Below are 57,671 nucleotides of genomic sequence, written 5' to 3' on the forward strand. Positions count from 1 at the left end.
AAGATGAAACGATATCAAGCTGGCTTAGACAATAATTTTTTGCTGAAGATCCTTGCTGATTCGGGCATATTTTGACCTCTTTTTTTGATGCGATTACCCTGCATAAAAACAAGCGATCGTTAAATTCCTATAGTTGGCAGCAAATTGTAGAAAAAATTCTTGGGAAATTAAAAGATTGGGGGTATGGTAAAGAGCTATTGATTTGGTTACTCTTAAATAAACAAGATTATATCGCTCTAAAGATTGGTCGCTTTCGCCAAAGTGGCGAGGTGCATCAATGGATGTATGATCGTTACTCGCTTGAACGTTTACTTGAAGAATGTGGTTTTGTCGAAGTAAAACAATGCGCGGCACATGAAAGTCGAATTTCTAACTGGACAAGTTTTAATCTAGATACGGAACCTGATGGTGCGATTTATAAGCCTGATTCTTTATACATGGAAGCAACAAAACCTAACTAGTTAGTAATGAAAGTTCTTCAGATTAATTCTTGTGATGTATCGGGTGGAGCTTCCATTGCTGGCTATCGTCTCCATCAAGGCTTACATAAAAAAGGTGTTGATTCAAAGATTTTAGTAGGCCAGAAGCAAGGTGACGATCGCCATGTAAATCAAATCAATAAACGTCGCTATATTAATAAAGCCTTGTCCCGTATTAGTGCGAGTTTTGGTTTGCATTACCTCAGTATTCCTGATACTTGGCAGATCAAAAAACATGCTTTTTACCAAACTGCTGATATTCTAAATCTCCATAATTTGCACGGTGAATATTTTAATTATCTTGCCCTGTCTGCATTAACCGCAGATATCCCTGCTGTATATACCCTCCATGATATGTGGAGCTTTACAGGCCACTGTGCCTATAGTTTCAACTGCGAAAGATGGCAATCCGGCTGTGGTAATTGTCCTAATCTAAACACTTATCCTGCTGTAAAAATTGACAATACTTACTTTGAATGGCGACTAAAAAAATGGATTTACGAAAAATCCAATTTAACCATTGTTACCCCAAGTCAATGGCTTAAAAAACAAACAGAGAAAAGTATTCTTCACAAGAAAAAAATTTACTATATTCCTAATGGCATTCCGACTAATGTTTTTCAGCCTCTTGATGCTCAAGTATGCCGTAATGTTTTAGATTTGCCCCAAGATAAATATATTCTTGCTGTTGCCGCTCAAAATTTAAAAGATTACCGTAAGGGCTCGGACTTACTACAAGATGCTTTGAAGCAATTACCGAAATCCTTAAAAAAAGAAATTTGCTTATTGATACTTGGAAGTCAATCAGAAAGCTTTGGGGAGGATCTTGATATTCAGAAAATATCACTCGGTTATGTGAGTGGCGATCGCCTGAAAGCTATTTTTTACTCTGCAGCTGACCTATTTATCTGTCCAACTCGTGCTGATAATCTGCCCCTTGTTCTACAAGAAGCAATGGCTTGTGGTGTGCCTCTCGTATCTTTTAATGTTGGTGGTGTACCTGAATTAGTTCGTCCAGAGATCACAGGTTATTTGGCAAATCCGGAAAATTCTGAAGATCTCTGTAAAGGGATCGTGCAGTTATTAAAGGATAAAACTTTAAGAAAACAGATAAGTCAACATTGTCGTCATATTGCTGAAACAGAGTATTCTATCGAGTTGCAGGCTCAGCGCTATATTGAACTGTATCAACAGATTCTCCAGAAGAGGATTACTACTTAATTCATATTTCAGTATTTTGTTGAAAATCTTTTCTTGTGAAAACAACTTAAAATATATTGATTGATGAGAAGATCTTGGATATTCAATTATTAACTAATCATAAAAAAAATCTACGTAATACCTACATTATTATTCCCGTTCACAATCGACGAGAGATTACCCTGACTTGTATTGAGCAGCTTCAGAAAAATGGAGACTTAGACCAATATTCTATTGTTGTTGTTGATGATGGCTCTACTGATGGCACTGCTGAAGCAATTCAATCTTTATTTCCTACAGTCCAGATCCTGTATGGCGATGGTAATCTTTGGTGGACGGGCGCAATCCGAAAAGGAATGGAATATGCCTATCAACAAGGTGCAGAATACTTTATTTGGCTAAATGATGACTGTTTACCCGGACAACATACATTAAATCTTTTAGTTGAGTTTTCTGCTAACCACCCTAATACAATTACAGCTTCAGCATGTTATCTAGCAGGGGCAAACATCCCATTTGACACGGGCTGTATAGGGCGCAAAGCATGTACTGCTTTACCTGAAAGCATAAAATCTGTGGATAGTCTTTCTGGTTATTGTGTTTGTCTGCCTCGAATTGTATGTGATGTTGTGGAATATCCAAATGCCGAATCTTTACCTCACTACGGAGGTGATGACGCGTATATCTTACAAGCGACGAGAGCTGGTTTAAAAGCTGTTATTTTAGGTGATGCAAAAGTAACATTAAGAGATATCGCGACTCCGGCCAAAAACTTCACGCAATATATTAAAAGAATTCAGGGTAAAAGCCTCACACTCCAATTAGTTTTCTTCACAAAAAAATCTAAGTATTACCTTTCGGGAAGGTTTTTTCATCTCAAATTAAAATATGGAATAGTGAAAGGTTGTTTGATTTTTACAGCAAAACTTTTGGCTTGGATATTTCAGTATTACTTGTTTTTAATAAAGCGCTTTATGAATAGCTATTTTAAAACCAATTTGACATCTTTTTGACGCATAATAATTTTTTTGATCGAGATAATAGTATGGAAATTGATGATGCCTATAGGTTTCTTCATGTCTTGATGATTCATAATCGCTATCAGTATGCGGGAGGAGAAGACAGTTCAACTTTGACTGAAATTGATTTGTTATTACAGTTTGGTCATCATGTAAAGTTGATTGAAAGGCATAATGACGAAATTAAAACCTATTCTCTTCGAAAAAAAATAAACTTATTTTTTAGGACAGCTTGGAATTCTCAGACGGATAAAAATCTGTGGGCTTCGCTGAAAAAAGGTCATCCTGATTTACTTCATGTGCAGAATTTTTTCCCTCTTTTTTCTCCTTCGGTACATGCGGTAGCTCAATCTTTAAATATTCCAACGATTCAGCATTTACATAATTTTCGGCTGGGTTGTTTGAATGCTTCTCTGTTTCGAGAAAATCAGATTTGTGAGGTTTGTGTTGGGAAAAATCCGTGGCGAGGTATTCTCTATCGTTGCTATCGTAATTCTTTGCCGGCTTCTCTGGGTGTTTGGAATATGCTGGCTTACAATCGTTACCGCAAAACTTGGCACAAAGATGTCAGTGCATTTATTACGCCTAGTCAGTTTGCTGCAAATAAGTTGATCGAGATAGGTATTCCCGGCGATCGCCTGCACGTCAAACCGAATATTACGGTGGATCCTCTCATTGGGGGAGTTATTCCGCCCTTACCAGAAAGACCCACTTTTTTGTTTATTGGTCGTCTTTCATCAGAAAAAGGCCTAGACATGTTACTTCAAGCTTGGGAAAAACTGAATGAACCTGAATGGAAGTTGAATATTGTGGGAGAAGGGCCACAACGGCAGGAACTTCAAGAATTTGTTAATGAGCGTAATTTAAAAAATGTCAGCTTTTTTGGTCAACAATCAAAAGATCAAGTCGTAGAGCATATTAAAAATGCCACAGCTATTGTGGTTCCTTCGCAGTGGTACGAGACCTTTGGGCGCGTCGTCATTGAGGCTTTTGCTTGTGGTCGTCCTGTTATTGCCGCGGACTTAGGTGCTCTCTCTGAGTTGGTTGAAAATAATACAACTGGTTTTCTAGTAGCTTATAACAGCATTCATGTTTGGGCTGAAAACATGGCATGGGCGGGTAATAATTATTTTGAAATGACTGCAATAGGACAGAAAGCTCGACAGGAATATTTACGACTTTATACACCTGAAGTTAATTACCAGAAAACTATTGATATTTATCAATCAGTTTTGAAATAAGATAGTCGAAATTTTATGTGGGTTTACATCTTACTAAAAATCAATGTATTTTAATATCTTGGTGCTGATATTATTTTTGATTGGGTGAGTTAACTATTAAGCTTTTAATCAAGTATAATTAGGCGGGGAATTTCTTGGCATTGTAATTGTTGATTTTATGAATCAAACTGATATTGAAGAGCTGCTTTATACTTTTAAACACTTTGGAATTAATTTGGGTTTAGGTCGTATTCAAACATTACTGAATCAACTAAATAACCCAGAGAAAAATGCGCCAATTATTCATGTAGCAGGAACGAACGGGAAAGGTTCTGTTTGTGCTTATTTGTCATCAATTTTATCGGTGTCAGGCTATCGGGTTGGTCGGTTTACATCGCCTCATTTGGTGAGTTGGACAGAAAGAATTTGTATTAATAATCAACCCATTACTTCAGAACGGTTATTAGCAGTTTTAAAAGAGGTAACGGCGGCGATCGCCCCAGATAGTGAAACACCAACGCAGTTTGAAATTATTACGGCAGCGGCATTTTTGTACTTTGCGCAGGAAAAAGTTGATGTGGCAGTAATCGAGGTTGGTTTAGGTGGGAGATTGGATTCGACGAATGTGTGCGATCGCCCCCTTGTTTCGGTGATTACCTCTATTGGGATGGATCACTGGCAAAGACTAGGCAAAACCCTCGATAAGATTGCTGGGGAAAAAGCAGGAATTTTAAAACCGGATTGTCCGGCTGTGATTGGAGAAGTACCAGAGATTGCGGCGAAAGTGATTCGTGAAAAAGCTGAATCGGTTAATGCTCCCACTACATGGATTCAAGCGGCAAAAAAAACTGAGTCTGGCTCAGCGAATTACCAAGGATTTGAATATGAATTGCATTTATTAGGGGATATTCAGCTTCATAATTCGGCGATCGCCATTGAGACGATTTATGAATTAAGAAAACAAGGCTGGCACATTTCCGATGCACAATTGCGCAGAGGCATTAAAAATACCCGTTGGGCTGGACGAATTGAATGGCGACAGTGGAAAGATCACGAGATTTTAATAGATGGTGCACACAATGGCGTTGCTGCTGAAGAGTTGCGCAAATATGTGGAGACCTTAGAACAGCCCGTAACTTGGGTGATGGGAATGCTTTCGACAAAGGATCATCAAAATATTTTTAAAGCATTATTACGACCGGGCGATCGCCTCCATTTAGTTCCCGTTGGCGGTCATAGCAGCGCAAAGCCTAGCGAATTAGGTATGTTGGCGCAATTAATTTGCCCTGAACTTGACCAATGCCAAACCCATACCACTTTACCCGCAGCCCTTGATTCGGCGATCGCCACCGGAGAAACTGTAGTGTTATGCGGTTCACTGTATTTATTAGGGGAATTCTTGGGCTATGAAGCCAAAATTTAAAACCAATTCAGCTTGGGAACAGGCACAACTTTTAATGCAACCAGCCTTTATTCGAGTGGTAGATAATTTTCGCGATCAGCTGGAAGATTCCGAGTGGGAGGGAGAATATCGAGAAATTACAGAACCCTACCCCGGTTATATCCTCGATCTAAAATGCGGCGATTGTGAGCAACAAATTAACCTCTGGGAATTGTGCTACCAAATCTGTTTTGTCAGTTATCCGACGGAACCCGATGATGGCGGTAGTTGCGCCGTTGATATTGATACAAACCTTTTTGAAGCGACAGGGGCAGTAGACTGGCAAAAGCTTGAGAATAAAACGCAAATGTTAATCAAGCAGATTTTTGCAACTCTACCCAAGTCGGACTAAATGGTAACGGCAACTCAGATTCAAGGCGGCTTAATGGGACTTTGCGTTGGGGATGCTTTGGGCGTTCCGGTGGAATTTTCCACGCGAGCAGAACGGCGTAATGATCCGGTGATCTCCATGCGGGGCTATGGCACTTATCATCAACCGCCCGGTACTTGGTCTGACGATAGTTCTTTGACGTTTTGTCTAGCCGAGGCGATCGCCGAAGTAGGTTTAGGGGACGAATTGCCAGAGCATCTCGGCCGCAAAATGGGATTATGGCTACAACAGGCCTATTGGACTCCCCATGGTGAAACATTTGATGTGGGCAATACAACAGCAGCAGCCATCCGAAAAATGCTGGACGGCGTAAGTCCTTTGGAAGCAGGCGGCAGCGATGAACGCAGTAATGGAAATGGCTCTTTAATGCGAATTTTGCCCCTCGCCTTTTTTGCAGAAACCTTATCCTACGAAGAATTACTCGATCTAGCGCACAATGTTTCATCGCTAACCCATCGACACCCTCGCTCATTGGTCGCTTGCGGAATTTATCTCAGTATTGCCATTGAATTAGTCGATAATCGTGGTGTGGAGACAGCCTATCGTCGTGGCACTAAACGGGCGCAGGACTTTTATGAAAACTCTATTTATCGCAACGAATTAGAGCATTACGAAGAAGTTTTGTTGGGTTCCCTCGAAAAACTTTCTACTGATGAAATTGAGTCCGATGGTTATGTTGTTAATGCTTTAGAGGCGGCTCTTTGGTGTTTACTGCGTCATGATAATTATGCCGATACAGTTTTAGCTGCGGTAAATCTTGGGGAAGATACCGACACCACTGCGGCGATCGCCGGCGGATTAGCAGGTATTTATTACGGCTTAGAAGATATCCCTAAAAAGTGGCTGGATACCATTCATAAAAAAGACGAAATTTTAAAGTTGGGCGATCGCTTAGCCGCAACGTAAATGTCTCTTTAATTCATCTCTTAAAATAGTTAATAACTTTTCCATAGAAGAATTATGACTGCTGTCCTCACGCCGAACAAAGTTGACCATCTCAAACAACTTTTCGAGCTAGCACAGGCTCGCCATTCCGGTTCAGAAGAAATTTTTGTACTAAGCGATATTACTTGGGAAGAATTTAGTGAGTTGCTGGATACACTTCCGGATAACCGCGGCACTTTATTTCGATATTTACAGGGTGAACTTGAAATTATGGCTCCCGGTCGTAACCATGAACAGGTCAAAAAGCTATTGGGAATCTTATTAGAGTGCTACTTCTTTGAGAAAGATATTGAAGTTATCCCATTAGGGTCAACGACATTTAAGCATGAGCTTTCCAAAAAAGGAATTGAGCCAGATGAATCTTACTCGTTTGACGCAAACCGAGAATATCCAGATCTCGCCATTGAAGTGATTTTCACTAGTGGTGGATTGGATTTATTAGAAATCTATCGTGTGATGGAAGTTCAAGAAGTTTGGTTCTGGGAAAAAGAAAAACTAAGTTTTTTCTGCTTGCAAGAAGATTCCTATCAAGAGGTCAATGAGAGTATTTTTCTTCCCGATGTCGAGAAAGGCTTCTTAGAAAAACTCTTACTCTCCACTGACTCCCTCAATAAAATCCGTAAATCTTTCCTGCAAAAAATACAGGCTAGTTAACGTGAGTTTTGCTTAAGCATGCTCGGAAGTACGACGCGGTGAATGGGAGAGCGAGAGATCGGGAGATGTTTCTATGCCAACAATCCTACTAGCTTTCAAAAAATGCAAATTTTCGTGGCTTCCCCGTGTCTCTCCTTCTCCGTGTCTCCTTTTCTCTAAAGAATTTTGGCTACATTCTTATCCATAACTGACGTTAGTTAGAAATTTCAGTGCGATCGCCCAATAATTTTTTCCTCATCTTTTTGATTTGGTCGCGAATTAAAGCCGCTTGCTCGAACTCTAAGTTTTTGGCTGCATCCTTCATTTGTTCTTCCAGTTGATTAATCACCTCTGGCATCTTTTCGAGGGGAACATCATTGATATGCTCTACAACTTGCTGAACTTCCTGCGCATTGAGGCGACGGGAGATATCAAGGAATGACAGAATTGGGTTTTGCTCTCGCTTGATGATGGGTTGCGGCGTGATGTTGTGTTTTTTGTTGTAGGCCGTTTGAATCTTTCGACGACGCTCTGTTTCGGCGATCGCCCGCTCCATACTATCAGTGAGATTATCAGCATAAAGAATAGCCTGACCCATAATATTACGCGCCGCCCGACCAATAGTTTGGATGAGAGACCGTTCCGATCTAAGAAAACCTTCTTTGTCCGCATCCATAATCGCCACGAGGGAAACCTCCGGCAAATCAAGGCCTTCCCGCAATAGGTTGACACCGACTAGGACATCAAACTCACCATTCCGTAACGCCTGAATAATTTCGATGCGCTCAATCGATTTAATCTCCGAGTGGAGATACTGCACCGCCACCCCCTGCTCACTAAAATAATCCGTTAAATCTTCCGCCATTCGCTTCGTGAGCGTTGTGATTAGCACCCGTTCATTTTTCTTCGTGCGTTTATGGATTTCGCCGAGGAGATCATCCACCTGACCATCCGTTGGCCGCACAAAAATCTCTGGGTCAAGCACTCCCGTAGGACGAATCACCTGCTGTACAACCCGCTCTTCCGATTGCTCAATTTCCCAAGCACTAGGCGTTGCCGACACAAACACACATTGATTGACTTTTTCCCAAAATTCCTCAGATTTGAGAGGACGATTATCCGCAGCACTAGGCAATCGGAAACCATGGTTAATCAAAACCTTTTTGCGGGCTTGGTCACCGTTATACATGCCTCGAATTTGCGGCACAGTCACATGGGATTCATCGACGACCAGTAGCCAATCATCAGGAAAATAATCCACCAAACATTCCGGTGGAGAACCCGCTTCCCGACCGGCCAAATGCCGCGAGTAATTTTCCACACCATTGCAATAACCCACTTCCTGCAAAAGCTCTAAATCGTAGCTTGTACGTTGTTTTAAGCGTTGGGCTTCAAGGAGTTTGTTTTCCTTTTCCAGAAAAGTTAATTGGGACTCTAATTCACTTTTTATCTGTTCACAGGCAATTTCGAGCTGTTCTTGGGGGGTGACAAAGTGACGGGCGGGGTAAATATTCACCTGGGTCAAACTTTGGAGAATTTCACCAGTCACGGGATCAAGAAATCGAATGGACTCAATCTCATCACCAAAAAATTCGATACGAATTACCCGGTCTTCGTAGGCCGGCACAATTTCTAAAATATCGCCCTTCACTCGAAAATTACCGCGCATTAATTCCGTATCGTTACGGCTATATTGCACCGTCACCAACTTCCGTAAAACTTCACGCTGGTCAACTTCTTCACCCACTTCGATTTTGATGGCTGCTTTTAAATATTCTGCGGGCATCCCCAGACCGTAAATGCAGCTAATGGATGCGACGACAATTACATCTTTTCGTTCAAATAGCGATCGCGTGGCCGAGTGGCGCAACATATCAATTTCATCGTTAATGGAAGCTGTTTTCTCGATATAGGTATCTGTAACGGGAATATAAGCTTCGGGCTGGTAATAGTCGTAATAACTGATGAAATATTCAACGGCATTGTAAGGAAAAAATTGCCGCAGTTCGTTGCAAAGCTGTGCCGCAAGGGTCTTATTGTGAGCCAGCACCAAAGTCGGTTTCTCGATCTGGGCAATTACCGACGCCATCGTGAAGGTTTTACCCGTGCCTGTCGCACCGAGGAGGGTTTGAAATTTTGACTCGGATTGTAAAGATTCAACAAGTTCGGCGATCGCCTGAGGTTGGTCGCCAGTGGGTTCAAACGGTGCATGCAGACGAAACAAAGTTAACTCCCTCGATAGACATAACTTAAACTAATGAGATACTTTAGAAACAAAGTTGTGAATTAATAACAACTTCTGCATAAGATCAGCAAAGAATCTTTGTCCCATAATTTGGGATAATTAAAGTATCGCAAAAAAACTTTAATACAGATATCCTACTCAAAACCTTGTTAGTAGGTGTTGGCTCAGCTAGATTAGGAGAGACCCAATGACCACCGAAAATACATCTTCCAGCACGTCTAAGACGACGAAAACGACAACCACTCGCAGCCGTAGCACCGCTAAAAAAGAGGAGAAAGAAGTAACAGCTCTTTCCATAAAAGAACCTGCTAAGCTCGGTTTGCCGAACAATCGTCCCATCGAACCCAGTCACTTAAATATCACAAGTACCTACAGATCCATAGGTGCAGATCGTCCTGTCACATCCGGCACGATGGAGATTTCCAGCACAATGACAATCTCCGGTAATCGTCCCATTATGGCAAGCCACCTCCATGTAAGCGAGACTTTTATTATGGGTAAGCGTCCCATCGCTCCCAATGAAACACCTGATATGGCAGATTTGATTGGCTATCTCGATTAGTCACTCTTTTGTCGAGGGTATTGCTGGGTTTTTTGTTTTTTAGATCCGAGCATGAAGTTCAACGCATATTTTTAAATAAATCCTTCGTTTACAGCGGGGGGTTTATTTTTTTTACGGTTCTCGAACATAAGACTTTGTTTGGCGACAACGGTCTGCTTTTGGTAATGCGAAAAATCGACCAAGTCGCGAATTTTTGCAGCTTCATAGTTCAAGGGACTTTGGCCTTTTAGATTTAGTCTAGATTTGTTTTGCTAGGTAACGCCAGTTTTGGAGAAGAATGTAGCCAAACTTCTTTAGAGAAAAGGAGACACGGGGAAGCAACGAAAATTAAATTTGCATTTTTTGAAAGCTAGGATGGTTTGAATAGAAACATCTCCCGCTCTCTCGCTCTCTCATTCTCCGCGTCATACTTCCGAGTATTCTTAATGCAAAACTCATGTTAGGCACAGTCAAAATCAATAAGTTTAGGACGATAAAGTCGGGGATTTGTGAAATTTTAGCGAAGTAAATGCAACCTTTTAAACCCCAAGGTTTTTGTACTAGTCTTGCGAGTCTTTGCTATACGTTATTGTCACTCTCCTCTGGGGCGATCGCCCTGTTGGATAAACATGAATGCCGTTTTTTCCCTCAATTTTCCCTCAATAGAAAAACAGGCATCTCGATAGACACCTGCTTACACTTTTTGTAAATATGAAATTGCTTCGGCAAATTAAACTAAAGTTCGTAGTTTAAAAATCTAGTTGACCAGCAGCCTGTACGCGCTCAACTTGCTTCTTCTTAAGAACTAAGAAGATTTGAGTCAACATAATACCAGCAACAAATGCCATGTAGCCATAAATACGTGCAGGGTTCTGGAGAACAACTTCAGTATCCTTCTGGCCAAAACCACCAACGTTAGGATTGTTGGTCAAAGGCTCACCAGCGGCGATCGCCTGACCTTCAGAAACGATAACTTCAGGGCCTGCAAGGACATTATCAACCACATCACCATCAGCCGTAGAAATAGTGACATTGTAACCACCAGCTTCATCTGCCACAATCTCGGAAATCGTACCAGTAGCGGAAGCCTTAAATTGGTTGTTGTTAGTAAGATTACCAGCAGGATAAAGCTGACCGCGACCACGGTTCGCACCGAGGTGTACAGCGTATTTACCGTAGTTGATATCCTTATCAGTCTTCGGATCAGGAGATAATACCGGGAAAACAATCTCTTGATACTGATCACCGGGAAGCGGGCCAATAATGACTACATTCTCTTGGTCAGCTGTATAGGGCTGGAAATACAAACCAGCAGTTTTTTCTTTTAATTCTTCAGTTAAACGATCTTCAGGAGCAATCTTAAAACCATCGGGCAGCATCAAAACCGCACCAACATTTAAACCGCCTTTAGAACCATCGCCAAGAACCTGTTGGCTATCAAGATCGTAAGGGACTTTAACAACAGCTTCGAAAACCTGATCCGGTAATACGGATTGGGGAATTTCAACTTCTGCTTCTTTCTGAGCAAGGTGACAGTTCGCGCAAACGATGCGACCAGTTGCTTCACGGGGAGTTTCAGGTGCAGTTTGCTGTGCCCAGAAAGGGTAAGCGGCTGCTGATTGGGGTAGTACTAAATCGCTGGCGATCAATAGACCGAAAGCAGCTACAACTACTAGAAGTGCAGTTTTGATCCGCTGCCCGATCGCCGTCATTTCGGAAATTTTCATCGTGAGTTTTTGCAAGGGATTTATCTTATGGATGAACCGAGATGGGGTCAAAAAATTATGCCCACCAAGGATCTTCTTCGGTACGGAAATCAGTCTCTGTCCAGTCAGTAAAGGAGACTTTATCGTCTTCCGTTACATCAGCATGAACAAGGGCAAGGGATAACGGTGCAGGACCACGGACAACTTTACCCGCTTCGTCATACTGGGAGCCGTGGCAAGGACACATAAATTTGTTTTCAGCCGCGTTCCAAGGAACAACGCAGCCTAAGTGGGTACAAATTGCATTCACACCGTAACTTGCAATCGCGCCGTCGCCTTCGATCACAATATAAGTGGGGTCGCCTTTCAGTCCCTGGGCAAGGGAGCGATCGCCTGCAGTATGGGTTGTGAGATACTCACTAACAACAATGTCATTACCTAGAGCATCCTTGGCAATGACACCGCCGCCATCACCACCACTGGAGGCAGGAATAAAATATTTAATAACAGGATAAAGTCCGCCAAGGGCAGTTCCCGCCGCAGTACCTACCCAAAGGAGGTTTAAAAAATTGCGGCGACCTAAATCTGGCACATCGGAGGAACCGGATAGCTGAGTCATAATTCGGAGCCTATTTGTATAGTTTTGTAAACGTTTCTACAATACTTCTTATGAAGAATATCATCTATGAAGACAAGCACAGCAGCAGTATTCAAATGGTCTAGCCGATTTGATGTTGCCGTGAACCTTAAGGAAGGTTAACAAATTTCTTTACTTAAATTATGACAGATCTAGGCTACTGGTGAGCGTACTAACAGTGTGCCTAAGACGGAACTTGGAGACAGTATGACGGGTAGTGAGCTACGGGAGATTGTTTGGCGTAAATGGGGACGTTCTTTTGATGTCCAGCTACGGCAGATTAAGGGGGATTGGTATCTACAGGTAATGTGGAAATATTTAGAGCAGGTTTCTTTTCCCCTATCGGAGCAAGAGTATGAGGCTCATCTCCAGGCGATCGCCAACTATTTAGGGGAATGGGGCGTTGCAGAACAGGTTGCCACTTTCCTCGAGCAAACCAAAGAGCAACCGCGCATCGGTAAGGCCGTCAGTGTGCGCTTAGAACTAGGAGCGAGGGCTTCGGAATGGACGCTCGACTAATAAAAGCTTTTTTGCCCATGGTTGCGATCAGTCTCATCTGGCAAACAGGGGCGATCGCCGAAACCCTGTTCCCAGTGATTCAAGGATGGACATTTAGCCAACAGGAACAAAGCTTAGCTTTTCAGACCCATGCCGGAGCGCAACCAAGCTTTTTTGTATTACGAGAACCGAGCCGCATTGTTGTTGATGTGCAAGGTGCAAGCTGGGAAAAAGGCACTGTCACTCAGCCATTCCGCGGCAAAATTAGCCAAATCCGAGTAGCCGAATTTACAGAGGGCGTGACACGTTTTGTTTTAGAAACATCAAACCCCAACACAGTTATTAATACCACGACCCTTAAGTTGCGCTCCTTTCCGACCGATGACGGAGATACCCTCTGGCAACTAAGCCTCGGCAACACCAGCAATGCGAACGCTCTAAATAGTACGACGAACCATCATCAAAACTTCCCACCAGCGTTATTGCCCCCTGTGATTCGCGGTTCTGTGACGGTTCCCTCACCACCAATTCCTGACAATTTACGGAAATGACCTCAGTGGGGTGAAGACAGTAGCAAGATTTTCTGTGGCGATCGCCCCCTAACTAAACAAGCGCATTAGAAAAATAAACTTTTCTAACAACTTAGTTAAGATATAGAAGGACAAATGAATTAGCGTTTTTTACGCAATATTGCTTGTCTTGGGTGTTATCGCTACGGGAAAACTGACGCTATATTTGGCATCTTTTCTAGTCAAATTCATTATTTCATCACTCGAAATAGTGGATTTTTGTCACGAGGCATCCATGACCGAGCTGCAACTCCGCGTACAAACCGAAGGCAATCCAGAAGAAATACTCGACCTTGACCAACATGAGATCGTGATTGGCCGTTTGCCAGAATGTACTCTTACCCTGGCTCTCACCCAAGTCTCCCGCTACCATACCCGCCTACAACGAAGAAATGACCAATGGTATGTCGAGGATCTGAAAAGCACCAATGGCACCTTTCTCAATGAACAACGCCTGCGGGATGTGCAACTCCTCAAACATGGCGATATTTTACGCATCGGCAAAACATCAATACTTGTAGTCTTAACAACACCAGAAACAGAAACCAATACACAGCTAAATTACCGCCTCACGAATCCCATACTCCCCGACGACGTAGAAAACACAGATGTTCGCACGATTCTTCGCAATGCAGAAGAACTCAAAGAACAGTGGATTCAAGGGGAAGAAAATAGTACCGACGAAGCTCAGTCGAAAACGGTGATCGCCCGCCTTAAGGATCTCGTTGAAATTGCCCAAAAACTGAGTTCTGCCGAATCAATAGAAGGGATTTTTAGCCTGATTCGCGATGTGGTTTTTCGAGAATTGCCGACTTTAGAACGGATGGCGCTACTGACCGATACCCATGGCACAGGCAAATTAGAACTGCTCAATGCCTCCGCCCGCAACTTTCCCGACGATCACCCCATTGTGCGCAATAGCTCTTGGATTAGTAAATCCATTTGCCAAAAGGTCTTCCAAGAAAAAGTCGCTTTAAAGTCCGTTGATGCCCAAAGCGATTCTCGTTTTCAAGGGGAAGACAGTATCCTCGCCAAGGGGATTCGGGGCGTTTTAGCGGTTCCTCTCTGGGATAAAAGCGAAGTGGTGGGGGTTCTCTACGGTGATGCTCACCTGCGTCTAGAGGACTCAGAACCGATCGCCGACGATGATTTAAGTTTCTTTTCGACTATCGGTAATTTGGTGGCAGCCAGTGTCCAACGGTGGCTGCTTAGTCGCCAATTGCAAGAGCAAGCTCATATTCGTCAAAAGCTGGAGCGTTACCACTCACCGGGTGTGGTGCAGCAGCTCATTTCCGTTGGGGCGCTCGATAATGGGCGACTCCCTCCAAAGGAAGCTGAAATTAGTATTTTATTTGCAGATATTGTGGGTTTCACCTCGATGTCAGAAGCCCTAACGCCCAGTGAAATTGCAGAGCTACTCAATATCTTTTTTGAAGAAATGCTGCAATCGGTCTTTGAGCAAGGGGGAACCCTCGACAAGTTTATTGGGGACTGCATTATGGCGTTTTTTGGTGCGCCGGAACCCCAAGAGGATCACGGAGAACGGGCGATCGCCGCGGCTTTAGGCATGTTAAATCGTCTCGATAAGCTCAATGCCCAGGGCAAATGGAGTAAGCCCATCCAGCTACGCATCGCCGTCAATAGCGGTAAAGCCTTCGTCGGTGATGTGGGGAGTTCCCAACGCTTGGACTACACCGTTCTTGGAGCCACCGTTAACCTTGCCTCCCGCATCGAATCCATTTGTCCGCCGGGCGAATGCGTCATCAGCGACCCAACCCATGACCTAATTACGCCCAATTACCAAAAACTTTTTTCTCCCATGGGAGAAGGGCGCTTTAAAGGTATTGATCGTCCCATTAAGGTTTATCGCACCTATCGCCACCAAGCCCGCCAGCATTTGATGAATAAAAAAACAGAGGCGGTGAAATCTAAACAGTCAACTTAAAATTTAATTAACCGAATCGCCGCTGGAGAATAAATTCGGCGATCGCCAAATCCACAGGCGTTGTAATTTTGAGGTTGGTTTCTTCCCCTTCCACAATTTTGACAGGTAAACCACATCGTTCAAACAATGCCGCATCGTCCGTCACTTCCCAGCCTAGAGCTTTACCCTTGTCATGACTGTCCTTAAGGCGTTTTACCGCAAAACCTTGGGGCGTTTGAGCCGCCCATAGCTTAGAACGATCCGGCGTTTCTTTGATAATCCCCGCATCACCAACGACCTTAATCGTGTCTTTGACTGGCACTGCCGCAATTAAACCCTCGCAAGTTGCCAGCGCAGCAGCACAACGATCAAACAGCTCAGATGTGGCCAAGCACCTTGCTCCATCATGGATTAAGACCGCCTCTGCCTCGGTTGGTAAAGCTTGAAGACCGTTGTAAACCGATGCTTGGCGCGTTGCTCCCCCTTGAATCAACATCACAGGCTTGGTGAGATTAAGTTGAGCCAGCATCTCTTTAAAGTCAGGAAAATCAATAGGTTGTCCGATAATGCCAATCCAAGCAATCGATTTTGCTGCCTCTGCCGCCTTTAATGTCCAAGCAAAAAGCGGTTCACCTCGGAGCGTTAGGAGTAATTTGTTGCGATCGCCTCCCATCCGTTTTCCGACACCCGCCGCCGGAAGTAATAAATACATAATCGATACTTTTCCTAAGTTACTAAACGTTTCAGCCTATTCTCTTCTAAAATGAGGCTGGATAAGTAAATTCAAGCAAATTGCTCTCAACGATGCGAATATTAGCCCTTGTTCCCGGAGGAGTCGGCGACCAAATCCTCTTTTTCCCTACCCTCGCAGATCTCAAAGATCAGTATCCCGAAGCGATGGTGGATGTTTTGGTTGAACCTCGTGCCAAAGCGGCTTACCGTGTTTGTCCCACTGTCCATGAAGTTTTGACCTTTGACTTCAAGGATCGCAATGGTCCCGCCGACTACCTCAACATACTCGGTACGATCCGCGATCGCGAATATGAGATTGCAATCACGTTTGGTCAAAGCTGGATCGTGAGCTTACTGTTATGGCTCAATGGCATTCCAACGCGCATTGGCTATAAAACTGAGACATCTTGGTTTATTTCCAATAATGCTCCCCTGAACGAGGATCAGTACAAAGCAAATACCTATCATGATCTCCTCAAGGGTCTAGACATTGACAAGCCCTGTGGCGCACCAAAAATTAATGTTCCCAATTCTGATATCCAATGGGCAGAAGCAGAGCAAAAACGCCTCAGCATTAATGATGGCTATGTGCTTATTCATGCCGGCGCAAGTAGAGTGTCCCAAAGTCAAGGGATCCGTAAGCTCTATCCCATTGAAAAATGGCAAGAGATCATCGCTGATATTCAAGGAAAACAACCCAATTTACCCATCGTCCTTCTCCATGGGCCAGAAGATTATGATTGGGTTACTCAACTCGTCGAACTCTTTCCTGATCTGAGGGTGACATTACCTGAAGATGTGGGCAAGTCAGCGGCAATGATCGCTGGTGCAAATTTGGTGGTTTGTACGGATAGTGCGCCAATGCACCTAGCTGTCGCTGTTGGCACTTACACGGTAGCGTTATTTGGCCCCACAAAAATGGAGCGGCTTTTGCCTCCGCAAACGGACAAGTTTATTGGTATTCAATCTCCTACTGGACGTATTGAAGATATTAAACCGACTGAGGTTCTCGCTAAGATTTGGCGGTAACTTTTCGCGCTTTTTCCGTTGGGGCGATCGCTTCTTGGCAATATTTGCTGGGTTTGGATAGCGTTGTTTGGTTTCTACAAAAAACCGAGGCGATCGCCCCCTATTCTGGCATGAGCCAAGGCGCGCCATGACTCATCAAAGGCGATGGGACTTAAGCCGTAGTTGACAGCATTTATTTGCCGATACAAAAACGACTAAAAATTCTATCTAGCACCGACTCGGTGACACCTTCCCCGGTAATTTCGCCGAGGGCTTGGATGGCTGTCCGCAAATCGATTGTCCAGAAATCTAGGGGCAACTGCTCGGAAATCGTATCGGCCACCTGCTCAAGGGATTGTTTTGCCCGGGTGAGTGCTGCTGCTTGTCGTTGGTTGATCGCAAACTCTAAGTCTGCGGCTCCAACGCTTCCTTCGGCAACGGTCATGGCGATCGCCGTTTCCAGTTCTTCAATGCCCTGGTTCTGTGCTGCTGTGGTGTAAACCACTTGGGTAATATTTTCAGGAATAGCGATGGTTTTGGGGTCAGCTAGATCTGTTTTGTTGATCACAAGAATTAAGGGGCGATCGCCAACTTTCTCGAAAATGACTTGATCCGCTGCCGTCCAACCTTCCCCTGCATCAATCGTAAACAAAACAAGATCAGCCCTTTGGGAAGCTTGCAAGGATCGCTCCACACCGATTTGTTCGACCGTATCTTCTGTTTGCCGAATACCCGCCGTATCTAAAACCTGTACCGGAATTCCTTGGACAACGAGTTGCGATTCCACCACATCCCTTGTTGTCCCCGGCAAGTCCGTCACAATGGCGCGATCACTGCGACTCCAAGCGTTAAGCAAGCTCGATTTCCCCACATTAGGGCGACCGACAATGGCCACCTTAAGACCACTCCGCAATAACTCACCCCGATCAGACGTTTGCAAAATGTGAGTCACCGTCGCTAAAACTTTTGTCAGGTCTTCTTGGATACCGACTTCATCGAGGGGCGGTAAATCATCCTCAAAATCGATTCGCGCTTCTACTTCCGACAAAATATCAAGACATTGGGAGCGTAACTCTCGAATTGGTTGCGCTAATCTACCCTGAATTCCGGCAAGGGCAACTTGGGCTGATTGGGGAGATTTTGCTCCAACAAGTTCAGCCACACTTTCTGCTTGGGTGAGATCGATCCGTCCATTGAGAAACGCTCGCAGGCTAAATTCCCCGGGTTCCGCTAATCTTGCGCCTGCATCAAGACAAAGTTGTAATACCTGCTGCACGGGCATAATACCGCCATGGCAATGAAATTCCACCACGTCTTCTGCGGTAAAGGAACGCGGTGCAAGCATTAACATTAACAGTGCTTCATCGATGAGTTGTTTGGTGGCGGGGTGGCGGACATAGCCATATAAAATCCGATGGCTCTCCCATTTTTGTTGCCCCGGACTATGGAAAAGTTGCTGGGCGATCGCCGGAGCATCAGCTCCCGATAACCGAACAATGCCGATGCTGCCTTGGTTTGGCACGACCGCACTGGCGATCGCCACGATGGTATCACCAAGATTCACAGCTTAAAAGGGGATGTCATCAAGGTTGGGTTCAGGGTCTGCCGGAGGTGTGTAAGTGGGAGTCGGCGTTACCGCAGGGGCAGGAGGCTGCTGGTAGGTCGAATTTAGCGGTACAACATTGCTGGGGGTGGGAGCCGGTGTCATTGGTGCTGGGCTGGGCATGGCCATACCAGAACCAACAGACTGGATCTGCGAAATTACAAATTCTGCCTTCTTTTCCTTAAACCCCTCAGGGCGGTCAATCGTATTCATGGTCAAACGACCAACTAAGATGACTTGATCTCCCTCATGGTGAGATTCCTGCACTTGAGTCCCCATATTCCCCCAGGCGATCGCCTTAATTTGACAGGCGGGGTCACCATCCCGCAATGCGGGAAACTGAATTAACATTTGGGCAAGGGGAGTATTGTCGGGGGTATAGCGTAGTTCTGGTTCGCTCATGATCTGAGCCATTAATACGCAACTATTCATTCGTCTGCTATCTCGCTGCTATTCACCATATTTGGTTCGATTGTACTCTTTTTATCCGGCCTTGGGCATGGTCTGCGGGAATTTTAAGCCTTAAAATCGCAAGCCGAGACCACCTTGAATAGCAAGGGCTGTACCGCCACCTTCTTCGTAAGCGTCAAAAGCAACAACGGCATTACCGTAAACAACTGTGTTGCCGTTGGGAATAGCGTAGTCAATACCGGGCTGGAGCACGAAACTTGTTTGGTCGCCGACGGGGGAAGGAGTCTCACCATTTGCAAAGGACACACCCGCACCAACGTAAGCATCAGTCTGCCAAGAAAGGGGAATATCGTAGGAAATCGTTGGCACAACGGCAGTACTATCACCGATAAAAGCTTGGGTGCGAATGGAGATAGGCGCTTCTAAAAACTTGTAGCGAGCCGAAATGACAGCGCCAATTTGTTGGCCGTCACCGTTGTCGTCGGAGGTAATACCAATGGAACCACCCACACCGATATAGCTACCGTAGGCCGCTTGGGCTTGGGCTGCCGTTTGGCTGCTTAGGACAGCTGCAGTGGTCATAACAGTGGCGGCGATCGCCACCCTTGTAATTTTGTTTGCTCCAGCAGAAAAAGAGATCATAAACATTACTCCCCAGCCCATTTGTGGTGTTACATCGACGTTGATTTTGGAATTGCTGCCATTTTAGGCTAATTCACGGGTTAATACCACTGTTTGTCAATTGAGTTGACACCCTATGGACGGCCGTTCCGGTTGATTCTCAATATTGCCCGGCAGTGCCACAGTTTAAACCAAGGTAATTGTCGGGATTCAACCGTCAATATGATCCCTAAATGCGATGTAAAACCACAATGCCCTGTTGCACTAATTCCCAAGTATCCGAGTCTTCGGTGGGTGATACCCTAGCGGGCTTTAGGAGCTTGGCTTTTTGGACAGTATCGGCTTGGTAGCCATAGCAAATAAAGAGGTTTTTGAAATGGGTGTAATTGTCTGTTGTGATGGACAAATTCGCTTTAGGGATTAAATAATCAATGTTTTTAAAATGGGTTGTCCAATAATCGCCATCTGCTGTTTGGGTGAGGAGCAACATGGGTGTAAATTCGGATTCGTCGTCGAGATAACTTTCTTGGTGGGAGATACTGAGGGCGATCGCCTCATCTGCTAGCTCCGAGGCATTGTTGTTGTAGCGATCTACGAGTTCGTCGTAAACATTGGGGAGGTGTACGGGAAAATCCTCATCGTCGTCATCCAGTGACTCATCTGGCAGTGTCTCTAGTACGACGGTGTCAGACTCTGTCGTTTCTGTTGCGTTGGCCGCACTACTCGATGTTTCTGTATCTAAGGCTGGTGCTGCGGCCAGGCTAATGAGTTTGTTGGTGAAGGGATCATCACGTCGCTCAAGTAATTTTGGTTTTAGCTCATATTTTTGTACCAAGCTGGCAATCAGCTCTTCTTCTAAACCGTAGATATCGTTGAGGGAAAATTGATAGTTTCCGGGCTGATCAACTTTGTCTTGGAAGATTTTGCCGAAATAATAAAACAGAATAAAAACGAGTACCGTTGTCGGCAGCATCACAATCAGCGGCAAAAACAGAATGATGCGGTGGGTTGTTTGCACCCGCTGTTTGAGGATTTCGTTTTCTTCGGCGAGGCGGGCAATGGTTTGCTGAAGACCGCTATCGGGGGCATTGAGGGTGCTATGGAGGCTGAGGGTGGTGTAGAGATATTGAATCGAGGTGTCGAGGTTTGGGGCGATCGCCCCTTTGGTGGCCGTTTGATTAAGTTCTTTGAGATTTGCCGCAAACTCGTTTAACTGCTGATCGAGATAGGTCGTAATTTCAGTTTCCGTGACGCTGCCGTAAAAACCATAGCTACTATCGGGCAAATTTTCCCGTTCGAAAAAATCTAAAAATTCCTGTACTTGCCGAATCGCGGCAGGCTCAAAACCACCAACAAATGGCTCTAATAATGCGAGTAAATTTTGTAAAATAACGCCCTGTTGCTCTAGTTCTGTTTTGAGGGCAAGTTGTTGCTGTTGGTCTTCAAAGCGTCCCAGCTGAGTTTCTAGGACACCAATTTTTTGCTGCAAATCTTGCACCTTACCGACATAGGTTTCGAAGAAAGTGGCATTAAAGGGTTTGGTTTGTCGATCAATCGCCCCTAATTCGCTAGGTAACTGCCGTAGAGCGTTGCGTTCTGCCAAAAATCCTTGATTTAGCTGCAGTAATCCCTGTAAAAAGTCTTTGTTTATCGCTGTTTCTGTTGGCTGGGCGAGGACAGGTTGAGCGAGATTTGCGGGGACAAAAGGCAGGCGATCGCCCCCAGTTGCACCGGCAATAATCGAGAGAGTTAAGAAGAAATTGCGCCAGTTGTGACCAAGCATAAAATCGGTGGTTTGGTGTCCATAAAATTGTGCCCGGCATGAGTTGCTGAAGGACACCTGCGGTTAAAAGTCGGGATTTGATGAAAGTAGAAGCAATGATCAAAGAAATAATGAGCCGACCCATTGCACCGTACCCGTAACGGCGATCGCCAAGCAAGAAATTCAGTAAGACGATCGGTGATCGAATTTACTAGACAGACATGATACCCTACGAGTTGGCTTCAGTTCATCCCCCTCACTCTGTCCATGAATATCCGCATTGGTAATGGCTACGATGTTCACCGTCTTGTTGCAGGTAGACCTCTCATTTTGGGCGGTATCAAAATCGAACATCATTTAGGTTTGGATGGGCACAGCGATGCCGATGTCTTGATCCACGCCATTATGGATGCGATGCTCGGAGCACTCAGTCTCCGTGATATTGGCTATTATTTTCCCCCCAGCGATCCTCAGTGGAAAGGGGCGGACAGTGTCAAACTCCTTAAGCAAATTGACCAGCTGATTAAAGAAAAAGGCTGGCAGATCGGTAATATCGACTCGGTCATTGTCGCCGAACGCCCCAAATTAAAACCCCACATTCCGGCAATGACGAAACGTTTAGCAGAAGCATTAGAGATTGATTTAGACCAAGTGGGCATTAAAGCCACAACAAATGAAACATTAGATGCGATGGGTGAAGAAAAAGGAATTTGTGTCCATGCTGTCGTTTTACTTACAAAAGACTAACTGGTTAACGTTTGTTGTACTTGGCAAAAAACTGAATGGGATGACATCAGCGATTACAACAGAACTATTCAGCTTTCGCGTGTAAAAAATTTCTGGAATAACAGGATTTCATGTTGAGTGATTACAGTATGAATATCCAAGGCGATCGCCAAAAAATCTGGTGCTAGCATTGGCGCAGAGGGGCAAAAATCACGAGATCTAAGCTGCTCTGACATTCTCTTCGATCAACATTTATTGCAAGACTTAGAAAAAAGACCATGGCAAAATCGATTGTGACCTTAGTTGACCAACTGCCTGAGGACAATATCACCACAAAAGTTTTAAATGCCCTAGATTTTGTCTTCCCCGGCGAGTGGGTCAATGTGAATAGCTTTGACGATGCGATTCGTTCCATCACCAAAGAAAGCGATCCGGCAATGGTACAACGCATCCGCGACAAGGCGATCGCCCTCTATGACGACAAAAAAAATGGCTATCGAGGCGCAGTCTCTCTCTACCAAACCGTTGATAAAGCAGACGCAGCTCTAGGCACTGCCGCCCTAGCAAATAAAATTGGCGAAAAAATTGGTCTATTGGGCTTTCTGAATAAAATCACTCCGAAAGCGGATACGAGCCAAACCATTGACCTGATTCTAAAAATTTCCGTTGAAATCCTCGCCTATTGCAAACTTAACGGCATTCCCAACGCCAACCCCAAACTATTTGTTCAGGCTTTGCGGGAAAATTACCAAGGCGCGGCCTTAGTGCGGATGGCGACCCTCGTTTGTGTAGATGGCTTATTACCCCTCGGCCCTGATTTCCTCGAAAAAGTTCACGAATTTGTCGGTAGCTCTAATCAGTCTGAAATCCAGCAAAATACTGGCTACACAGTCCTCGGTTCGGCGCTACCCGGTGAAGACAACAAATCTAAAATCAGCTTTCTGAGCGAAAATTTTGAGGCTGTGCGCGGCTGGATGCAGGAACTGATTAATAAAACAGGTGTTACCCAAAGCGACGTTTTTGGTCATGTCGGTAGCTTTATTCAGTTTGCTGACGATAATCTCGATTTTGTGGCGGCCTTTCTCGACCAAACCACGAATTATTTTGAGCATACCGGGATTCAAACGGTCGCAACTCACCTCATCCGCGATGCATACATTGCGGTAAAAGAAGATTTGGGGATGCCCGCGTTGGCGGCGGCAACAATTCCCTTGGCGGGCGAAACACGAATGCAAGAGGTTCCCGCTGGGGCAACCACGATGCAATCGATCCGCCCCCAGCTACGCCATGTGCAAACAGACACCATTTTACCCATTCCAGATACATCGATTGTTCACATCGGCAAGCCCAACGACCGGGTCACAACGGAAATTGACTTATCCCGCTATCCCGACGGTGATGTGGTTTCGCGGATGCACGCCAATCTCTGGACAGAAAATGGTCAAGACTATTTTCTTCTTGATGTGGGTAGTTCCAATGGCACGTTTGTAAACGGAAAAATGCTTACGCCGAAACAAAAAATCACTCTAAAAAATGGCGATCGCCTTGATTTTGGTCGCGATCAGAAGGTCAGTCTGATTTTTGAGATGCCTTAGTTTTAATGGTTTTAAACTGGGGGCGATCGCCGAATCACTTTAATCAGTTCCTATTAGATTAAATGTCACAAAAAAACGGCCGTTTTCAGCTCAAATTGTATTGGCAATGGGTCGGGCTGAATGCCCTCGGTTTCGGTATTGCGACAACGATCTGCTTCTCAACAAAAATCTCTGAATTTAACATTGAGATGTTGTGGCTATCAGGGTTAGTTGTCGGTAGTATTACGGGAATTTGTCAGGCGATCGCCCTGAAGCAAAAAATCCCCAAACTACGCTATTGGCAATGGATATTGGCAAATATTGTTGGCGGTTATGCCGGAACATTGGGGGCTCTGCTCCTCATTTCGGCAACATTAGACTCTAATCTACAAGCCTCTCCCTACGTTATCTTTTTAGCTTTTGGGGCGCTGATTGGCATTGCCATTAGTTTCACCCAAACATTTATGTTGATGCGTCGTGCCCGTGGTGTTTGGACTTGGGGTCTCATAACCATCATCGCGCGGGCGATCGCCTGGAGTTCTGTCAGCTTATTTATTCCCCTGCTTTTTCCTGAGGGCATAGAGTTAACAGAGAGTATTTTGCCTGTCCAGGTATCACTTGTGGGCGGAACGTTTGGCGGCATGATTTATGGAGTAATTACAGGTTTTGGCCTGAATTGGCTTCGACTAAAAACCATTGTTCAAAAAGCATAAAATTTACTGCATTCTGTCAATCGTGCGGTACTGGATTGCCTCAGCAATATGAGCAGTTTGAATATTTTGTTCACCAGCGAGATCCGCAATTGTTCGCGAGACTTTGAGAATTCGATCCATCGCCCGTGCTGACAAACCTAGTTTCCGAATCGCTGCTTCTAATAACTTCCGGCTCGCTTCATCCAGCACACAGTGCTCTCGCAGATCGGCCGACTTCATCTCAGAGTTGCAATGAACTTTCGGATTTGCTTTAAAACGCTCCGTCGCAATTTCCCGTGCTTGATTGACTCGCTCTCGAATAGGTTCTGAACCTTCGCCTGTATCCTGTCGCATCATTTCTTCGGGTTTGAGGCGATTTACCGCGACTTGCAAGTCAATGCGATCCATCAAAGGCCCCGACAATTTTGCCCAATACTGTTCCCGCGATCGCGGGCTACAACTACATGCTTGAATCGGATCACCAAAATAGCCACAGGGACAGGGATTTGTGCTGGCGACAAGGGTAAATTGCGCTGGAAATTCCACTGATTGGCGGGTGCGGGAAATCGTCACAAAACCATCTTCTAAAGGCTGCCGCAGAAATTCGAGGACATTACGTTTAAACTCAGTGAGTTCGTCGAGAAAAAGCACACCGCGATGAGCCAGCGAAATTTCTCCCGGACGGGGAAAGCTGCCTCCACCTACCAATGATGGCCCCGATGCCGAGTGGTGTGGGCTGCGGAAGGGTCGAGAGGTGACTAATTCTCCCCGCTCTTTTAATAAGCCGGCAACGGAGTGAATTTGTGAGACTTCTAGGGCTTCATCGAAACTAAGCTGGGGCAAAATCCCCGGTAAGCGTCGCGCCAACATTGTTTTGCCGCTACCTGGTGGCCCGACAAAAATCAAATTATGTCCTCCCGCTGCGGCAATTTCTAAGGCTCGTCTGGCATGGGTTTGACCTTTTACATCTTTTAAATCCGGCACAAAATGTCGCGATCGCCGAATGGCTTGGCGCATATCTGACTGGATAGATTTGTGATCTTTAGGATTGGCTAATAACTCGACAACATCTTGGAGATCTTTGCAGCCATAGACCGTTAACCCCTCCACAACTGAGGCTTCTTCGGCATTCGCCTTGGGGACAATCATGCCTTGAATACCGAGCCGTTTTGCCGCCGCTGCAATGGGAAGTACTCCGGCCACCGGACGAAGGGTTCCGTCGAGGGATAGCTCTCCGAGAAATAAAAAATTATCTAGCAGAGCCATTTCAACCTGTTCCGTCGCCGCTAAAATGCCGATCGCCATGGGTAAATCAAAACTAGGTCCTTCTTTCCGTAAATCCGCTGGCGCTAGGTTCACCAAAATTTTACGGACAGGAAAACCAAAATCGGAATTTTTGACGGCTGCTTTGACCCGTTCTCGCGACTCCTGCACTGCTGCATCCGGCAATCCGACAATGATCATCTTCGGCAACCCGCCAGAAATATCCACTTCCACCGCCACTTTCAGCGCATCTACTCCAACAATGGTCGCACTCCAAACCCTTGCTAACATTATGGTTCCCTGTCGTTTTGCTGACTGGCATTATAAAAGATTGGCGATCGCCGCCACACGAAGAGTTCGTGTAGATTTATAGATAGTGAGACCGAGCGCAATATTGAAATTTATCGCAGCAACCTGAGTGGCGATCGCCCCAAGTCGTAAACTGAAAATATGGTCTTTTCTCGTCTCCGAAAATTAATTTTGCTTGTCGGCACAACTTTGGCCTTATCCAGTTGCGCAGGCACTGCACGTATCGTTAATTTTCCCCTCGACCCCGGTGGACGGAGTTTAAATAGCCGCTCCCTTGATCTTGATCCCGAAATTTCTGGCAACTATATTGTCTTCGCTTCAGATCGCAATGGTTCCCAAGATATCTATTTATTTGATGTTAATACTCGCCAAACAACGCCTGTTTTGGGCTTAAATTCCCTTGATGAAATTGCGTCACAACCCTCTATTTCTGAAGATGGTCGGTACATTGTTTTTGCAGCTAGTCGGCGGGGAGAATCAGATATTTATCTGTTTGACCGGGAGTTTCAACAAAAACGCAATTTAACTAATAATACTTACCAAGAAGTACGCAATCCCAATATCAGTGCCGACGGTGCCACAATTGTTTATGAAATTGCTGAAAATGGTCAGTGGGATTTAGTTCTAATTGATCGATCCGGCGATCGCCTTGATATTGACTAAATTTAAACTCCTTAAGAAATCTTGAGTTGAACCTCGGATTTTTTGAAGGGAATATCCTCATTAATCGCATCAATTTCTGACTGTTCCATCTCATTAATCTCGTCAATATAAGCCTTTAAAATTTGCTGCATCTTCGGCTGATAAAACTGGTGGAGACTGTAATTCGGTCTTGCTGGAAAGCCCCGACGGCGTTTATGTTTGCCGCCAGCACCGGGGTCGTACATCTTTACACCATTGGCGATCGCCCACTGAATCGGTTTGTAATAGCAAGCTTCAAAATGGAGACAATCATACTCATCAAAAGCTCCCCAATAGCGACCATACATATTTTCATTTTTGCGGATACAAAAAGATAATCCAACGGGATGCTGATCGTCTTTTTCTGTGTAAGCCGTCGCTAAAACAACGCGGTGGCGATAGGTCGTTGCCAGATTCGCAAAAAAGCGTTTGGTGAGATATTTACTCCCCCAAAAAAACTTATCGCAGGTACTACTATAAAACCGATAAATAAGGGGAAAATAATGGTCAGGAATTTCATCACCCGTCAAAATTTTCATCTGCAAACCCGCTTTATCTACCGCCTTCCGTTCGCGCTTAATATTTTTACGTTGATTTGAAGTGAAAATACCTAAATAATCATCGAAGGTTTCAAAGTTTTCATTCCCCCAAATATAACCATGGTGCAGCCACGCACTAAAGCCCAACTGCTCCATAATATTTTTCCATTTAGGATCCACAAAAAGAAAATTACAACCGGAAATGTTGTGGCGATCGCAAAACTGATTAATCGCAGCAACCATTAGACGGCAAATTTCCAGCTCATCCTCACTAGCATCAATCAAAAATCGATACCCAACCGCGGGTGTAAAGGGAGTCATCCCCACCATTTTCGGATAATATTCATGGCCTAAACGGTGGGACAAATCCGCCCATTGGTGATCAAAGACAAATTCACCGTAGCTATGGCCTTTGATGTAGAGGGGAGCCATGGCCACAAATTCACCATCCCGCTTTACCGAAAGATGACAAGCCTGCCAACCGGAACGATGACCGACACTGCCGGAAACTTCAATATTATTGAGCCATTCCCACTCAAGAAAAGGTGTTTTCAGGGGTTGTGCTAACGCGTCCCAAATGTCCTTCGGGATTTCTGCGATTTGACTGTGCCATGTAACCGTGTATTGAGACGTTGCGACCATAGTTTAGGCAGGCATTTCAAGTTTTTACTACCTTAATTGATCTATTTAGATTTTGCATTGTAATCACGGATTAAGGGCAGATCTTGGTGTTGCTCCTACAGAAATTTTGGGATTGACTGCTATCGTAAAAAGCAAATGGCAAGTGATTAGGTAATGTCAGATTTTACTTTGGCAAAGATTCGAGGTTTTCCGTGGCTCTCTCTCTGTTTATTTTGTTTAACCTACGGCATTTTTGGCTGGCTAGTGGGGAGTTTTTTAAACGACTGGCAAGCTTGGATATTAACTCACCAAAATTGGTTTTTCTGGGACATTAATGAGGCGATCGCCCGCCAGATGAGTATTGGCTTTGGGGCAAGCTTAGTTTTTATCCTAATGGTCATTCTGACTGCTCCACTACACCTCGTGAGGATTTGCTTTAGCAGTTGGCTTCGTTCCGACACCCGCGCTTTTATCTCCGTCTTAGGCTGGGCCTTAGCAGCGGTGCTCATTATCACCTGGTTCCACTATTTTGCCCGGTTGTTTGTACTTATTTCCGCTGGAATGCTGTGTCACCTCGATTTACAACTATGTGGTTGTCGAGCTTGGCAAGTATTTGTTGTGCTCACGATCCTCAGCTTAGGCAGCTATACTCTCGGTCTCCATGGCTTCATGCAGTGGGGAACACCGCTCACAAGTGTGCTACAAAGCGTTCGTTTTTTGGTGTAATGCTAGTGATTAGTGCAACGTTTTAACGGCCTTGGATCGGGGGATAGATTGTTTTGTTAGAAGGTTGGGAAAGTGGGGTGATGGGTTGCTCCGGTGCATATCGAATCTCTGCGGCCAAAATTGGTGGCTCAAAGGATTCAATGGATTTCTTTGGGGCGATCGCCCCCTTATCTTCCGAAAATTGCGCCAAAATCGGCGGCTCACATTGTTTGCCAGTGGGTGTCGACAAAAGCAGTTGTGGCACATTGCTTAAGGCTTGAATGGTTGCGGCGAGAATAGGTGGCTGCCACGAAACAACTTTAAAACTTGAAGCTTTAAAACTTGAAGCTTTCTGAGCTTGCTTCGGTGTGCGAGCGAGAATGGGCGGGTCAATGGTCTTGCCAGTTGGACTAGGGATTGGTGGTTGGGAAATTTGTTGTAGCGGGCGAATGTCGGCAACCAAAATAGGTGGTTCCATTGTGATTGGCGCAGTGCCAGCCTGGGTTTGCTCTGGGACGGATTCGACAGCGCTAATGGTTTGAATATTTTGCCGTTCAAGTTCCCGTAATTCTAGTTCCCGCACTTGTGTCTTGAGGGCTTGAATTTTTTCGTTGAAATCAAGGGAAAGAGACTGAATTTCTAGCTCATGTTTACGTTGATATTCTGTTTGTAGTTCGGCGATCGCCTCTTTGAGACGAGTTTCATGGGCGATTTCCGCATCAGTAAGAGCACGACGAGCCTTGGCCAATTCACGTTCAGATTCGTCCAGTCGGTCTAAATCCTTCATTTGGATGAAATATAGTACCGCCGCCCCCAGCCCAAACCCAATAATGCCAAAAATTAAAGCGTTCACAAACCTTACCCTCCCAAACAAACCCATTCATATGGGCTGTAATTTCAGTGATCGATCTTAACCTAATGTGTCCACCCTAACCCTTTGCCCATCGCCGCCACACACGATAAAGATGCCGCACTTGGTCTAGCAAAATGTAGGGAATTTTTAGATTAAGCTTGGCGATTATGGGTTGATATATCCAAGCATAAGCTCGCTTGAGATCATCCCAAGCATGGCAGGGAGCCGAATGAAGAAAATCTGAGATATCCACCACCAATCCTTTCCCCGTTGCACTAAGCATCACATTTTTGCCATGGACATCATGGGGAGTTAGGCCCCGCTGACGTGCATAGTCTAAAGCTTCGTCAACTTCAGTAATCACCTGTGGCGGAATCGCGATGCCTTGGTGCAGACAATCGTACAAAGTGATACCGTCAAGACGCTTTAAAACAAGATATCCATCTTCTGCATGGTGACATTCAGAGAAAGCTGGGTGGCAGCCAAGACGCTGATAAACATCCACTTCTGCCGCAAAACCGTCACGACCCGGAGCATAAATTTTAGCAACCCAATCAGGGAAATCGGGATGAATAAATACAGCTGCGTAGTTACCTGTGCCTAATACTTGCCACGGTGCTGGACAATGGTAAACAACCACAGGATGGTAAGGATGTTCGCTGGCAAATTGAAGTTGGGGTCGCAATTCTATTCTGAGACGATCACAGAATTCTTTTAGTAAAACATCCGACATAAAACGTTTTTACTGTAATAACTTCAACTTCAACACCCTGTAAGTAAACTGGTAATTTTTACTTGGGGCTGAATTTTGATGCTGTTGTGTTTATTAATTGTAAAAACTTGTCGTGTGATCTAGCAATTACCCTATAATTTTTCCTGTTTTTCAGCACGAGACCCTAGGACTAGCCGAACTTTTAGGCCATAAATCATGAACGCTACTATGGGTCAAGACAAAACTTGTAACTCGCACCATTTCAGTAATCTGGTCAAAAAATAAACCGCCAGAACGAGAAGCACCCAAAAATTATGACTCGTTCTTGATTTAGACAGATTGAAGGGCGATCGCCACCGTGAGAGGTTCCTGATTAGCCTGATTTAAAGTAATCGTAATGGGGTAGATGCCGTTTTCTTGACAGTCAACTAAAGTCAAACATAGATCGCCCGGATACATCCGCGATGCACTAGCAGAGCCTTGGGCACTTTCCCAAGTGACATGGCCACCTTGGGGGACACGCACCAACACACGAATGGTTTTACCAAGGGTCAAGTCAGATGCCGTAATATATTGTGCCTCGACGGCGATCGCCCCGACAGTCGTTTCAAACTTTGCCGATTTAAAAGGAGACTCAGACGATAGAGAAATCACAAGATTCTCCATAATCTTTTGCGCCGCCAACATGGACATCACAATTTGCTGCTGCTCATTGGCCGTTTCGTAGTTCCCCTCAAGGACAGCCGTAGCATCAGAACGACTCGGTTGCGGCGTGGTCACGATCCAATTGGCCATTTTGTGCAACATCATCGGATCCACATCAAATAAAGACTCCACCGCTTGCACAAGCTTAATGCCCTGAGGATTCAGCGATCGCATCGCTTCAGAACAAGACTGGATGAGCGCCTTTAAAGTCGATTGAGGCAAATTAAACGGATTCTCAAATGCCGCTAACTGAGGCTGCCAGAGAGAATCCTGCAGTGCCTGTTCCGCTTGTTGCTCCTCAATGAAATAGGCCTCATTGCCCGTTTCCCAAGGAAAGCGAGGGGGGTTGTTTTCAGTTTCCTGAAGCAAGCGATCCTTTAATAAATTTTGGTAGCGCGTTTCAATCGCGTTGAAAGTGGTCATATTCGTTGATAATTCCTCGTCAGTAACATGGTCTGGTAGAAGCTCCGATGACAACAATTCAGCCCCTATTGCATCCCTCTCAAGTTCAGATACCGAATCAGGATAATTGCTTGACCAAGGCTGATGTTTTTCTTCATGTAAACCCAGTTCTTTCTCCGACGCTGTCGGAGGATTAAGCGAATTTTGGGAAGCATTTGTTTGTTTATCCATGTCACTATTCACGTCGAAATATTTAAGATCAGGACAGTTACTTACGTATTTTTTGAAAAAGTTATAAAAATACGCCAGTGAATCTAACTAAGTCAGGGTTTTGTTACGGAGATCCCAAGCGGTCTCTAGGAGCTTTCCCCAGAGTTTATCAGTTTGAGATGGTGTCAGGGAAAGGCTTTTGGCTATTTCCTTATGGGTTAGTCCCTGTTGCTTTAGCTCCAGTAGTTTTTGTTGAGGGTCACTTAATTCTTCAAGGAGATTGTCCCACTGGCTCGGTGTTAACCCAAGATTTTGTTCCAAAGTCGCCCCAAGCCACTGGTGTACCAATTCCCAATTGTGGGACAGGGCAAAACGAATTAAATGGTATTTAAAGCGTTGTTGTAGATAGTCTCGCTGGCGAGGCGTTAAGCCTAGTACAGACTCGATTTCAGCCGTTGCACAGTCCCGCAGCCGCAAGACAAAATAGTCTATGCAATCTAGTTGCTGTTTTTCTTCTAAATATTGGATTAGCTCTTGGGCAACGGTTTCCCGGAGGTTGCGGTCGGTGAGTTCGTTATCTTCACCTTGGGTTGCCATGTACGTACGTAGTTGTTGCATGGCTACGCCTTCCCATTCTTTGTCGTCACGACTAAAGGAGCTTTCGGCTGCGGTCATATCGACGGAAGCTTCTAGGGGTTGCTGCTGGGAAAAGGTTTGGGCTCTAAGGATGATGAGTTGCTGCGATCGCCCCCGGGAAAAGGTAATCCGACGCTTCGCATAACGCTCGGTAAAGGCCATGTATTCAGATAATTCTAGGAGGCTACGGGGACTATAGGTGGGTAAAACATCGGCTTCTCGCCGGAAGGCATTTAATGTTTCTGCGTAAAAACCTTGTAAAAAGTCTTCAATGAGATTGACCTTCGCCTGATAGCTGGAAATCCCTTGCCGGAGAGAAATGTAGCGATAAATAATGGCGCTTAGGGTACTTTGCAGCTCAACCCTGCCGCGCCTTGAGCCGAGTTTGTAGTAGTTTAGGCATTGGCGAATGCGGTGTTCGGCAAGGTTTTTTTGCCATTTGCCGACCTCGCCTGTGCGTTGAATGCGATCGCTTTCTCGGCAGATCCGATTGACTTCTTCCACGATGCGCTCTGCCACCTGATGACATTGCGATTCAGACGCTTTTGTTGATTGCTCTAATTGCTGTTGGGTGAACTGAACAAGTGACTCCACGTTTGCGTAGGTAACCCCTCTGAAGTTGCTAATTGTCATTTTAGGTGAATAATTCAAATGAAGCCCATAATCTCTTAGATCCATTCAGCTTTGGAGAGTATTTGCGGAGCTTATATTCTTTCTCAAGATTTTTTGCGTAAATCCTGACAAAAGGAGAAATGTTTACGTCAAAATGACTACGTAGTGCAGGTCTGTTGTGTCGTCCGAGGTTGGGGATAGGCGCAATCTTTGGGGCTTGGGGTTTAAGGGTTTGTCGAGTTTTTGCTTGGCTTTGTGTTTAAGGTTGGTGCGTGATGTTTTGTAGCAGGGCGGTGAGTGTAGGGGATAAAAAATATCATTCTAGTTTTGTCCATAGCGCAACGCCTCCTCCTTTGCCTCGTGCGGCGATCGCCTGTTCAGACATATAAAAGTAACTAAAAAATGGTTGTTTCCCAATGGGCATATCGTGAAACTTTTTTGTGTCAGTGCCGCCTCTAAGATCTCCTTCGTACAGCTTTAAGCCGCCTAGTTTGACGATGATGTGGGTAAAGTCAAATCCCATTAGACGTTTTTGTGCCTGAAATTTAATGGGGCCAGACACGGCAAGATCAAGTAGCCCAAATTTTACGGAGTTTAGAACTGTGCCTTTTTGCCATTTGGTTGATGGGTCATTGTCGGGCGCGGCTGAATAGGCGATCGCCACGGTAATTAAACGGGGTAGATAGCGCCCTTTGCCTATCACATTGCCTGCATTTTTTTGTGCTTTTTTTGTGCCTGTAATAAACGTGAGTCGCCAGTTTCCGAGTAGCTGCTCGAAGTCGTAAACACGCTTTTCTTTTTTTGCTGATTTTTCGAGGGCAAGTAACTGCGATAGCAACGCCTCTGATGAGGGGCGATTGTTTTTTAGATCTAAATGTTCGAGGGTGGCAGTCATTACGGCAAAAAAGAAAGGACTGATTACATTCTCCAACAAAAATCAACGAAATATTGTTGGTAGTACCAGCCCTCATGGGAGATTTTGTCTCAGGGTTTAGGCTGCGCCGTAGGTCAGAAAATCGGTGTACCCCTCAGCGCCAGCGGGAGAATACCACGTGGATACGTCTGCATCTGGATTGAGCGCCCAGTCGTGGGAGCCGTTGCCCCACGGTTTTGCAGGGCTAAACCTTAAAAATCAAGGGATTCGAGCAGTTTTGGTGAAGAGGTACTCATAAAATTTTTTTTGCTCGATGACCTAACGTTTTTGGACTAATTTTAACTAATCAGTCAATTATTGAGCTTGGTGTAGCAGATACATGGGGACTCAGTTTTGCAGATTTCCCCACCAAATGACAATTAAAGGTGTGGCGATCGCCCCATGCCCAGAAGTAGAAAATTATCATTCTCGTTTTACATAAGATTAAGTAGCAGAAAAATACTAAAAAAATATGTCCCCACTAATCTAGACGGCGATCGCCAAGATTCCGAGACTCCCCTAGGTCATTATTAAAATCCGGTAACATAGAGCAGTCTTCTACGCCTGGGTGAAAATTTTGGTTTATATCAGCGTCGTGATTCCGACCTACAATCGCAAACCAATTTTGACAAAATGTCTCGATGCCCTAGAACAACAGCAAGTCCCCGAAGAATTACAAAATGGTGGCTACGAAATTGTCGTTGTTGACGATGGCTCCACCGATGGCACTGTGACGTGGCTCCAAAATGACGCGACTCAGTACCCCCACGTCCGTCTCTTTGAACAAGCCCATAAAGGCGCAGCCGCAGCCCGCAATCTCGGCGTTGAGCAAGCCAAGGGTGACATTATTATTTTCATTGACAGTGATTTAGTCGTCACAGAAACCTTCCTCGCGGCCCATCTCGAAGGTCTGCGCCAAGGCAAACGCAAACTGAAAAGCGATCGCCTCTTTACCTACGGTCGTGTCATTAATACCGCTAATTTTGCCGAGCCAACTTCAGAACCCTTTAAAGTCACCGATTATTCCGCCGCCTATTTCGCCACGGGCAATGTGGCGATCGCCCGCCAATGGCTCCTCGAAGCAGGCCTATTTGATACCGGCTTTCAGCTCTACGGCTGGGAAGACCTTGAACTCGGTGTACGCCTCAAAAAACTAGGTTTAACATTAATTAAATGTCCCGATGCAGTGGGCTACCATTGGCATCCCCCCTTTAGCCTGGAGCAAATCCCACAATTAATCGACCAAGAAATTCAACGGGGCAAAATGGGTGTCGTGTTCTACGAAAAGCATCCGACCTGGGAAGTGCGCATGATGATCCAAATGACAATCTTGCACCGTATCCTCTGGGGTGTGCTATCCCTAGGCGGTTGGCTCAACGAAAAACGCCTAAAACCTCTTTTAACTTGGCTCATTAAACGCGGAAAATCCCAGCTCGCCCTTGAAGTAGCTCGTATCTTCCTAAATTGGTACAACGTTCAAGGGGTTTATGCAGCTTATCGTGAAGCAAAAACTTCTTCCTAAAGACTATTTATTCCCCAGAAAGGAAGGCCGCCCCAACGAATTACTTGACATAGGTACAGCCATTGAGCTATCAATTAGCAACCTTGATTGTCCAACCCCTAGACAACTTTCAGGACATACTACGATTTTGAAATTTCCATGTAGAGCAATGTAGCGCTGTAAACCATCGCGATATTTGCCTATAGACTCTCTGAAATTTAGTATTAATCCTTGTCTTTCGATGTATCCCTGAGTCCCGACTCTTTCGAACTTCATCTCCTGCGCGAACTATTGTGATCTCAACTTCTAGCCTCCAGCCATCTGCAAATGTCCCAGGCTCTCAGCACCAAGAGTCACATTTAGCTGCGCAAAGCCAACAGACGCAAGGAGAAACTGTGCCTGCTGCCGACCCCATCCAAGACGATGTTGAGTTCCTTAAAGCCCAAATTGCGAAGCTCAGCCGTGAACAAACTAAAATCCAAGATCTTTTAAGTTCTTTGGGTTTTGCGCTGCGTAGTTTTAATAATTTAAATCAGTTTTTAGAGTTGACTCCCCTGATGTCCGCGCGGGTTTCTGATGCTGATGGTGGTGCGTTGCTCACCTTTACGCAGGAAGGTCGCATTTGCCTCGAAAAAATTTATTGTGCTCAAGGCGATCACTGCGGTGTCATTAAACAAACTTTTAATCAGTTAGAAAGTTTTGGAGCTGGTGGTTCTGCTCCTTTGGATTTAGATCGTATTGATGATTGGTTGCAATCGGAGCTAGAGGATATTGCGATTCTTCACAGTACGTCTATCCTTGTTAAAAATACCGAGCGCGGCCGACTTTATATTTTTAGTGTTGATGAGGCGTATGTTTGGGATATTACCCGTCGTAAATTGGTGCAATTAGTCGCGGATCAAACGGCTGTGGCGATCGCCAATAATGATCTCACCAGTAAATTGCGCCAGAAAGAAAAGCAAGACCGCGAACTCGAAATTGCTTCGGAAATTCAAAATCATTTACTGCCCCGTGCCTGTCCACAAATTAATGGTTTGGCGATCGCCGCCGAATGTCGCAATGCCTACCGAGTCGGCGGCGACTATTACGACTTTATTCCGTCAAACTATGACCGGGTACGCCATCAAGATGACCCAAAATTAGTACAGTGTGTGCCTTGGAGCATCGTCATTGGTGATGTAATGGGTAAAGGTGTGCCTGCGGGTTTAATTATGACCATGACCCGGGGGATGTTGCGGGCAGAAGTCCTAAACCGCCACTCGCCAGCTAGGGTTCTTACCCATTTAAATCGGGTCATGTATCCAGACCTTGATAATTCCCATCGCTTTGTGACGCTGTTTTATTCTGAGTATGATCCGTCGAGCCGCAAACTCTCTTTCTGTAATGCGGCTCACCATCCGCCGTTGTTATGGCGTGCCCAGTCGGACACCATCGAAAAGCTAGATACTTGGGGCATGTTGATCGGTCTGGATATGGATTCTAAGTATGAAGAAAGCGAAGTGACTCTAGAGCTCGGCGATATCGTTCTTTATTACACCGATGGTTTTACTGACGCGGTGAATGCCCATGGCGATCGCTTCGATGAAGAAAATCTTTACCAAAGTTTCCAAGATGCCTGCCGTACCCACACCACTCCAAACGAGATTGTTGCAGCCCTATTTAAGAAAGTAGGACAATTTACCTATCCTAAAATTCGTAATAGTGACGATATGACTTTGGTGGTTGTGCAGGTACAATCGGAAACTGTTAAGCCCTGTTAGTCATCACTTACTTCCCCCCCCATCCCATGTCTTTTCAAAAGCCTCTAACTTCCGTTCCCGCAGCTCAGCAAGCTGGGTTGCTCGAAACTTTACCTCAGCCAGAATTAGTGATTGGCCAACAGCTCAGCGGCTATGTGGAAGATCCAGATGTTCTCGGGCAGATCCAAACTGGTCTGACTAATTTTGTTGAATCTGGTCAGCTTTGGGCGATGATCGGCGGTTTTATTTTGGGTTATATGTTTGCGGGTCTGCGCCGCGGTTAAACACTCTGTATCACCGTAAAATTACGGTATGCTTAGGACATTGTCGCTTTGCTAGTGATCATCACCTTGATTCATTGTGTCGTTTCGGATTCCTGTGCCTAGATTTTTTCGCGATCGCCAACGAAGACCTTGGATTTCTCCGTCAATTCTGAAACAGGATTGGGTGGATGTGCCCAATATTGTCGCGTTAAGTCGTTCGGTCAATTGGCAACAGTTCCTTGCCCTAAGTAGTGTTAGTGCTGTTTCTGTGAATTTATGGGCATGGCAGTGGGAATTGGTGGCGGCAACGGGTATTGGGGCGGCAATGATGGCAGCGATTTATACGGCCTATGACCTGCCTTGGCCAAAGTATATTGACATTTTTGAGCGACTATGGCGCAGTGATTATCAGCGCTTACTTGTTTCTGTGGCGGCTGGTTCTCTTGGTGTTTTTACAAGTTTTGGGGCGATCGCCCTGTGGGAGTCGGTAGATAACCATTGGTTGGTGCTCGTCTTGGGCGGTCAAACGCTAATGATTGCGGCTCTGCTCTTACTGACGATGAAACAATCATGGGGAAAAGACAAGCAGGATAAGCAATTTGAAACAGCCCTCGGTGATCTATGCCATGACAGTCGGGTGAAGCGTTTAGCCACCATTCGTTTTTTTCGGCAGCGACTCCTTGATCAAGGTTTAACGGCTGAGCAGCAACAGGTTCTCTATACGTTTTTGCACTTAGCTTGGCGTGAAGAAACGGACGCAGTGTTACGGGAAGCATTACTTTCTACTTTGAGTTTGGCTCAAAAATTTGAACAGGGTATCAATCCACCTACGCCTTTAGCTTCACCGAGGGTAAATAATGAACCGCTACGGCTACAAAAGTTTTCATCCATTGAGCGGCCATTGTGGCGATCGCCCCAGTCCCAGCGGCCAGTGAAAATGACCCGAACATTTCAAGATGAAGGCATTTAGTGGGGCTGTCGTCCCCTCGCCCGGAAGAATCTATGGCATCGAAACCTTTTGACCTGATCATTCTTAGTAATGGACCGGGGGAGATCACCACTTGGGTAAAACCCGTTGTGCGAGCTGTGAGGGAAAGATTTGGGACATTAGTGCGTATTTCTGTGGTGCTGTCTCCCTGTAGCCACAGCACAGGCCGGGAGGCGGCGATCGCCCAGAGCTATCCAGAAGTGGATCGGGTACAACGTGCAGAATATTTTTTTCCTTTTTTGCTTTTCGGTAAAACCGAAAGACATTGGGGCTGGTTTAAACAGGGCATTGTGGTGTTTCTCGGTGGCGATCAATTTTTTCCCCTCATTATTGGTAAGCGCCTCGGTTTTAAAACGCTAATTTACGCTGAATGGGAAGCCCGCTGGTGGCGATATATTGATGCCTTTGGGGTGATGAGCCATAAAGTTTTGGCAAAAGTCCCGCCCCGTTACCAGCACAAATTTACGGTTGTCGGCGATTTAATGCGTGATATTACCGCAGATGCATCCAAATCGGACAATGTCCAAGAGGTGATTATTGGTTTATTGCCCGGTTCTAAGGCGATGAAATTAACCCAAGGCCTACCGCTAACCTTGGCGATCGCCGAACAACTCCATTTCCAAAAACCCACCATAAAATTTGTCTTACCCGTCGCTCCGACCCTCACCCTACAAGACCTCGCTAAATTTGCAGACCCAATACAAAACCCTGTTGTGGCATTGGTCAATGGTCAAACCGCCCAACTAAAACAAATCGGAGAAACACCTTTCCTAGAGACCCCCACTGGCTTGCAAATTGAACTGATCTGCGCATTTCCAGCCCATGGAGTTTTGCAGCAATGCAGCCTCTGTTTAACGACAATTGGTGCAAATACTGCCGAGCTAGGGGCATTAGGTGTTCCCATGATTGTGCTACTACCCACCCAACAAATTGATGCCATGCAAGCTTGGGACGGTATTCCGGGCTTGATTGCGAAGATCCCGTTATGTGGTGCTTGGTTTATTCGCTGGTTTAACCGCCGTATGGCGCAATGGATCCAAAAACATCAGCATTATTTTGCTTGGCCAAATATCTGGGCAAAAGGCCAAATTGTGCCTGAGCTGGTGGGGGATCTCACGGCAGAGCAAGTGGCGGATTTGGTGATGGATTTTTTAGAGCATCCGCAAAAACTACAAACGATACGCGCCGATCTTCGAGAATGCCGAGGGGAAAGCGGTGCAGCGAAAAAGCTGACCCAAGTAATCGCAAAAACCCTCAGGACCCATGGGGATCGCCGCAGACATGGCCATTGACTTACCCTGAATCCGGACACAATTTACCCAGATTGCGTTTATTTTTTTGACTTAATGGTCAAGCTAAATTTGGGATGATGAGTCTACTCACATTTTGGAAAAACTATGGCTGGTCGTAAACTCACATTTAAACGGGAAGTTGTTTTAGATAAAGCAATGGCTCTCTTTTGGGAGAAGGGTTACCCTGCGACGGGTTTGACCGAATTGCTAGAGTGTATGGGTATTAAGCGCCAAAGTCTTTACAACACATTTGGTAATAAGCATGGGCTTTTTCTGGAGGCGATCGCCCACTATAGCTCAACGATTGTCAAAAATTGAGAAGCTGAATTGTTAATGCCGGGTTCGGCGATCGCCAATATAGAAGCCTTTTTTGAGCGCATCATAAAAAATGCCAGCATTCTAGGCTGTAGAGGCTGTTTCATCGTTAATACGATGGTGGAGCTTGCCCCCCACGATCCACAGGTTGCCACTGAAGTAGAACAGCTTTGCCAACAGGTCGAACGTACCTTTACGTCAGTTATAGATAAGAATTTAGCTGATATTTCTTTAAAGAAAGGAAGACAAGGAGAGGTAGAGACACGGAGAACCAACGAAAATTTGCGTTTTTTGACCCCTAGGATTGTTTGGATAAAACATCTCCCTATCTCTCGCTCTCTTATTCGCCGCGTCGTATTGCCGAGTATCCTTAAGCAAAACTCAGGTTACCTTTGAAACCGCCCTCAAACAGGCGATCGCCGAAGGTGACCTCCCAGAAGACTTCGCCACAAAAAAATTGCCCGCTACCTGTACCATATTGCCCTTGGCCTCAATGTCCGCACCAAAGGTATCCCTAACCCCAACGAGCTACGGGAAACCCTCGATCTTGCCCCCACAGTTTTACATCCATAGAGCTATAGTCAAAACTATCAAAATCCAGACATTTAATAGGCTTCAAAGCCTTGTGGTGTAAGAATTTAACCCGTTAAAACCCTACCAATCTTACCCGCTACGACTATAACTTTCATCCCACAAAAAAACTCCCCACCAAAAGATGGAGAGCGAACAAGTGACTAACTAAAAATCTTTAACATTGCCACCAAATTTAAACAATTCGTTTGTTCATGATTAGTCGCGACTGTTAATCGCAATCAAGAGACGAAGAATAAACACAAACAAGTTGATGTAGGTGAGATACATCGACAGAGCCGCCGAGAGATATTGCTCATCACGGTAGGTGCGAGGCAATACATAGAAATCAACAACAGCACAGCCAGCAAATAGCAATGTACCAAGACCAGAAATACCCACTTCTAGCCAGCTAGGGGTATAGACACCAAAGAAGCTAAAACCGAGTTGCGCCACGAGGACAACCAGCAAAGCTGTAATACCGAGACGCACTGTTTGAGCCAGAGCTAAGCCATCTTCGTCAGACAGATTTGAACCAATGTTACGGGCAACAATGAAGGTTACGCCGCAACCTAACGCCGCAATACCGACACCTTGAATACCCACACCAGCAGTACCAAGGGCGAGGGCAACTAAACCTGTGAGAGTATAGCCAGAAAGTAAACTGTAGACGGCTAAAAGAGGCAGTGCTGTGGTGTTATTGCCTTTCTCTGCAACACCGCGAGCGACGAAGAAAAGTACGAGCTCAGCAATGAGGGCAACCCAGAAAGTCGGCATAAAGATGCCGGGATTAGTCTGGATAACGCCAAGGCCACCATAGGTTCCCAGAGCTGTTAGAACTAAACCACCACCAAGATAGGGAAGCGCGTTTTTAATAACGTCAGAGCCAACGAGGTCTTGTCCCTTGGCCTGCCGTATGGCATCGCGGAAATTACTTGTGTTACTCATAAAGACTTGTTTTTATCCAGAAATTATTGGCTTAGTTATATTCTGGCAAAATTTGGGGGCGATCGCAGTACGGATTTCTTTACTGTTGGTAGAGCTTGTGGCGATAATGGGAGGTGGTAAACGTTGTCAATAAACGAGATCACCATGCCGAAAACGGAGCGTCGTACATTTTTATTGGACTTTGAGAAGCCACTGTCTGAGCTAGAATCACGAATCGATCAAATTCGAGAGCTGGCAGAAGAAAATAATGTCGATGTCTCGGAGCAGATCAAGCAGCTTGAAGAGCGTGCCGATCAGCTCAGAAACGAAATTTTTAGTGCCCTCACCCCCGCCCAAAGATTACAGCTGGCTCGCCATCCCCGTCGCCCTAGTACCCTCGACTATGTGCAAATGATGACGGATGAATGGTTTGAGCTCCATGGCGATCGCGGTGGGTCTGATGATCCGGCGCTCATTGGCGGTATTGCCCGCTTTGATGGACAGCCGGTGATGATGCTTGGTCACCAAAAGGGTCGTGACACAAAGGATAATGTTGCCCGCAACTTTGGGATGCCTGCTCCCGGTGGCTATCGCAAGGCAATGCGCCTGATGGATCACGCGAATCGCTTTGGGATGCCCATTTTGACGTTTATTGATACTCCCGGTGCTTGGGCTGGTCTTGAAGCGGAAAAACTTGGTCAGGGGGAGGCGATCGCCTACAACTTACGGGAAATGTTTAGTCTTGATGTACCGATTATCTGCACTGTCATTGGTGAAGGGGGTTCCGGCGGTGCGCTTGGTATCGGTGTCGGCGATCGCGTTTTAATGCTCCAACACAGCGTCTACACTGTCGCAACCCCTGAAGCTTGCGCTGCGATTTTATGGAAAGATGCAGGAAAATCGGAGCAAGCAGCTGCAGCCCTTAAAATTACGGCAGAAGACTTAAAAAAACTAAGTATTATTGACGAAATTGTGACCGAGCCGCCCTCTTGTGCCCATTCTGATCCAATCAATGCAGCACGCTTACTAAAACAAACCATTCAGTCTAATTTACAGACTTTGATGCAGATGACTCCCGACCAACGTAAGGATTTGCGTTACCAGCGTTTCCGTAAAATCGGCGTGTTTTTAGAATGACCTTAAACCTTCTATAATGATTAAGGTTTAGGATGCTATACTAGTTTGGTAACATTCTGTAATATTCTTCATGCTTTGCTAGGGCATTAACATCCAAAGTACTAAGGTGGTAAAGCGGTACAAGTAATCGAAGCTTGCTTTAACCAATCATTTACAAAATTTGTCCAAATTTAGTCCCCCTGACGGCAACCCCATGTGGGATTGCTCTTTTTGGTCGCGAATATTTTCTGGACGAACCCGAAATAGGCTGAAGAGATTTGGCGTCAATACAAAGTAATGTTTGATTCGTATGAATTTTTCTGCTGATAAAAAGCGAGCCATTGTGACAGGAGCCAATAGTGGTATCGGTAAAGCTACGGCCCTAAGCTTGGCGCAAGCTGGCATTGATTTGGCTTTGGTGGGGCGTTCGATTGACTGCCTCGAAGAGGTTGCTATTGCCGCCCAAGGGCAGGGTGTCGATGTGGAGACCTATGCCTTTGACCTATTGCAGCTTGCTCAAATCAGGGAAAAATTTGAGGCGATCGCCGCTGAATTGGGTCAAGTTGATGTTTTAATCAACAATGCTGGTATGGGTTATACCCATAGTCTTGAGCAGACCAGTTTGGCAGATTGGCAACAGGTTATTGATCTCAATCTCACCAGTTCTTTTCAGGTCACTTTGGGTGTTCTACCTCGAATGCGTCAGCAGCAGCAAGGACAGATTATTAATGTTTCTTCCACTGCTGCGAAAACAGTGTTTCCTGAGTGGGGAGCCTATTGCGTTAGTAAAGCTGCGCTGAATGCACTATCCCCGGCGATCGCCGCCGAAGAATGTGCCAATGGCATTCGAGTGACCACAGTCATGCCCGGAGCTGTGAATACCCCGATTTGGGATACAGAAACCGTCGATGCCGACTTTGATCGTGCCATGATGCTCACTCCGGAAAATGTTGCAGAGACGATCCTTCAAATTGTGCAGCTACCCGCTAGCGCAAACATTGAAGAAATTGTAGTCACACCTAGTGCAGGAGCGTTGTAACTTACGTTACGGCCGACTATCCATCTGCACGAATTTATCTTTATCTCTAGTAAAAAAACACATTATGACGACATCTTCTATCAACGGTAACAACAGTAGTTCATCCTCCATCGCTACAGATGCTTTGGGTCGCGATTTGGCAGATATTGTCACTCGTCCAGACCGCAATAGCAATGATGGCAAAACGGCAAGTATTCGTCCTTCTAGTGACGAGAGCCAGAAAAAAATGATGGAAGCTGTCTATACAATGTTGGAATCTGTCGGCGAAGACCCTGAGCGTGAAGGTCTCCTGAAAACACCTAAGCGTGTTGCTAAGGCAATGGCGTTCTTGACCCAAGGCTATAACCAATCCCTTGAAGAGTTGGTTAATGGTGCGATCTTTGACGAAGGCCACAATGAGATGGTTTTAGTGCGCGACATTGATTTTTTCAGTCTCTGCGAACATCATATGTTGCCGTTTATGGGTCGTGCCCATGTCGCTTATATTCCTAACCAAAAAGTTGTGGGTCTCAGTAAGTTAGCTCGTATTGTTGAGATGTATTCTCGCCGTTTGCAGGTTCAGGAGCGTTTGACTCGTCAAATTGCTGAGGCTGTAGAGGAGATTCTCGAACCCCGAGGTGTTGCTGTTGTTATGGAAGGGATGCATATGTGTATGTCTATGCGTGGTGTGCAGAAGCCCGGTTCTTGGACTGTAACGAGTGCCATGATTGGCTCTTTTCAGGATGAACAAAAGACCCGTGAGGAATTTCTTAATTTGATTCGTCACCAACCGAGTTTTATGTAAGGTCTGATGGCTAAAAATTTGGATTTTTAGAGCGTTTTTTCAGGGAATTCTTTAATAATTTTTGAGGCAGCTTTGTGGCTGTCTTTTTTTATTGCTGATTTTGTCCCCACGAATTATGTTGGGCTTTAGGGTGAGGAGTTTAGTTCGGGTCTTCAAAAAAAAGTGTAGGCGATCGCCTGATGTTCAGGGCAAGCCTGATCCATAACTCAACGTGAGTTAAATCCACAATCTTTTTATAGCAAGCTTTCTAGCCATTTAGTCTTTTTTTGTGATCTGGTAGGAATTCTCAATAACTTTAGCTTATCGCTAATAAAATCGCTGGAAGCCTATAGCTTCGTTTTCGTTATTTTTTGACCGTGTGGATTAGTGGAATGTCGGTTTGAACCCTAAGGTCTTTGGATTTATCTTGGGATTCTTGGCTGTAGTTTCTGTTTCGTGATGGGGAGCGGTCACAAAAAAATCCCTTGCGGCGATCGCCAACAGGGGAAAATGGAGTTACAAATTTATTAAAGTGATGTATTTCTGGATGTTTAAGATTCAGACTCGGAAGTATTTGCTTGATTAAACATAGGTGCAATAAATGCGACTAAACCACCCATCAAAAAACCCATAACATTACGGAAAAGAGGTAACCATTCGGAAGTACGGGTGACGACAGGGCCGACACCAAAGGCGAGGAATAGGATGCCCCAGAGTGGTGAGAGAATTAACGCCCATTGCCATGCAAAAACTTGGTCGTCATTACGGGGAACAGCGGCAAATCCACAAATTACACCGCCAAGGATTGAGCTAATTAAAGTTAAAATCCACTGTTCTCTGGGTAGACCGGGTACAACGATACAACCTCCTTCTCTGGTTAAACAGGTTTTTGCTGTTTCTAAGGCTTCGGCGATCGCCATATTTTCGCCATGGTCACGCACATAGTACATATTGCCAAAGCGGGTTTGTAGCTCAATCCAGAAGGTACGAGGCATCAATTCATAAACGTCGTCACCGATACTGAAAGCGAGAAGATTGCCGCCGCGACCATCCGCAACCAATAAAATACTTTTATCATCTAATCCCCAATACTCTTTGACTGCACGACCTGGTGAACGCTCAAATTGAGTGAGAACGCGCATTTTCCAGCCTGTTTGTTCTTCAAAATCCAAGAGATCTTCGACGATATTTTCTTCTTGGAGCTGAGGGAGGAAGTTTGCTAAGTCAACAACGGGAGTCTCATAATCTGGCAGCAGCTCTGGATTATTAACGGCTTGGGCAGGGGTGGCGATCGCCCAGACCACTACCGCAAAGCAGACAGCGAAAAGATTGCGGAGCCATTTACGGGGGAAAAGATGATTCATAGGGTTTGGTTAATCTTGTTTAGTCAGCGGCTTTATCCATCTAATTATGAAAATCGATGGCGAGTTTATTACAGGTTGTTACTTTATCTTAAGTATTTTAAGGTTTTTCTCGCGTTTTTTCGAGGTATTTTGTCCGTCATTTTCCCAGACCCTAGGGGGTGAGGCTAAAGACTCTTACTGTAACCGCTGAGTTTTTGTAGGGCACGGACGGCGGCATGGTCAGGGTCGCACACATATGGCAGGCTTGAGTTTTTGATATTCGTCAGGGGAATTACACCGACAACGCTATTGCTGTAGGCGATCGCCTCAAACTGTTTTAGGTGCTCACTTGTCCAGGGGATTTCGACAATGGATTGGCCAGTGTGCTGCAATTGACTCATGAGATGGGCACGCATTACGCCCGGTAAAAGCCCTTGGGCTGGCGGAGTACACCATTGTTCGCCGTCAAATCCCCATAGGTTTCCTGTGGCTGTTTCGAGCCAATCGCCATGGACACCGATTAAAATTGCTTCGCCTGCCCCTTGGGCGATCGCCCCTTGTAGTGCCTGCCATGCACCAAGATAATTTCCGGTTTTAAAATCCGCCAAAGACCTTCGATAAATGCCATCTGCGGCCAGCCAAGCCTGAATGCCCCGTTGCTGTTTTGTCACCAACTCGGTGGGTAACTGTCGCCCAATGATAAGTTCACGGCCATCGTGCAAAAGGGTAATACGAACAACTGGGTAAAACTCCGCAACCTTTGTCGCACCCATTTTAATGGCTTGCCAGTTTGGCTGTGGCCAATTTAATTGTTTGATCGTGTTGTGCAGGCGATCGCAGTGGGCTGGCCAATGGGAGAGGGGACTCTGTAGATCCCCCTCAAAGACCCGAAGGGTCGTAAAAATTGTTGCACCAAATAAAAAGCTTGGGTCAGTGACCGAAAGCGTCAGATCTGTCCCCTCAAACCAATGGCCTGCAAACCAATAGCCCATGACCTTAAGGTGCTTGCTCCACAGTTGTTTGGGATTTTACCCGCCGCAAAAGCCAGTCAAAACGAGTAGAGGCTAATTCAAAATTTTCGATGGCACTGTTGGGGAGTTCGTCGGCACTAAAGCTCTGGTTAAAGACAAAATCTTTATCCTGACCAAGGGTGCTCACGGTATTGCGTAGACGATGGGCTAAAAATGTGGCGATCGCCCGATAAAACCGAGCCGAAAACCCAATATCCTGCTGGAGGCGTAGGGAAATTTTTGGACGAGGGATCGACAAAATCAAACATTCTTCGAGGGTCTCAATACTCGCAGTGGGCAGATCATTATCCATAAAAGATAACTCTCCAAAAATTTCACCACTCGTTAAAACCGCGATTTCACGGATCCTATCCAAAGTGCAAATGGAAACCGATACCGAACCCTCAAGGAGAATATAGAGATTTTCTAAGGGCTGATTTTCCGTCACCAATGAAGTTGTTGGCGGAATCCGTGCTACCTGTCCAGCTGTAATTAGCCAATCAATATCATCATCATTAAGCTCTCCGAACAGAAATAACACCTTCTGCATAATGAGTTTCCCTAGCACTAATGGCTCTTCCTACAGCTAGTTTATCTTGGATACATGGGCGACCCCCTTTAATCTGGATAAGGGAATTCGTTAATCTGCAAGATACTCCCTTAGATTGTCATGAGCTGTCACCAAAACCTTTTCATAACAGGAAAAATGAGCCCTACAGTCGAGTGCGCAACATAAATTGATAGTCGCCTCCCGGTTCTAGGTGATAGTCGCTGTGCTCCAGGAAGCGCCCTAAAGGCTCAAAAATCAGTGCCCGTCCAAGGGAGGGATGAACGCGCAATTTCCCCTGGCGAAAATGCCACTGGAAACTCCATTCATAGGAACCAGCACGAACTTCTCCAAGGATTTTTCCTTGCTGCCAAGATTGTTGCAGGATACGGACATGGGCGGTTGTTTCGGGTAACACTGGGGCTTTCAATGGCTCCGTTACATTGAGCAATAATGTGTATTGTGAATGTTTTGCTTGGAATTTGCCTACCCTTGACTAAGTTTTCATGACAAATTGCTCTGGATAACGGGCGATCGCCAAGATTGAAAAGTAAAGTTAGCATAGGGACAATTTCCCAGATCGTTTGCTCTTTTTGCCCATACTCACCCCTCACCTTCAGCATCTGCTATGCGTCTTCGTCAGAAAACATTACTTCTCATTAGTACTTTGCTTGTCAGCCTAATTGGGGTGCTCTATGGGAGTCTTTCCGCGATCCTGGGGGGGAGTTTTGCGGAGCTAGAAGCGAAAGATACGGAGCGGAATGTACAGCGGGTGAAGGAAGCCCTCTTTGAAGAGATTGAGCAGTTGAGTGTTTCTGTATATGACTATGCTGCTTGGGATGACACCTATGACTATGCCGTTGGTGAAAATCCTGAATATCCTGAGGTCAATTTAATTGAAGAGTCCTTTGCGGGTCTAAAAATTAATGCGATCGCCCTCTTGGATAACGACGCAAATATTATTTTTGGGACAGGTTTTGACCGCGAAACAGAAGAAAAAGTTGATCTACCGCCCGGACTAATCAACCAATTTGAGCAGGGCAATCCCCTTGTTACCCATGTCGATGAGGAAAGCGAAACGACGGGCATTTTAATGCTGAGAGATAAAGCGATTTTATTAGCGTCGCAGCCAATCTTAACCAGTGAAGGAACTGGGCCGAGTCGCGGCACATTTTTGCTGGGGAGATTTCTCGACGGCGATCGCATTGAAGCATTATCAACTCGCACCAAACTCGATCTAAAGTTTTATCCTCTCAAGGAAGCCTTAGCCGATGATGCCCTATCCCAAATCGCGAATAAACTTCAGGCTCCCGACGCGGTGCCCATGGAAATTCGTCCGGTTGATGGCGATATCATCCATGGCTATGGTCTAATTCATGATCTTAATGACCAGCCAGCATTGCTACTTAAGGTGATTATTCCGCGGGATATTCACAAACAAGGCCAAAAGAGTCTTTTTTATTTGGTGGTGTCCTTGAGTAGTGTGGGCATTATCTTTGGGGTCGTTATTATGGTGCTCCTAGAAAAATTTGTTCTCAAGCGAGTCACGAGCCTCAGTGCAGAGGTCGAAACCATCGGCACTCAAAATAACTTAGCTTTAAGGGTGAAAGAGTCTGGTCAAGATGAAATTAGTGCTTTAGCCAACAGTATCAACAGCATGCTGGAACAAATTGAGGTGGGAGCAAAACAGCTTGCCGTTGAACAAGAAAAGGCAGAACGACTACTCCTCAACATTTTGCCTGAGCCGATCGCCGAACAACTCAAACAAAGCCAAGATGCGATCGCCGAACATTTTGACGAAGTAACAATTTTATTTGCAGACATCGTTGGATTTACACCCCTATCGGCGAAATTAGGGCCGATTGAACTGGTTAATCTTCTGAATCGGGTATTTTCAACCTTTGATCACTATGCAGAACGCCTAGGCCTCGAAAAAATCAAAACCATTGGTGATGCCTATATGGTGGCAGCAGGATTGCCCCTGCCCCGCCGTGACCACGCCGAGGCGATCGCCGAGATGGCTTTAGCGATGCAACAGGCTGTGACTGAACTACAAAACGAACTAGACGAAGATGTCAAAATTCGCATAGGTATCAACACTGGCGTCGTCGTCGCCGGGGTGATTGGCACCAGAAAATTCATCTATGACCTTTGGGGCGATTCAGTTAATGTGGCGAGTCGCATGGAATCTTCCGGCGAACCGGGTAGCATCCAAGTAACCGCTTCAACCTATGAGCTATTACGCAAAAAATATGTCCTAAAACACCGCGGCAAAGTCGCCATTAAAGGCAAAGGTGAAATGGATACCTATTGGCTCCTCGGTCGTAAACGCCAAACGAAAGCGCGGGTAAGGGTGAAAGCAGGGCTGGCAGCAACAAGACGCTAAAAATTTAGAGAATCATGATTAATATAGTTCAATCTTTTTTTCCACCAGAACTATAAGAAATTAAATGGAAAAATTAAATTGAGCGAAACAACCCCCCTAGCCTTGGCGAGGAGCCGTTAGCTGGCGAGGAAAAAATGGGGCTGATTAGTTTGTACTTTTACCTCAACGCGGGAACCCACTGGCACCATTGTTTGAATACCTGTGCGAGCGTGGAGATATTTGCCCGAATCCGTCTGGAGACAATAACGATATTCTCGACCTAAAAACTGGCGCTCACGCACCACAACCGGAGCTTCCGCTTGGGGAATTAATTCTAGTTCTTCCTCGCGCACCATTAGCTCACCTTCAGCAATATCGACTGGGGTAATCGCTGCAACTCGAAATTTACCAATTTCCGTTTCCCAAGTGTCGCCACTAATTTTGGCGGGAAGAAAATTCGCCTGGGTCACAAATTCGGCGACAAAGCGAGAGGATGGATTGGTATAAATTTCTTCTGGTGTACCGAACTGCTCCATTTTCCCGGCTCGCATCACTGCAATGCGATCTGATATTGCTAAAGCTTCTTCTTGGTCATGGGTCACAAAAATGGCAGAAATGCCTGCTGCTTTGATGATCTGGCGGATTTCTTGGCGCAGATGATGGCGGACTTGGACATCTAGGTTGCTTAGGGGTTCGTCTAGCAAAATAAGGGCGGGACGAGGGGCAAGGGCACGGGCAAGGGCGATGCGCTGTTGCTGGCCACCGGAAAGCTCGTGGGGATAACGGTGTTCTAAACCTGTTAGGCCGACTAAGGTCAAAGTCTCTTGAATCCGTTTCTTGATGGCTTGTTTGGATAATTTTTTGTTGCGGTGGCGCAGGCCAAAGGCAATATTGTCGGCGATCGTAAAGTGGGGAAACAACGCATAGTCCTGAAAAACCATGCCTGTGTTGCGTTGTTCTGGCGGAATATTTCGTTCTGGGGTGCTGACAATGTCTGAGTTTAGGGTGATGTGTCCACTGGTGGGGGCTTCGAATCCAGCAATTAATCTTAGTAGTGTTGTTTTGCCGCAGCCGGAAGGGCCTAATAAACCTAGAATTTCTCCCTGTTGCAGTTGAAAGTTGATGTGACTCAGTGCGGGTATCTCATTTGTCGCAAAAACTTTGCAAAGTTCTTTAATCTGCAGGATGGGAGCTGGGTTCATAGTACGTGGTCTTTCAGTCTACTAAGGTGATGGGCTGCGATCGCCAACTCGAATATTAGCAGGGCAGCAAATAAGAATCATTCTCAACAGCTGCATCTTAGCATAAGTCAACTTCTCTACGGAAATTTTGGAAAATTTACTTTGTCTTAATTTTTTGGGCAAGAACAAATTGTGATTTGAGACGATCTAGGGGGGACGGCGATCGCCAACTTTGGTGTGTTTCCCGAAAAATTACGAGGTAAGCTAGAAATGTAAAATAGAGAACTCAAAAAATCACACAACATTAATGAATCTACCGAAAAATCTTGAGGCACTAGAGAGCGGGCGTTTAGCGTGGAGTATTGCTGAGGCGGCGGATGACCGAAAAGCGGAAAATATCGTCCTGTTAAAAGTTAATGAAGTGTCCTATTTGGCGGATTTTTTTGTCGTGGCGACGGGCTTTTCTCGTACCCAAGTGCGGGCGATCGCCGATGCCATTGAAGACAAACTAGAAAAAGAATTTGAGAGAGTTCCCCTCAGAAAAGAAGGCCATAACGATGGCACTTGGGTATTGCAAGATTATGGTGAAGTGATTGTCCATGTTTTTCTCCCCCAGGAGCGGGAGTTTTATAATCTCGAAGCATTTTGGGGACATGCTGAAACCATTGAGTATCAGCCCGTTTCTCCCTAACTGTTCTGTAACGATTCGTTTCACGAAAGACTCATTTTCAAGATGCTTTCTGTAGCTTTAAATAATCACAAAACCCCTAGGGGTAGAGCGTTTCCTAAATATCAGGGAACGTTTTTTTATGAGTAAGAGTTTATAAAACTTGATAATTTGTCTTCGGACAAGTATTTGAAACAATCCAGAAATCCTTTGTTATGGACGAAAAGTCCTTTCATATAGAGAAAAAACGCATTACTTTAGAAAAGCGTCAATAAAAATACGTCAATTTACGCAAGAAAAACTTTAGTGAACTTTTTTGGCGATCGCCATCATTTATACCGCTTAATATTTTTTTAAGATATACAATCAAAAGTGGAAAAGGGCAAAAAATAACGATGTCAAACCGAGGCATTTACCTTGGGCAACATCGACCGTCACATACTGCCGTGCGGGGAGTGAGAAGGGTTTATGAAAGTTCAACAATTACTAAGGGCCTACGAGCATGGCGAGCGAGATTTTTCTGGCATCAACTTGCAGGGCGAAGACCTCAGCGGTGAGACCCTCGTTGGTGTTGACTTTCGTGGTGCGAACTTGATCGGCACTAACCTGAAGCGTACCTTTTTGATCCGGGCGAATCTTTCTGGCGCATTAATGAATTGGGCAAATTTGTCCCATGCCAAATTAAATGATGCAAAGTTTGCAGATACGGATCTCACAAAAGCAGATCTGCAAGGCGCTTTTATGGTGAATACCAAATTTCCTAGGGGACGTTTGTGCGGTGCTAAGTTAAATCATGCGAACTCTCGCGGTGCAAACTTTTGGGGCGCGAATCTTTGTGGCAGTGATTTGGTGGGGATTAATTTAAGGCAGTCTAATCTCAATGGTGCCAATCTGAAGTGGACGAACTGCAAAGAGGCTCGCTTTAGCCATGCCAAACTTTATGGCGCTTCTTTGCAAGATTCTGATTTTAGTTGTGCGTTTTTAAGGGACGTTAATTTTGAGGGCATGGATTTAGAAGGGCTAAATTTTTCTGAGGCGACAATTCAGGGCACAAGCTTTATCAATGCGAATCTTCGTCACTGCAATTTTAGTGAGGCCTATATTTGTCAGTCTTACTTCAATCAAGCAGATATTCGTTATGCGAATTTTTCTGATGCAAGGCTTGAAGAGGTGGAATTTGATGGGACGCTAATAGAAAAGACAAATTTCGTCAATACAAATTTCACCCCTAGTTCTGATATTGCCTAGGTTGAGGCTTTGTCTAGGGAAACTGCCATAGGTGAACTTATAGGCAAACCATCGGCGAAAAATTCCCGGAGAGAGGAGTCTATGGGGCGATCGCCGGGCATTTTTTTGTGGGGAAATTAGCGAGTAGATAGAGAATAAACAAGTTAAGATTAGGGACTGAGCCACAATACTAATCATTGCAACCACAACCATTTCGCCATGCTGAGAACCCCCGTCGATTTTCAAGATGAATTTGATGTGATCGTCATTGGTGCAGGACATTCTGGCTGCGAAGCCGCATTAGCCGCCGCTCGTTTGGGATGCCGTACTTTAATGCTGACCCTCAATCTCGACAAGATCGCCTGGCAACCCTGTAACCCTGCGGTAGGCGGCCCAGCAAAATCTCAGCTCACCCATGAAGTCGATGCCCTCGGTGGCGAAATCGGCAAAATGGCAGACCGCACCTATCTTCAAAAACGGGTTCTCAACTCCTCGCGAGGGCCTGCAGTATGGGCATTACGGGCGCAAACGGATAAGCGAGAATATGCGGCGGTAATGAAAAATATCGTCGAAAATCAAGAAAATCTCGTGATCCGCGAAGGTATGGCTACGGATCTCGTGCTCGGCAATAATGACGAAATTTGTGGTGTCCAAACCTACTTTGGCACTTGTTTTGGCGCTAAAGCCGTTGTGTTGACCACGGGCACATTTCTCGGTGGCACAATTTGGATTGGCAATAAATCTATGCCTGCCGGACGCGCAGGAGAATTTGCGGCTGTCGGCATGACCGAAACCTTAAACGAATTAGGTTTTGAAACGGGTCGCCTGAAAACGGGTACTCCAGCGCGGGTTGATAAACGCTCCGTTGATTACAGCAAAATGGAGGAGCAGCCAGCCGATGAAGAAATTCGGTGGTTTAGCTTTGACCCAGAGGCTTGGGTTGAACGGGAGCAAATGCCTTGTTATTTGACGCGTACGACTCAGAAAACTCACCAAATCATTAAAGACAATCTCCACCTGTCGCCTATTTACGGTGGGTTTATCGATTCCAAAGGCCCCCGCTACTGCCCCAGCATTGAAGACAAGATTGTTCGTTTTGCGGATAAAGACTCCCACCAAATTTTTATTGAGCCAGAAGGTCGCACCATTCCAGAGCTTTATATTCAGGGCTTTTCAACAGGTTTACCGGAAAACCTCCAACTGCAAATGCTGCAAAGTTTACCGGGCATGGAAAACTGTGTGATGCTGCGTCCTGCCTATGCGGTGGAATATGACTATTTGCCTGCGACTCAATGTTTCCCGACGTTGATGACTAAGAAAGTGGAAGGTCTATTTTCGGCGGGTCAAATTAATGGCACAACAGGTTATGAAGAAGCGGCGGCTCAAGGTCTTGTAGCGGGAGTGAATGCGGCAAAATTTGCTCAACAGAAGGAAATGGTGATTTTCCCACGGGAGCAAAGTTATCTCGGTACATTAATCGATGATCTTTGTACGAAGGATCTGCGGGAACCCTACCGGATGCTCACCTCGCGCTCGGAATATCGCTTAATTTTACGCTCTGATAATGCGGATCAGCGTTTAACTCCCCTTGGTCGTGAAATTGGTTTAATCGGCGATCGCCGCTGGAATTTGTACCAACAAAAGCAAGCCAATATCACTGCCGAAAAAGAACGTCTGCATAGCCAACGCGTTAAGCAGTTAGAAGAGTTGGGACAGCGTATCGCAGCGGAAACGGGCAATAAAATTAAAAGTTCTGTGACCCTAGCCGATTTATTGCGCCGTCCGAAGTTTCATTATGGGGATTTAGAGCACTATGGCCTTGGCGATGAAACCTTAACTCAGGCAGAAAAAGAAGGTGCAGAAATTGATATTAAATATTCTGGCTACATTAAGCGTCAGCAAAATCAAATTGACCAAGTGAGTCGCCATACAAATCGTAAATTACCGGAAACTCTGGATTATTTGACCGTTGAAACGCTTTCTATGGAAGCTCGTGAAAAACTAAATAAAGTTCGTCCCCTCACCATTGGTCAGGCTACGCGCATCGGTGGCGTGAATCCAGCGGATATTAATGCGCTTTTGGTTTTTCTAGAGGTACAAAATCGTCAAACAGTTAAATCCTAAAATGTAGGGTGCGTTAATGAAATGTAACGCGCCTTTTTCCTGAAAATTGCAATGATTATCCGTGCGTTACGCTCTGCTAACGCACGCTACAGGTCAATACCATTAGATATTTGACTGTGTGTATTACGCATCGCTAATCCACGCTATCAAATGTAGGGTTCGTTAATGAAATGTAACGCACTTTTTTATAGATTCTGATGTTGGTTTTGTGCGTTACGCCTCTCTGAGGTGTAGGGGCATGTTAATGAAATATAGTGCAATGCGCCCTTTTTGTAAGCGCTGATATTTAGTTTTGTGCGTTACGCTTCGCTAACGCACGCTACGTGTTTTGAGCTGATTTATGGTTTAGTCCCAATCATCGTCGTCTTCATCGAGCTGGCGCTCGAGTTGGGAGATTGCTAGGTTAAAAATGGGCTTGAGGGCTTCATTTAGCTCTTGTTTTGCAGCCGTTTGTAGTTGGGGAATAACGGATGTGTCTTTAATTTTCATTAAAGCTAATGCGGCTGATTTTCGGGTTTCGCTTTCGGGATGATCGAGTAGGGTTAAAAGTTTGGGGATGGCAGGTTTGTGGGCGAGATTTCCCAAAACTGCTGCTGTTTCGCATCGAACGGTTTCGCTGTCATCATCGAGAAACTTGACTAATGCTTCAAAGTCTTCGGCTTCGCCTTTGTCTGCCGCAATTTTGGCGATCGCCCCGACGATGGCACTACGGACAGATTCTGAGTCAGAATTAATTTCTTGGTAGAGATAGTCCTTCGCATCAGCACCGATAAACGCCAATGCCCATGCCGCATGACCCTTGGTGCTTTCAGAGGTTTCGGGGTCTTTGACGAATTTTAAAAGTTCTTGGGCTGCCGCCTCACCCATCCGCGCTAAAGCACCAATGGTGGAGCCTTTCACCACCGTATCATCATCATTGAGGTGGGCATAAACAAGAGATTCTACCGCTGAGGTATCGGCAATGAGGGTAATAGTTTTTGCACAAGCACGACGAACAACAACATTTTTATGATTCAGCAAGCCATCAATCAAAAAAGGTGTGGCAGGTTTACCCAACAGACCAATCGTTTCTGCCCCCGCCAATCTGGTTAAACCACGGGTATCGCCCATACATTCCACTAATTTTTTAATGCGATCGCCGTCACTGGTATCAAAGGTTTTTTCAACGGCCTCTTGACGGGCGATCGCCAGAAATTCATCTACTTCTGCTTCCGAAGCAAATAAAGTATCAATAGTTTCAGTCATGGATTTAGTGGAAAAGTAAAGAAACAAGCGCAACGATATCGCTACGCTTTTTTGGATTTATCGGAGATGATTTATTCCCAACAAATTAATCTGCTTTTTTTTGTAAACTAACTTAATAGTGATGCAAATAAAAGTTAACTATTAGTGAGTTGCAGCATGTTGTGTTTTTAAAGCTTCAAGGGCATTATCGATTTTCACGAGCTCAGGCTCAAGGACACCCATCATTTTTGATTTTTTAATCTTCGCTTTCTTGGCCGTATCGGTCATTTCTGTGACGAGACGTTCACGATACTGGGTGAGTTCTTCAATGGCTGCAGCAAGCTCTTCGGCGGAAGCTGGGGTCGTTTCTTGGGACATGGTAAAAATATTCCGTAAAAATTTAAAACAATATTTTAATAATTTAGATATTCTAATCAGCGACTGGCGAACATTGTCGTGATTTGCCCTATCTAGACTACCGATTTTTGTTCCTTGGTTGCCTGAACTTTGCAGATTGTAAAGCTGAATGTTGATTTTTGTATTTGTGCGAATCCCTCTGAGATAATGAAACCTCCCGTAAAAACTTTTTTAAAAATAGGCTTTATTTCTTAGGTTTCCGGTATGGATAAACGGTTTTCAAATATGTTTGGGTTGACGGAAGATCAGGCGATCGCCCTACTAGAAACCCCCCTTGAACAGCTCGCTGCCCCAACGGAACATTATGTGGCTGTTTCGACTTTGATTAATTTTCCGACGGAACGTTCTGTTAACGCTTTAATTGAGGTTTTAAGTAAATCTTCAGCGGAGCTCTATGACCGCATCACGCGCCGGAAAGCCTTGGAAAGTTTAGGTCGCCTCCAAGCGACTCGTGCTTTGGCCAATGTACGCCATTGCTTAGATGATGATGATCGTTATACCGTGGAAAATGCGGCCTGGGCGATCGGTGAAATTGGCACAACGGAAACGCAAATTTTAGAAGATATTACACGGTTGCTAGAACGGCCGGAGCAGAGCTATCGCACGATTATTCAAACCCTCGAAAAACTGAATTATGTGCCGGCGGTAGACCGAATCCGTCAGTTCGCTGACCATGAGGATAAAACCATAGCCAGTGCGGCGATCGCCACCATTTGTCGTCTCACAGAAAATTACGATGCCATTGGTAAGGTCTTAGAATTTCTTGAAGACGCTAGCGTTACGGTGCGGCGGTCTGCAATTCAGGACTTAATTACCGCCAAATATTATCAGGCTATAGGGGCGATCGCCCGGTGTCCCGTATCCTTGGTGTTTAGATTACGTGGCATTCGCCTACTGGCCAACGATGGTTTTACGGCGGGTGATTTGGCCTTTGCAGACATTGAGTCTGACCTAGATGCCGTGATTTTAGATCATCCTAAAACTTTAGAATTAGTCCATGAATATGATCAAAAGCCGACGTTAGATTTTGCGGTGCGGGAACTGTACCACACAGATTTTGGCCGTTGCTACCTTGCCATTAAAACCCTTGAGGAATTTTATCCGGAGGAAACGCCCGCCGCACTGTTTGAGACATGGAAAGAGGAAGCCCACAATGACTATGGCGCTCATTACCACGTCATTAAGCTATTCGGTTGGCTCAAGCATCAGCCCGCCTATGACTTGTTTGTGGAGGCCATTAATAATCGTGCTCCCCAATTTCAAAAATCCCGCGCAGCGGCGGCGATCGCCCTCAGTGAAATTGGTGACCAACGGG

At 45.4% G+C, this 57,671-nt stretch carries 58 protein-coding genes (1 of these 58 running past the window's edge); 35 read left to right on the forward strand and 23 right to left on the reverse strand.

Going from position 1 to position 57,671, the window contains the following annotated elements; all coding sequences use genetic code 11:
* Positions 1 to 71: 71 nt before the first annotated feature.
* From NIES208_RS10085 to NIES208_RS10120, 8 genes are all read left to right on the forward strand, one after another.
* Positions 72 to 461: a hypothetical protein gene (locus NIES208_RS10085; protein ID WP_075892332.1), complete on the forward strand. Its 390-nt coding sequence runs from the start codon at positions 72 to 74 to the stop codon at positions 459 to 461.
* Positions 462 to 467: 6 nt separating this feature from the next.
* On the forward strand, positions 468 to 1,700 hold the full coding sequence (locus NIES208_RS10090) for a glycosyltransferase family 4 protein (protein WP_075892334.1): 1,233 nt from the start codon (positions 468 to 470) through the stop codon (positions 1,698 to 1,700).
* A gap of 74 nt (positions 1,701 to 1,774) precedes the next feature.
* Positions 1,775 to 2,692 (forward strand): glycosyltransferase family 2 protein, encoded by a 918-nt coding sequence (locus tag NIES208_RS10095; protein ID WP_216349396.1) that lies wholly within the window; start codon positions 1,775 to 1,777, stop codon positions 2,690 to 2,692.
* A gap of 32 nt (positions 2,693 to 2,724) precedes the next feature.
* The gene (locus tag NIES208_RS10100) at positions 2,725 to 3,939 is read left to right on the forward strand and encodes a glycosyltransferase family 4 protein (RefSeq protein WP_075892336.1); all 1,215 of its coding nucleotides are present in this window, start codon (positions 2,725 to 2,727) and stop codon (positions 3,937 to 3,939) included.
* 157 nt (positions 3,940 to 4,096) lie between these two features.
* Positions 4,097 to 5,341: a bifunctional folylpolyglutamate synthase/dihydrofolate synthase gene (locus NIES208_RS10105; protein WP_075892338.1), complete on the forward strand. Its 1,245-nt coding sequence runs from the start codon at positions 4,097 to 4,099 to the stop codon at positions 5,339 to 5,341.
* Entirely contained in the window at positions 5,325 to 5,711 is a 387-nt protein-coding gene (locus NIES208_RS10110) for a hypothetical protein (protein ID WP_075892340.1), read from the forward strand. The genes NIES208_RS10105 and NIES208_RS10110 overlap by 17 nt, the downstream gene beginning before the upstream one ends.
* Positions 5,712 to 6,656, forward strand: coding sequence for an ADP-ribosylglycohydrolase family protein (locus NIES208_RS10115; RefSeq protein WP_075892342.1), 945 nt, complete (start codon positions 5,712 to 5,714; stop codon positions 6,654 to 6,656). It begins immediately after the preceding gene.
* A 54-nt stretch (positions 6,657 to 6,710) separates the two neighbouring features.
* On the forward strand, positions 6,711 to 7,349 hold the full coding sequence (locus tag NIES208_RS10120; RefSeq protein WP_075892344.1) for a Uma2 family endonuclease: 639 nt from the start codon (positions 6,711 to 6,713) through the stop codon (positions 7,347 to 7,349).
* Positions 7,350 to 7,542: 193 nt separating this feature from the next.
* Here NIES208_RS10120 and uvrB read toward each other — a convergent pair whose 3' ends face one another.
* Positions 7,543 to 9,552, reverse strand: coding sequence for an excinuclease ABC subunit UvrB (gene uvrB, locus NIES208_RS10125; RefSeq protein ID WP_075892346.1), 2,010 nt, complete (start codon positions 9,550 to 9,552; stop codon positions 7,543 to 7,545).
* 208 nt (positions 9,553 to 9,760) lie between these two features.
* On the opposite strand from uvrB, the gene NIES208_RS10130 reads away from it, so the two are divergent.
* Positions 9,761 to 10,135, forward strand: coding sequence for a hypothetical protein (locus tag NIES208_RS10130; RefSeq protein ID WP_075892348.1), 375 nt, complete (start codon positions 9,761 to 9,763; stop codon positions 10,133 to 10,135).
* A 728-nt stretch (positions 10,136 to 10,863) separates the two neighbouring features.
* Here the strand turns inward: NIES208_RS10130 and petA are convergent.
* Positions 10,864 to 11,841, reverse strand: a complete 978-nt coding sequence (gene petA / locus NIES208_RS10135) for a cytochrome f (RefSeq protein WP_075892350.1) — start codon at positions 11,839 to 11,841, stop codon at positions 10,864 to 10,866.
* A gap of 55 nt (positions 11,842 to 11,896) precedes the next feature.
* Complete coding sequence (gene petC, locus NIES208_RS10140; RefSeq protein WP_075892352.1) at positions 11,897 to 12,439, reverse strand: cytochrome b6-f complex iron-sulfur subunit; 543 nt, start codon at positions 12,437 to 12,439, stop codon at positions 11,897 to 11,899.
* Positions 12,440 to 12,664: 225 nt separating this feature from the next.
* On the opposite strand from petC, the gene NIES208_RS10145 reads away from it, so the two are divergent.
* The 3 genes from NIES208_RS10145 (at position 12,665) to NIES208_RS10155 (ending at position 15,469) form a co-directional block, all read left to right on the forward strand.
* A complete protein-coding gene (locus tag NIES208_RS10145) occupies positions 12,665 to 12,976 on the forward strand; it encodes a DUF3067 family protein (protein ID WP_075892354.1) in 312 nt (103 codons plus the stop codon).
* Between the two features lie 17 nt (positions 12,977 to 12,993).
* Complete coding sequence (locus NIES208_RS10150; RefSeq protein WP_171971753.1) at positions 12,994 to 13,506, forward strand: AMIN domain-containing protein; 513 nt, start codon at positions 12,994 to 12,996, stop codon at positions 13,504 to 13,506.
* 253 nt (positions 13,507 to 13,759) lie between these two features.
* Entirely contained in the window at positions 13,760 to 15,469 is a 1,710-nt protein-coding gene (locus NIES208_RS10155; RefSeq protein ID WP_075892358.1) for an adenylate/guanylate cyclase domain-containing protein, read from the forward strand.
* A 7-nt stretch (positions 15,470 to 15,476) separates the two neighbouring features.
* Here NIES208_RS10155 and ispD read toward each other — a convergent pair whose 3' ends face one another.
* Entirely contained in the window at positions 15,477 to 16,160 is a 684-nt protein-coding gene (ispD, locus tag NIES208_RS10160; protein ID WP_075892360.1) for a 2-C-methyl-D-erythritol 4-phosphate cytidylyltransferase, read from the reverse strand.
* A gap of 92 nt (positions 16,161 to 16,252) precedes the next feature.
* Here ispD and NIES208_RS10165 point away from each other — a divergent pair, with 92 nt between their 5' ends.
* Both NIES208_RS10165 and NIES208_RS18970 read left to right on the forward strand, forming a co-directional pair.
* Entirely contained in the window at positions 16,253 to 17,209 is a 957-nt protein-coding gene (locus tag NIES208_RS10165) for a glycosyltransferase family 9 protein (RefSeq protein ID WP_075892362.1), read from the forward strand.
* Positions 17,200 to 17,340, forward strand: coding sequence for a hypothetical protein (locus NIES208_RS18970; RefSeq protein WP_171971754.1), 141 nt, complete (start codon positions 17,200 to 17,202; stop codon positions 17,338 to 17,340). Before NIES208_RS10165 ends, NIES208_RS18970 begins: the two co-directional genes overlap by 10 nt.
* 41 nt (positions 17,341 to 17,381) lie before the next feature.
* On the opposite strand, the gene mnmE is transcribed toward NIES208_RS18970, so the two are convergent.
* From mnmE to NIES208_RS10185, 4 genes are all read right to left on the reverse strand, one after another.
* Positions 17,382 to 18,752 (reverse strand): tRNA uridine-5-carboxymethylaminomethyl(34) synthesis GTPase MnmE, encoded by a 1,371-nt coding sequence (gene mnmE / locus NIES208_RS10170; protein WP_075892364.1) that lies wholly within the window; start codon positions 18,750 to 18,752, stop codon positions 17,382 to 17,384.
* A 3-nt stretch (positions 18,753 to 18,755) separates the two neighbouring features.
* On the reverse strand, positions 18,756 to 19,223 hold the full coding sequence (locus tag NIES208_RS10175) for a single-stranded DNA-binding protein (RefSeq protein WP_075892366.1): 468 nt from the start codon (positions 19,221 to 19,223) through the stop codon (positions 18,756 to 18,758).
* 90 nt (positions 19,224 to 19,313) lie between these two features.
* The gene (locus tag NIES208_RS10180; RefSeq protein ID WP_315861634.1) at positions 19,314 to 19,850 is read right to left on the reverse strand and encodes a hypothetical protein; all 537 of its coding nucleotides are present in this window, start codon (positions 19,848 to 19,850) and stop codon (positions 19,314 to 19,316) included.
* Positions 19,851 to 20,052: 202 nt separating this feature from the next.
* Positions 20,053 to 21,606 (reverse strand): hypothetical protein, encoded by a 1,554-nt coding sequence (locus tag NIES208_RS10185; protein WP_075892367.1) that lies wholly within the window; start codon positions 21,604 to 21,606, stop codon positions 20,053 to 20,055.
* A gap of 246 nt (positions 21,607 to 21,852) precedes the next feature.
* Here NIES208_RS10185 and ispF point away from each other — a divergent pair, with 246 nt between their 5' ends.
* The 3 genes from ispF to NIES208_RS10200 all read left to right on the forward strand — a co-directional run bounded on the left by ispF (position 21,853) and on the right by NIES208_RS10200 (position 24,598).
* Complete coding sequence (gene ispF, locus NIES208_RS10190; protein WP_075892369.1) at positions 21,853 to 22,332, forward strand: 2-C-methyl-D-erythritol 2,4-cyclodiphosphate synthase; 480 nt, start codon at positions 21,853 to 21,855, stop codon at positions 22,330 to 22,332.
* Between the two features lie 257 nt (positions 22,333 to 22,589).
* The gene (locus NIES208_RS10195; RefSeq protein WP_075892371.1) at positions 22,590 to 23,906 is read left to right on the forward strand and encodes an FHA domain-containing protein; all 1,317 of its coding nucleotides are present in this window, start codon (positions 22,590 to 22,592) and stop codon (positions 23,904 to 23,906) included.
* A 62-nt stretch (positions 23,907 to 23,968) separates the two neighbouring features.
* Positions 23,969 to 24,598 (forward strand): hypothetical protein, encoded by a 630-nt coding sequence (locus NIES208_RS10200; RefSeq protein ID WP_075892373.1) that lies wholly within the window; start codon positions 23,969 to 23,971, stop codon positions 24,596 to 24,598.
* Positions 24,599 to 24,601: 3 nt separating this feature from the next.
* On the opposite strand, the gene NIES208_RS10205 is transcribed toward NIES208_RS10200, so the two are convergent.
* Complete coding sequence (locus NIES208_RS10205; RefSeq protein ID WP_075892375.1) at positions 24,602 to 26,131, reverse strand: YifB family Mg chelatase-like AAA ATPase; 1,530 nt, start codon at positions 26,129 to 26,131, stop codon at positions 24,602 to 24,604.
* Positions 26,132 to 26,290: 159 nt separating this feature from the next.
* Between NIES208_RS10205 and NIES208_RS10210 the strand changes: the two genes are divergently transcribed.
* A complete protein-coding gene (locus NIES208_RS10210; RefSeq protein ID WP_075892377.1) occupies positions 26,291 to 26,812 on the forward strand; it encodes a TolB family protein in 522 nt (173 codons plus the stop codon).
* An 11-nt stretch (positions 26,813 to 26,823) separates the two neighbouring features.
* Here the strand turns inward: NIES208_RS10210 and NIES208_RS10215 are convergent, their stop codons facing one another.
* A complete protein-coding gene (locus tag NIES208_RS10215; protein WP_075892379.1) occupies positions 26,824 to 28,011 on the reverse strand; it encodes a GNAT family N-acetyltransferase in 1,188 nt (395 codons plus the stop codon).
* Positions 28,012 to 28,164: 153 nt separating this feature from the next.
* Between NIES208_RS10215 and NIES208_RS10220 the strand changes: the two genes are divergently transcribed.
* A complete protein-coding gene (locus NIES208_RS10220; protein ID WP_075892381.1) occupies positions 28,165 to 28,716 on the forward strand; it encodes a hypothetical protein in 552 nt (183 codons plus the stop codon).
* A gap of 22 nt (positions 28,717 to 28,738) precedes the next feature.
* Here NIES208_RS10220 and NIES208_RS10225 read toward each other — a convergent pair whose 3' ends face one another.
* The 5 genes from NIES208_RS10225 to NIES208_RS10245 all read right to left on the reverse strand — a co-directional run bounded on the left by NIES208_RS10225 (position 28,739) and on the right by NIES208_RS10245 (position 33,720).
* A complete protein-coding gene (locus tag NIES208_RS10225; RefSeq protein WP_075892383.1) occupies positions 28,739 to 29,548 on the reverse strand; it encodes a hypothetical protein in 810 nt (269 codons plus the stop codon).
* 76 nt (positions 29,549 to 29,624) lie between these two features.
* Positions 29,625 to 30,281, reverse strand: a complete 657-nt coding sequence (locus tag NIES208_RS10230) for a serine/threonine-protein kinase (RefSeq protein ID WP_075892385.1) — start codon at positions 30,279 to 30,281, stop codon at positions 29,625 to 29,627.
* A gap of 309 nt (positions 30,282 to 30,590) precedes the next feature.
* Positions 30,591 to 31,598, reverse strand: a complete 1,008-nt coding sequence (locus tag NIES208_RS10235; protein WP_075892387.1) for a hypothetical protein — start codon at positions 31,596 to 31,598, stop codon at positions 30,591 to 30,593.
* Between the two features lie 87 nt (positions 31,599 to 31,685).
* Positions 31,686 to 32,807 carry a heterocyst differentiation protein HetZ gene (hetZ, locus tag NIES208_RS10240; RefSeq protein ID WP_235641370.1) on the reverse strand — a complete coding sequence of 374 codons (1,122 nt, stop codon included), beginning with the start codon at positions 32,805 to 32,807 and terminating at the stop codon, positions 31,686 to 31,688.
* Positions 32,808 to 33,141: 334 nt separating this feature from the next.
* Positions 33,142 to 33,720 (reverse strand): hypothetical protein, encoded by a 579-nt coding sequence (locus tag NIES208_RS10245; RefSeq protein ID WP_075892391.1) that lies wholly within the window; start codon positions 33,718 to 33,720, stop codon positions 33,142 to 33,144.
* A 592-nt stretch (positions 33,721 to 34,312) separates the two neighbouring features.
* Between NIES208_RS10245 and NIES208_RS10250 the strand changes: the two genes are divergently transcribed.
* The 7 genes from NIES208_RS10250 to NIES208_RS10280 all read left to right on the forward strand — a co-directional run bounded on the left by NIES208_RS10250 (position 34,313) and on the right by NIES208_RS10280 (position 40,232).
* Positions 34,313 to 35,260 (forward strand): glycosyltransferase family 2 protein, encoded by a 948-nt coding sequence (locus NIES208_RS10250; protein ID WP_315861635.1) that lies wholly within the window; start codon positions 34,313 to 34,315, stop codon positions 35,258 to 35,260.
* Between the two features lie 374 nt (positions 35,261 to 35,634).
* A complete protein-coding gene (locus NIES208_RS10255) occupies positions 35,635 to 36,999 on the forward strand; it encodes a PP2C family protein-serine/threonine phosphatase (protein ID WP_225875294.1) in 1,365 nt (454 codons plus the stop codon).
* A 26-nt stretch (positions 37,000 to 37,025) separates the two neighbouring features.
* Positions 37,026 to 37,262, forward strand: a complete 237-nt coding sequence (locus NIES208_RS10260) for a hypothetical protein (RefSeq protein ID WP_075892395.1) — start codon at positions 37,026 to 37,028, stop codon at positions 37,260 to 37,262.
* A 94-nt stretch (positions 37,263 to 37,356) separates the two neighbouring features.
* Positions 37,357 to 38,211 carry a hypothetical protein gene (locus tag NIES208_RS10265; RefSeq protein WP_139325035.1) on the forward strand — a complete coding sequence of 285 codons (855 nt, stop codon included), beginning with the start codon at positions 37,357 to 37,359 and terminating at the stop codon, positions 38,209 to 38,211.
* A gap of 32 nt (positions 38,212 to 38,243) precedes the next feature.
* Positions 38,244 to 39,521, forward strand: a complete 1,278-nt coding sequence (locus NIES208_RS10270) for a glycosyltransferase family protein (RefSeq protein WP_075892399.1) — start codon at positions 38,244 to 38,246, stop codon at positions 39,519 to 39,521.
* A gap of 105 nt (positions 39,522 to 39,626) precedes the next feature.
* Positions 39,627 to 39,839 carry a TetR/AcrR family transcriptional regulator gene (locus tag NIES208_RS10275; protein WP_075892401.1) on the forward strand — a complete coding sequence of 71 codons (213 nt, stop codon included), beginning with the start codon at positions 39,627 to 39,629 and terminating at the stop codon, positions 39,837 to 39,839.
* 9 nt (positions 39,840 to 39,848) lie between these two features.
* Positions 39,849 to 40,232 carry a hypothetical protein gene (locus tag NIES208_RS10280; RefSeq protein WP_139325036.1) on the forward strand — a complete coding sequence of 128 codons (384 nt, stop codon included), beginning with the start codon at positions 39,849 to 39,851 and terminating at the stop codon, positions 40,230 to 40,232.
* A gap of 393 nt (positions 40,233 to 40,625) precedes the next feature.
* Here the strand turns inward: NIES208_RS10280 and NIES208_RS10285 are convergent, their stop codons facing one another.
* Positions 40,626 to 41,354, reverse strand: a complete 729-nt coding sequence (locus NIES208_RS10285; RefSeq protein WP_075892405.1) for a Bax inhibitor-1/YccA family protein — start codon at positions 41,352 to 41,354, stop codon at positions 40,626 to 40,628.
* On the opposite strand from NIES208_RS10285, the gene NIES208_RS18975 reads away from it, so the two are divergent.
* From NIES208_RS18975 to folE, 4 genes are all read left to right on the forward strand, one after another.
* Positions 41,344 to 41,487: a hypothetical protein gene (locus NIES208_RS18975; RefSeq protein WP_171971755.1), complete on the forward strand. Its 144-nt coding sequence runs from the start codon at positions 41,344 to 41,346 to the stop codon at positions 41,485 to 41,487. The genes NIES208_RS10285 and NIES208_RS18975 overlap by 11 nt on opposite strands.
* An 11-nt stretch (positions 41,488 to 41,498) precedes the next feature.
* On the forward strand, positions 41,499 to 42,470 hold the full coding sequence (gene accA / locus NIES208_RS10290; RefSeq protein ID WP_075892407.1) for an acetyl-CoA carboxylase carboxyl transferase subunit alpha: 972 nt from the start codon (positions 41,499 to 41,501) through the stop codon (positions 42,468 to 42,470).
* 289 nt (positions 42,471 to 42,759) lie between these two features.
* Entirely contained in the window at positions 42,760 to 43,488 is a 729-nt protein-coding gene (locus NIES208_RS10295) for an SDR family oxidoreductase (protein WP_075892409.1), read from the forward strand.
* 64 nt (positions 43,489 to 43,552) lie between these two features.
* Entirely contained in the window at positions 43,553 to 44,272 is a 720-nt protein-coding gene (gene folE / locus NIES208_RS10300; RefSeq protein ID WP_075892411.1) for a GTP cyclohydrolase I FolE, read from the forward strand.
* Positions 44,273 to 44,802: 530 nt separating this feature from the next.
* Here folE and NIES208_RS10305 read toward each other — a convergent pair.
* The 4 genes from NIES208_RS10305 to NIES208_RS10320 form a co-directional block, all read right to left on the reverse strand.
* A complete protein-coding gene (locus NIES208_RS10305) occupies positions 44,803 to 45,615 on the reverse strand; it encodes a TPM domain-containing protein (protein WP_075892413.1) in 813 nt (270 codons plus the stop codon).
* A 164-nt stretch (positions 45,616 to 45,779) separates the two neighbouring features.
* The gene (locus NIES208_RS10310) at positions 45,780 to 46,586 is read right to left on the reverse strand and encodes an aminotransferase class IV (protein ID WP_075892415.1); all 807 of its coding nucleotides are present in this window, start codon (positions 46,584 to 46,586) and stop codon (positions 45,780 to 45,782) included.
* A 4-nt stretch (positions 46,587 to 46,590) separates the two neighbouring features.
* Positions 46,591 to 47,154, reverse strand: a complete 564-nt coding sequence (locus tag NIES208_RS10315) for a cyclic nucleotide-binding domain-containing protein (protein ID WP_075892417.1) — start codon at positions 47,152 to 47,154, stop codon at positions 46,591 to 46,593.
* 163 nt (positions 47,155 to 47,317) lie between these two features.
* On the reverse strand, positions 47,318 to 47,581 hold the full coding sequence (locus NIES208_RS10320) for a DUF3146 family protein (RefSeq protein WP_075892442.1): 264 nt from the start codon (positions 47,579 to 47,581) through the stop codon (positions 47,318 to 47,320).
* A 198-nt stretch (positions 47,582 to 47,779) separates the two neighbouring features.
* Here NIES208_RS10320 and NIES208_RS10325 point away from each other — a divergent pair, with 198 nt between their 5' ends.
* Positions 47,780 to 49,537, forward strand: coding sequence for an adenylate/guanylate cyclase domain-containing protein (locus NIES208_RS10325; RefSeq protein ID WP_075892419.1), 1,758 nt, complete (start codon positions 47,780 to 47,782; stop codon positions 49,535 to 49,537).
* Positions 49,538 to 49,653: 116 nt separating this feature from the next.
* On the opposite strand, the gene NIES208_RS10330 is transcribed toward NIES208_RS10325, so the two are convergent.
* Positions 49,654 to 50,718, reverse strand: a complete 1,065-nt coding sequence (locus NIES208_RS10330; protein ID WP_075892421.1) for an ABC transporter ATP-binding protein — start codon at positions 50,716 to 50,718, stop codon at positions 49,654 to 49,656.
* A 286-nt stretch (positions 50,719 to 51,004) separates the two neighbouring features.
* On the opposite strand from NIES208_RS10330, the gene rsfS reads away from it, so the two are divergent.
* From rsfS to mnmG, 3 genes are all read left to right on the forward strand, one after another.
* Positions 51,005 to 51,388, forward strand: a complete 384-nt coding sequence (rsfS, locus tag NIES208_RS10335; RefSeq protein ID WP_075892423.1) for a ribosome silencing factor — start codon at positions 51,005 to 51,007, stop codon at positions 51,386 to 51,388.
* 444 nt (positions 51,389 to 51,832) lie between these two features.
* Positions 51,833 to 52,612, forward strand: coding sequence for a pentapeptide repeat-containing protein (locus tag NIES208_RS10340; protein ID WP_075892426.1), 780 nt, complete (start codon positions 51,833 to 51,835; stop codon positions 52,610 to 52,612).
* 198 nt (positions 52,613 to 52,810) lie between these two features.
* Positions 52,811 to 54,715, forward strand: coding sequence for a tRNA uridine-5-carboxymethylaminomethyl(34) synthesis enzyme MnmG (mnmG, locus tag NIES208_RS10345; RefSeq protein ID WP_075892428.1), 1,905 nt, complete (start codon positions 52,811 to 52,813; stop codon positions 54,713 to 54,715).
* Between the two features lie 345 nt (positions 54,716 to 55,060).
* Here mnmG and NIES208_RS10350 read toward each other — a convergent pair whose 3' ends face one another.
* Together NIES208_RS10350 and NIES208_RS10355 are read right to left on the reverse strand one after the other, a co-directional pair.
* Entirely contained in the window at positions 55,061 to 55,960 is a 900-nt protein-coding gene (locus NIES208_RS10350) for a HEAT repeat domain-containing protein (RefSeq protein ID WP_075892444.1), read from the reverse strand.
* Positions 55,961 to 56,101: 141 nt separating this feature from the next.
* Positions 56,102 to 56,317: a hypothetical protein gene (locus NIES208_RS10355; RefSeq protein ID WP_075892430.1), complete on the reverse strand. Its 216-nt coding sequence runs from the start codon at positions 56,315 to 56,317 to the stop codon at positions 56,102 to 56,104.
* A 243-nt stretch (positions 56,318 to 56,560) separates the two neighbouring features.
* Between NIES208_RS10355 and NIES208_RS10360 the strand changes: the two genes are divergently transcribed.
* Positions 56,561 to 57,671: the 5' portion of a HEAT repeat domain-containing protein gene (locus tag NIES208_RS10360; RefSeq protein WP_075892432.1), read on the forward strand. It continues 173 nt past the right edge of the window; 1,111 of the gene's 1,284 nt are visible here — the first part of the coding sequence; its start codon is at positions 56,561 to 56,563; its stop codon lies off the right edge, out of view.

Origin of the sequence: [Limnothrix rosea] IAM M-220 (genome assembly GCF_001904615.1) — a bacterium.
Classification (GTDB): domain Bacteria; phylum Cyanobacteriota; class Cyanobacteriia; order Cyanobacteriales; family MRBY01; genus MRBY01.

Bases quoted from the DNA above. Each gene is read 5' to 3' on its own strand.
- NIES208_RS10090 (WP_075892334.1), top strand. From the start codon at position 468: ATGAAAGTTCTTCAGATTAATTCTTGTGATGTATCGGGTGGAGCTTCC.
- NIES208_RS10100 (WP_075892336.1), top strand. From the start codon at position 2,725: ATGGAAATTGATGATGCCTATAGGTTTCTTCATGTCTTGATGATTCAT.
- NIES208_RS10105 (WP_075892338.1), top strand. From the start codon at position 4,097: ATGAATCAAACTGATATTGAAGAGCTGCTTTATACTTTTAAACACTTT.
- NIES208_RS10110 (WP_075892340.1), top strand. From the start codon at position 5,325: ATGAAGCCAAAATTTAAAACCAATTCAGCTTGGGAACAGGCACAACTT.
- NIES208_RS10115 (WP_075892342.1), top strand. From the start codon at position 5,712: ATGGTAACGGCAACTCAGATTCAAGGCGGCTTAATGGGACTTTGCGTT.
- NIES208_RS10120 (WP_075892344.1), top strand. From the start codon at position 6,711: ATGACTGCTGTCCTCACGCCGAACAAAGTTGACCATCTCAAACAACTT.
- NIES208_RS10130 (WP_075892348.1), top strand. From the start codon at position 9,761: ATGACCACCGAAAATACATCTTCCAGCACGTCTAAGACGACGAAAACG.
- petA (WP_075892350.1), bottom strand. From the start codon at position 11,841: ATGAAAATTTCCGAAATGACGGCGATCGGGCAGCGGATCAAAACTGCA.
- petC (WP_075892352.1), bottom strand. From the start codon at position 12,439: ATGACTCAGCTATCCGGTTCCTCCGATGTGCCAGATTTAGGTCGCCGC.
- NIES208_RS10145 (WP_075892354.1), top strand. From the start codon at position 12,665: ATGACGGGTAGTGAGCTACGGGAGATTGTTTGGCGTAAATGGGGACGT.
- NIES208_RS10150 (WP_171971753.1), top strand. From the start codon at position 12,994: ATGGTTGCGATCAGTCTCATCTGGCAAACAGGGGCGATCGCCGAAACC.
- NIES208_RS10155 (WP_075892358.1), top strand. From the start codon at position 13,760: ATGACCGAGCTGCAACTCCGCGTACAAACCGAAGGCAATCCAGAAGAA.
- ispD (WP_075892360.1), bottom strand. From the start codon at position 16,160: ATGTATTTATTACTTCCGGCGGCGGGTGTCGGAAAACGGATGGGAGGC.
- NIES208_RS10165 (WP_075892362.1), top strand. From the start codon at position 16,253: ATGCGAATATTAGCCCTTGTTCCCGGAGGAGTCGGCGACCAAATCCTC.
- NIES208_RS10175 (WP_075892366.1), bottom strand. From the start codon at position 19,223: ATGAATAGTTGCGTATTAATGGCTCAGATCATGAGCGAACCAGAACTA.
- NIES208_RS10180 (WP_315861634.1), bottom strand. From the start codon at position 19,850: ATGTTTATGATCTCTTTTTCTGCTGGAGCAAACAAAATTACAAGGGTG.
- NIES208_RS10185 (WP_075892367.1), bottom strand. From the start codon at position 21,606: ATGCTTGGTCACAACTGGCGCAATTTCTTCTTAACTCTCTCGATTATT.
- ispF (WP_075892369.1), top strand. From the start codon at position 21,853: ATGAATATCCGCATTGGTAATGGCTACGATGTTCACCGTCTTGTTGCA.
- NIES208_RS10195 (WP_075892371.1), top strand. From the start codon at position 22,590: ATGGCAAAATCGATTGTGACCTTAGTTGACCAACTGCCTGAGGACAAT.
- NIES208_RS10200 (WP_075892373.1), top strand. From the start codon at position 23,969: ATGTCACAAAAAAACGGCCGTTTTCAGCTCAAATTGTATTGGCAATGG.
- NIES208_RS10205 (WP_075892375.1), bottom strand. From the start codon at position 26,131: ATGTTAGCAAGGGTTTGGAGTGCGACCATTGTTGGAGTAGATGCGCTG.
- NIES208_RS10210 (WP_075892377.1), top strand. From the start codon at position 26,291: ATGGTCTTTTCTCGTCTCCGAAAATTAATTTTGCTTGTCGGCACAACT.
- NIES208_RS10215 (WP_075892379.1), bottom strand. From the start codon at position 28,011: ATGGTCGCAACGTCTCAATACACGGTTACATGGCACAGTCAAATCGCA.
- NIES208_RS10220 (WP_075892381.1), top strand. From the start codon at position 28,165: ATGTCAGATTTTACTTTGGCAAAGATTCGAGGTTTTCCGTGGCTCTCT.
- NIES208_RS10230 (WP_075892385.1), bottom strand. From the start codon at position 30,281: ATGTCGGATGTTTTACTAAAAGAATTCTGTGATCGTCTCAGAATAGAA.
- NIES208_RS10235 (WP_075892387.1), bottom strand. From the start codon at position 31,598: ATGGATAAACAAACAAATGCTTCCCAAAATTCGCTTAATCCTCCGACA.
- NIES208_RS10245 (WP_075892391.1), bottom strand. From the start codon at position 33,720: ATGACTGCCACCCTCGAACATTTAGATCTAAAAAACAATCGCCCCTCA.
- NIES208_RS10260 (WP_075892395.1), top strand. From the start codon at position 37,026: ATGTCTTTTCAAAAGCCTCTAACTTCCGTTCCCGCAGCTCAGCAAGCT.
- NIES208_RS10270 (WP_075892399.1), top strand. From the start codon at position 38,244: ATGGCATCGAAACCTTTTGACCTGATCATTCTTAGTAATGGACCGGGG.
- NIES208_RS10275 (WP_075892401.1), top strand. From the start codon at position 39,627: ATGGCTGGTCGTAAACTCACATTTAAACGGGAAGTTGTTTTAGATAAA.
- NIES208_RS10285 (WP_075892405.1), bottom strand. From the start codon at position 41,354: ATGAGTAACACAAGTAATTTCCGCGATGCCATACGGCAGGCCAAGGGA.
- accA (WP_075892407.1), top strand. From the start codon at position 41,499: ATGCCGAAAACGGAGCGTCGTACATTTTTATTGGACTTTGAGAAGCCA.
- NIES208_RS10295 (WP_075892409.1), top strand. From the start codon at position 42,760: ATGAATTTTTCTGCTGATAAAAAGCGAGCCATTGTGACAGGAGCCAAT.
- folE (WP_075892411.1), top strand. From the start codon at position 43,553: ATGACGACATCTTCTATCAACGGTAACAACAGTAGTTCATCCTCCATC.
- NIES208_RS10305 (WP_075892413.1), bottom strand. From the start codon at position 45,615: ATGAATCATCTTTTCCCCCGTAAATGGCTCCGCAATCTTTTCGCTGTC.
- NIES208_RS10310 (WP_075892415.1), bottom strand. From the start codon at position 46,586: ATGGGCTATTGGTTTGCAGGCCATTGGTTTGAGGGGACAGATCTGACG.
- NIES208_RS10315 (WP_075892417.1), bottom strand. From the start codon at position 47,154: ATGCAGAAGGTGTTATTTCTGTTCGGAGAGCTTAATGATGATGATATT.
- NIES208_RS10325 (WP_075892419.1), top strand. From the start codon at position 47,780: ATGCGTCTTCGTCAGAAAACATTACTTCTCATTAGTACTTTGCTTGTC.
- NIES208_RS10330 (WP_075892421.1), bottom strand. From the start codon at position 50,718: ATGAACCCAGCTCCCATCCTGCAGATTAAAGAACTTTGCAAAGTTTTT.
- rsfS (WP_075892423.1), top strand. From the start codon at position 51,005: ATGAATCTACCGAAAAATCTTGAGGCACTAGAGAGCGGGCGTTTAGCG.
- NIES208_RS10340 (WP_075892426.1), top strand. From the start codon at position 51,833: ATGAAAGTTCAACAATTACTAAGGGCCTACGAGCATGGCGAGCGAGAT.
- mnmG (WP_075892428.1), top strand. From the start codon at position 52,811: ATGCTGAGAACCCCCGTCGATTTTCAAGATGAATTTGATGTGATCGTC.
- NIES208_RS10350 (WP_075892444.1), bottom strand. From the start codon at position 55,960: ATGACTGAAACTATTGATACTTTATTTGCTTCGGAAGCAGAAGTAGAT.
- NIES208_RS10355 (WP_075892430.1), bottom strand. From the start codon at position 56,317: ATGTCCCAAGAAACGACCCCAGCTTCCGCCGAAGAGCTTGCTGCAGCC.